Source organism: Sphingomonas citri, assembly GCF_019429485.1.
GTDB lineage: Bacteria > Pseudomonadota > Alphaproteobacteria > Sphingomonadales > Sphingomonadaceae > Sphingomonas > Sphingomonas citri.
Window position 1 is genome coordinate 1,128,319 of record NZ_JAHXZN010000001.1, and the last position, 54,973, is coordinate 1,183,291.

The following is a 54,973-nucleotide window of genomic DNA, read 5'->3' on the forward strand; positions in this document are numbered from 1 at the left end:
CGCGAGGAAGCTCGCCGCCGACTTGGTGACCTGAATGCCCTGGCGCTGGACCTCCTGCGGCAGCAGCGGGGTCGCGGCCTGGAGCTTGTTCTGGACCTGCACCTGCGCGATGTCGGGGTCGGTACCCTGCTCGAAGGTCAGCGTGATCGTGACCACGCCCGCCGAGGAGGAAGAGGACGAGAAATAGCGCAGATTGTCGATGCCGCGCAGCTGCTGCTCGATGATCTGCGTGGTGGTGCGCTCGAGCGTCTCGGCGTCGGCGCCCGGATAGGTGGCGGCGATCGCGACCGCGGGGGGTGCGATCTCGGGGAATTGCGCGACCGGCAGGCTGCGGATCGCGATGATCCCCGCCAGCATCAGCGCCATGGCGATGACCCATGCGAAGATGGGCCGGTCGATGAAGAAGCGCGACATGCGGCGTTACTTTCCTTGCGCCTGCTGGCCCTGCTGTCCGCCGCCCTGCTGGCCCGGTGCACCCTGGCCCGGTGCGCCCTGGCCCGGCGCGGCCTGCGCGGCGTTCGGATTGTACGGCACCGCCTTCACCGGCATGCCGGGGCGCAGCATCATCGCGCCCTCCACCACCACCTTGTCGCCCGCCTTGAGGCCCGAGGTGACCAGCCAGTTCTCGCCGATCGTCCGCGGCGCGGTGAGCGCGCGCGGCTGGAGCTTGCCATCGGGACCGACGACCAGCACGCTCGGATTGCCCTTCTCGTCGCGGGTCACCGCACGTTGCGGCACCAGCAGCGCGTTGGCCTGCGTGCCCTCGACCAGCTCGGCGCGGACGTACATGCCCGGGAGCAACAGCCCGCGAGGATTGGGGAAGAGCGCGCGGATCGTCTGCGTACCCGTGTTGGGATCGACGCTGACGTCGGCGAACTGCAGCTTGCCCTCGATCGGATAGACCGAGCCGTCCTCGAGCCGCAGCTGCACGCGCGCGGCGCGGCCGCCGCGCGAGAGATCGCCCGCGGCGATCTGCTGGCGCAGCCGCAGCAGGTCGGCGCTCGACTGGCTGACGTCGACGTAGATCGGGTCGAGTCGCTGGATCGTCGTCAGCGCATTCGTCTGCCCCGAGCTGACGAGCGCGCCGGTGGTGACGATCGAGCGCCCGATCCGCCCGGAGATCGGCGCGCGGATCGTGGTGCGCGCCAGATCGATCTGCGCGGTGCGCAGCGCGGCCTGCTGCGCGGCGACGTCGGCGCGCGCCTGCTCGGCGGAGGTCACCGCATTCTCGAAGTCCTGCCGCGCGATGGCGTTGATCTTGACGAGCTCGCCGTAGCGACGTTGCAGCGCCGCGCTCGACGCGATCGCGGCGCGCGCGCGCGCCAGCGCCGCGCGGGCGTTGGCGACCTGCGCCTGATAGGGCTGCGGGTCGACGCGGTAGAGCGCCTGCCCCTTCTTGACCTGGTCACCTTCGGTGAACAGCCGCGCGGTGACGAGGCCGTTGACCTGCGGGCGCACCTCGGACGTCTCATACGCGCTGGTACGGCCGGGCAGCACCGTCGTCAGCGTGACCGACTCGGGCTGCACCGTGACCACACCGACCTGCGGCGGTGCGGCCTGCCCCTGCTGCTCGGCGCCGCCCTTGGCCGCACCCTGCTCGTTCCCGCCGCCGCTGCACGCAGCCAGCGGAACCATCACCAGCGCCGCGAGCGCCAACCCCTGTTTTGCCATGGACTTCTCGTCGAATGTGTGTGAGTGATCACTCACTCACGAATGCTGCTACTGCGAAGAGAGCAGATCGTCAAGACGGGTAAGAAGATGACGTCAGATGGTTATGCGGTGCCCGAACCGCGGGATCGCAGCGCCAAGGCCAACGCGCGGCGCGCGAAAATAGTTCAAGCCGCGCGGGAACTTTTCGCGGAGAACGGCTTCCACGCCACCGGGATGGCGCGCATCTCGGAGCGCTCGGGCGTGCTCGTCGGCCAGATATACCGTGATTTCGCCAACAAGGAGGCGATCGTCGCCGAACTGGCGGAGCAGGACCTCGCCGAGTTCCTCGGCGGCGACGAATTGTGCTGCGGCGGCTGCGTGCCCGATCGCGCCGCGGTGCGTCTCTGGGTCGAGCGCTTCATCACCTGCGCCGACATGCCGGACGAGCGGCTCGTCTCGGAGATCATCGCCGAGACCACCCGCAACCCGCGTCTGGCCGCCATCTTCCGCTCGGTCGACGAGCGGCTGCGTGAGCGGCTGATCCAGGCACTGAGCGCGATCGTGCCGCAGGCGAGCGCGGCCGAGCCGCTGCGCTGCCTCGCCGAGTCGATCCTCGTGGTCTCGGCGGGGATCTTCCAGCGCCGGGTGGTGAAAAAGCAGGAGACGCCGCCGGCGGTGATGGCGCTGCTGATGGACTTCGTCGAGCGCGAGATCGACCGTCTCGCCGCGCAGGGCTGACCGCCGCCGACTACGACCCCGAGGCGGTTGCGGCCGGACCCCGCCCGCGCTTAAATGTCCGAGCAATTTCAGGGGGGTTTGCGTTTGTTGTCGAAGCCGACCAAGCTCGCGGACCTGGCGGCGCTCGCGGGCGTGTCGACCGCCACGGTGTCGCGCGCGCTGTCGGGCCACCCATCGGTGAGCAAGGCGACGCAGGCGCGCATCCAGGCGCTGGCGCGCGAGCACGACGTCCGCCCCAACCAGCTGGCGCGCAACCTGCGGCTGCGCAGCACCGGCGCGATCGGGCTGGCGATGCCGCTGGGGCACGCGCGCACCCAGCACCTGACCGACCCCTTCTTCCTCTCGCTGCTCGGCTATATCGCCGACCTGCTGGTCGATCGCGGCTATGACGTGCTGCTCTCGCGCGTGCTGCCCGAGAACGGCGACTGGCTCGATCGGCTGGTCGACGCCGGGCGGGTCGACGGCCTGCTGCTCGTCGGCCAGTCCGACCAATATGAGACGATCGAGCGCGTCGCCTCCCGCTATGCGCCGCTCGTCGCCTGGGGCGTCCACCGCGAGGGGCAGCGTCACCTCGCTATCGGCTCGGACAATGTCGCGGGCGGGCGGCTGGCGGCGGAGCATCTGCTCGAGCGCGGTCGCCGCCGCCTGCTCTTCGTTGGCGACCCCGCCCCACCCGAGTTCGCCGACCGGCTGGCCGGCTTCGCCGCGGCCGCGCGCGCCGCCGGCGTGCGCGCCGAGGTGCTCGCCACGGCGATGGACCCCGATCGAGTCCATGCGGCGATGCGGACCCGACTCGCGGTCGGTACCTTGCCCGACGCGATCTTCGCCGCCTCGGACGTCGCCGCGATGAGCGTGCTCCGCGCAGTGGGCGAGGCCGGGCTCGACGTGCCGCGCGAGGTGGCGGTGATCGGCTACGACGACGTCACGCTCGCCGCCCACACCTCGCCCCCGCTGACCACGATCCGCCAGGACCTCGCGCGCGGCGCGGCGCTGATGGTCGATCGCTTGCTCGCGCGAGTGGCGGGCGAGACGGCGGAGCACGCGGTGATCGCACCCGAGCTGGTGGTGCGCGCCTCGACCTGAGCGGGTGCCGTCGGGTACCCGCGCGCCCGGATTCAGCGGCACTGCACATTTCCCCAGGTAAGACCACCGTCCTCAACGCAATCGTTTGCACAATCCTGTTGCAATCGATTGCAGAAAAGGGCATTCGCCTGTGGGTCGGTCGCGGAGACGACCGATCACCCGCTGGGGAGGACATCATGATCGCGCGTTATCGCCTGCTCGCCGGGGTGCCGGCGCTGTTGCTCGCCGCCGCCGCCCAGGCGCAGACCGCCGTCCCCGTCGCCGAGACGACGGCTGACCAGATCACCGACACACCCGCCCCCGCCGAGGACATCGTCGTCACCGGCGTCGCGCAGGGGCGTAACCGGCTTGACACCTCGGTGTCGGTCAGCTCGCTCGACGCCGACCTCACCAGCAAGATCCCGCCGCGCAACACCGCCGAGATCCTGCGCAACCTGCCCGGCGTGCGAGTCGAGGCCTCCGGCGGCGAGGGCAACGCCAATATCGCGGTGCGCGGCCTGCCGGTCGCCTCGGGCGGTTCCAAGTTCCTCCAGCTCCAGGAAGACGGCCTGCCCGTCCTTGAGTTCGGCGACATCATCTTCGGCAACGCCGACATCTTCATCCGCAACGATCTGTCGCTGGCGCGCATCGAGTCGGTGCGTGGCGGCTCCGCCTCCACCTTCGCCAGCAACTCGCCCGGCGGCATCATCAACTTCATCTCAAAGACGGGCGAGCAGGAGGGCGGCTCGTTCCAGCTCTCGTCCGGCATCGACTATCGCGAGTATCGCGCCGACTTCGCTTATGGCGGCCGGATCGACGCCAACACGCGCTACGAGCTGAGCGGTTTCTATCGCCTCGGCGACGGCCCGCGCGACGTCGGCTATGACGCCATGCGCGGCGGCCAGATCAAGGCCAATATCACGCGCGAGTTCGACGGCGGCTACGTCCGCCTGTACGGCAAATATCTCGACGACCGCAGCATCGCCTATCTGCCCAACCCGGTGCGCGTGAGCGGCAGCGGCGCGGATCCGAGTTACAGCAACGTGCCCGGCTTCTCGATCAACCAGGACACGCTGCACAGCCGCTACATCGGCTCGGTGCTGACGCTCGACGGCGACAACAATCCCGTGCGCCGCAGCATCGGCGACGGGATGCACCCCGACGTCAAGTCGGTCGGGTTCGAAGGTCAGTTTGCGATCGCTGACGGCTGGAACGTCACCGAGCGGTTCCGCTACTCGGACATCTCGGGCGACTTCGTCTCGCCCTTCCCGGCCGCGGTCGGCGACGCGCAGACTGCGGCGGACGCGCTCGCCGGCCCCAACGCGCAGCTCTATTACGCCAGCGGGCCGCTCTCGGGGCAGCGGATCGCCAGCCCCTCGACGCTCGGCGGCAACGGCCTGCTCGCCAGCGTGGTGCTGTTCGACGTCGACCTGAAGAGCCTCAACAACATCACCAACGACCTGCGCGTCAACGGCAAGCTCGATCTCGGCGGCGGTGCGGTGACGCTGGCGGCGGGCATCTACAACTCGCGTCAGGACATCGTCACCGACTGGCTGTGGACCAGCTTCTACCAGACCGTGCAGGGCGACGGCCGCTCGGTGCTGGTCGACGTGCGCGACTCAACCGGCGCGGCGCGCACCGCGGGGGGCACGCTCTACTCGGCGTCCTTCTTCGGCAATTGCTGTCGCCGCAGCTATGACATGCGCTACACCACCAACGCGCCGTTCGCGCAGCTCGGCTTCGAGCTCGGCCGGTTCAACGTCGACGGGTCGCTGCGCTATGACTTCGGCAGCGCCAAGGGCAGCATCGCGGGCGACCTACCCGGCGCGACCACGACGCGCGCGCAGGACATCGACGGCGACGGTTTCCTCTCCTCCGCCGAACAGGCGGTGGCGTTCACCCCGGCCAACCGCACGCCGGTCGACTATACCTACCGCTATCTCTCCTACTCGGCCGGCATCAACTACCGGCTGAGCGACACGCTGGCGGCGTTCGCGCGCTACAGCCGCGGCGGCCGCGTCAACGCCGACCGGCTGCTGTTCGGCCCGCTGATCGACACCACCACCGGCGGGCTGGTCGCGGGCGCCAAGCCGTACGACTTCGTCAAGCAGGCCGAGGGCGGGCTGAAGTTCTCGACCGGGCCGCTCGCGCTCTACGCCACCGTGTTCAACGCGCGCACGCAGGAGACCAACTACCTGCTATCGCAGCAGCAGTTCACCAGCCGCGACTATGAGGCGACCGGCGTCGAGCTGGAAGGCCGCTTCCGCGCCGGCCCGTTCTCGCTGACCGCGGCGGGCACCTATACCGATGCCAAGATCAAGCGCGACGCCACTGATACGACGCTCGACGGCAACCGCCCGCAGCGCCAGGCCGCCTTCGTCTACCAGGCGACGCCGCAAGTCGACTTTGGCCGGGTGAGTTTCGGTGCCAACGTGATCGGCACCACGTCCAGTTACACCCAGCCGATCAACGACCTGAAGATGCCCGCCTACACCCAGGTCAACGGCTTCCTGCTGGTGCGCGCGGCCGAGAACGTCAGCTTCAACCTCAACGCCAACAACATCTTCGACGTGAAGGGCATCACCGAAGCGGAGGACGCCAGCATCCCGGCCAACGGGCTGGTGCGCGCGCGCTCTATCAACGGGCGAACCATCGCCGCCTCGGTGCGCTTCGATTTCTGACGCGCGGGCGTGGCGGCGATACCCGGCGCGTCTATGGTGCGCGATGTGACAGGAAGGATGACGATGGAGGAGCGGCTCGCCGCGATCGCGCCGCGGCTGCGGCGGCAGCTCGACCGGCTCTATGGCGCGCAGGGTGACACCGACTCGCTGTGGGCCGCGACCCAGACGCTGCTGCGCGAGCGCCACGCCGAGCGGCCCGCGGCACTGCGCGCGCTCGACGCGGCGCGGCTCGACGATGCCGAGTGGTTCGTCCGCCCCGACATGCTGGGCTATTCCACCTATGTCGACCGCTACGCCGGCACGGTCGCGGGTCTGGCCGGGCGGGTCGACCATCTCGAGTCGCTCGGCGTGCGATACCTCCACCTGCTTGCATTGCTCAAGGCGCGCGAGGGCGACAGCGACGGCGGCTTCGCGGTCTCGGACTATCTGGCGGTCGAGCCGCGGCTCGGCACGATCGACGAGGTCGAGGCGCTCACCGCGCGGCTGCGCGAGGCGCGCATCAGCCTGTGCGTCGACCTCGCGCTCAATCACACCGCGGACGATCATCTCTGGGCGAAAGCGGCGAAGGCGGGCGATCCGTTCTACCGCGACTTCTACATCGTGCTCGACGCGGCCGAGGCGCGCGCGCGCGAGGCCGCTCTGCCGCAGGTCTTCCCCGCCACCGCGCCGGGCAATTTCACGCTCGTGCCCGAGATGGGCGGCCATGTCTGGACCACCTTCTATCCGTTTCAATGGGACCTGAACTGGCGCAACCCGAGCGTCTTCCTCGCCATCCTCGACGTGGCGCTGCGGCTCGCCAACCGCGGCGTGGAGGCGTTTCGGCTCGACAGCATCGCCTTCCTGTGGAAGCAGCCCGGCAGCGACTGCCGCAACCTGCCCGAGACGCACTATATCGTCCGCGCGCTGCGCGCCGCGCTCGACATCGCCGCGCCCGCCACGTTGCTCAAGGCCGAGGCGATCGTGCCTACCGCGTTCGTGCCACCCTATTTCGGCCGCGACGAGGGTGAAGGTTTTGAGCCCGAATGCCACCTCGTCTACAACAATTCGCTGATGGTGGCAGGCTGGGTCGCGCTGGCGGAGCAGTCGGCGGCCCTCCCTGCCGCGATCGTCGCCGCGAGCGGCGGGCTGCCGCGCGGCGCCAATTGGCTGAGCTACGCGCGCTGCCACGACGATATCGGCTGGGGCTCGGTGCTGGGAGACCTGCGCGCGATCGATCCCGCGCCCGAGAAGCGGCTCGCCGCGGCGGCACATTTCCTCGAGGGCGCGGACGGCGGCTGGGGCCGCGGTGCGCCGTTCCAGAGCGACGGCGCAGTGCTCCACGGCAGCAACGGGACGATGGCCTCGCTCGCCGGGCTCGAGTCCGCATGCGACGCGGAGGAGCGCGAGGCGGCCTACCGCCGCATCGCGCTGCTCAACGCGCTGACGATCGCGAGCGGCGGGCTGGCGACGACCTACATGGGTGACGAGCTCGGCCTGCTCAACGACTATGGCTATCGCGACGACCCGGGGCGCGCGCACGAGGGTCGCTGGCTGCACCGGCCCGAGATGGACTGGGCGGCGCTCGACGGCGCGGCGGCGCGTCGCATCGGCGGCGACCTGCGCGCGCTGCGGGCGGCGCGCGTGGCGAGCGGCGGCGCGGGCGCGCCGGCGCTGATCGAGACGGGCGCGCCGGCGCTGCTCGGCGTGGCATGCGGACGCGACCGCGTGTTCCTCAACTTCGGCGCGGCTTCCGTGGCTCTCACCTCGGCGGGCCGCGATCGGTTGACCGGGGCGACCTGCGACACCGCGCCGGGCTGGGGTGTGGTCTGGCTGGAGGGAGCGCGATGAGGCCGACCACGGGAACCGCGCGGGGAGCGTCGCGCCCCCGCCTCTCGCTGGCGCGGATCGTCGAGATGAACCTCGGTTTCCTCGGCCTGCAATTCTCCTTTGGACTGCAGCAGGCCAACATGGCCCCGATCTACGGCTACCTGGGCGCCGATGAGGCGACGCTGCCGCTGCTGTGGCTCGCCGGTCCGGTCACCGGTCTGCTCGTCCAGCCGCTGATCGGCGCGATGAGCGACCGCACCACCTCGCGGCTCGGTCGCCGCACCCCCTATTTCCTCGTCGGTGCGGTGCTGTGCAGCCTGTGCCTGTTCGCGATGCCGTACAGCCGCGCTCTGTGGATCGCGGCGAGCCTGTTGTGGGTGCTCGACGCCGCCAACAACGTCACGATGGAGCCCTATCGCGCCTATGTCGGCGACCGGCTCGCGCCCGACCAGCGGCCGACCGGCTTCCTGACGCAATCAGCCTTTACCGGGCTGGCGCAGACGCTCTCCTACCTCGCGCCGAGCCTGCTGGTCTGGTTTGGCCTCGACAAGGACGCGGTCGACGCCAACGGCATCCCCGACATCACGCGCATCGCCTTCGTGATCGGCGCGGTGCTGTCGCTCTCGACGATCCTGTGGTCGGTGTGGCGCGTGCCCGAGCTGCCGCTGCCGGCCGAGGAGCGCGCGCGACTCGAGGCCGAGCCGCTGACGCTGCGATCCGCCCTCGCCGATCTGCGCACCGCGCTGCTGGAGATGCCGCGCCCGATGCGGCAGCTCGCGCTGGCGATGCTCTGCCAATGGTATGCGATGTTCGCTTACTGGCAGTTCATCGCCTTCGCGCTGGCACGCTCGCTCCACGACACCGCCGACGCGACCAGCCAGGCGTTCCGCGACACCGCGCTGACCGTGGGACAGCTCGGCGCCTTCTACAACGCAGTCGCCTTCGTCGCCGCGCTCGCGCTGATGCCGCTGGCGCGGCGCCACGGCGCCAAACGCGTCCACGCCTGCTGCCTCGCCGCCTCGGGTGCGGCGATGCTCGCGATCCCGGCGATCGGACAGGAAGCGTGGCTGTACGTCGCGATGGTCGGGATCGGGATCGGCTGGGCCGGGATGATGGGCAACCCATACGTCATGCTGACCGACATGATCCCGCCCGAGCGCAACGGCGTGTACATGGGCATCTTCAACATGTTCATCGTCATCCCGATGATGATCGAGAGCCTGTCGATCCCGCTGTTCTACCACAACCTGCTCGGCGGTGACGCGCGTGCGGTCCTGGTGCTCGCGGGCGCGCTGATGCTGCTCGGGGCGATCGCCACGGTGATGGTGGGCCGCGGCGCGCGCGCGGCAAGGTAGCCACCGCGCACCTTCCCGCGCCGATCCGAACGTTGCGCGTGACGAGATAATGTATCATGGCCGCGGCCATGCTTCAGCTGACCGCCCCCCGCACCGTCCAGGCTCCGTCACGTCCCTCGCCGAACCGCCGGCTCGACTCGATCGATGCGCTGCGCGGACTGGTCATGCTGCTGATGCTGGCGGACCACACGCGCGAATACTTCTTGCTGAGCGCGCCGGTGAGCGACCCGATGGATCTTCGCGTCGCCCCACCCAGCCTGGTCGCGGCTCGGCTCGCCGCGCACCTCTGCGCGCCCGTCTTCATCGCGCTCGCCGGGGTGTCGGCGTGGCTCTACGGCGCGGCTCGACCGCGCGCCGCGACCGCGCGCTTCCTTCTCGAGCGCGGGCTGTTCCTCCTGCTGCTCGAGCTCACCCTGGTCGGCTTCGCCTGGAGCTTCTCGCTCGCGCCGACGATGATCTACCTCCAGGTGATCTGGGCGATCGGCTGGTCGATGATCGCACTGGCGGGGCTGCTGTGGCTGCCGCGTCGGGCGCTGATCGCAATCGCCATCGTGGTGGTGGCAGGGCACAATCTGCTCGACCCGGTGCGGCTCGCCGCTGGCCACCCGCTGTACCCGATATGGGCGATACTCCACCAGCGCGACCTCATCGCGCTGGGCGGCGGGGTGACGGCGCGGACCTCCTATCCGGTGCTTCCCTGGATCGGCGTGATCGCGCTCGGCTATGCGATCGGCCCGTGGTTCCACACCTCTCCCGTCTGGCGGCGGCGCGCGCTCGCGGCGGCCGGCACGATCCTGCTGGCCGGTTTCGTGCTGCTGCGCGCGATCAACCGTTACGGCGAACCGCTTCCATGGGAGCTCGGTGCGACGCCGCTGCTGACGCTGCTCTCCTTCCTCAACGTGACCAAATACCCGCCCTCGCTCGACTTCCTGCTGTTGACGCTAGGCCTCGGCGCATGGCTGCTGGTTGCCTTCGAGCAGCGCACGGCGCGCTGGCTGGCGGTGCTGGGGAGCGCGCCGATGTTCTTCTACCTGCTCCACCTCTATGCGTTGCACCTGCTGTCGATCGCCGCCGGCGGGCGCGAGGTACCCACCATCGGGCACGTCTGGTTGCTCGCCGCCGCGGTGGCGCCGCCCTTATGGTGCGCGACGCGCTGGTTCGCCGGGGTGAAGCGGCGGAGCGCGAGCCGCTGGCTACGCTTCTTCTGAGAGGGCGGCGTGCGGACCTACTGCCGCCGCGCGTCCGGCAGCACCCGGTCGATCCAGCCGCCGAGCCGCCCGTGCGACCAGGCGAGCGCGCGATAGAAGGCCAGTACCGGCCGCGCCCAATGGAGATAGAGCCCCGGCGCCCCGGTCCGCGCCGACAGCCACGCCAGCCGGTGGCTCCAGCGCGCGATGCCGGCGCGCGTTCGATACACCAGACGGCGTCGCAGCGGCAGCGCGCGCGCGTCGGGCGCGACCCGCTTGCGCTTGGCCACGCCGCCGCGCCAGCGTCGCCACGTCAGCCGATAGGCCAGCCCCTCGCGGCGGTGCCGAAAGCCCGCCGCCTGCGTCGCCTCGACGAAGGCGGCATCCACTTCCTCCAGCACCAGCCGGCCTTCCGCCACCGCGGCGCGGATCAGACCGTCGACGAGCGGCGTGCGCGCCACCACCACGTTGGTGCCGCGCCCGTCGGACGAATAGGGCTCGACCCAGGCGTCGCCGAAGGCGACGTCGGCGGTCTCGGCGACGACGTCGTCGCACATGTCGCACGCGCTGTTCTGGAAGAAGCCCGCGCCCCAGTCGCCGTCGGCGAGGTGCCACCAGTCCTCGGCCCGCGCGCTGCCGTCGTCGAGCGTCAGGTGCGCACGGTACCAATTGGCCGGCCGCCCCGCGTCCTTGATGCGATAGTCGACCGCGCGTACGCGCGCCGGCGGCGTGTCGAGCTGCCACGCGAAACTGTCGACCAGCCGGGCGCTCTTCTGATGCCCGCAGAATAGTCCGAGCACGTGTGGCACGCGCTCGCGCAGCACCGGGTCGCGCGCGCGTTCGAGCTGGATCATCTTGGCGAAGCACGGCACCGCGACGATCGCGTAGCGCCCCGGCGTGGCACGGATCTCGCGCAACACCGCGGAGAGCTCGACCGGGTAATAGCGCGACTTCGCGCCGGCCAGCAGCGAAGCGGTGTCGTGCGACAGGCGATAGGCGAAGTAGCGACCGTCGTCCTGCGGCGCGGCGACCGGCGCGACATGTGCCACCGCGTCCACCGCGCCGGTGCGCAGCAGCTCGGCGGCCACCCAGCTCACCATCCCGCCCGAGCTGCCCGACTCCCGCCATTCGCCCTCGGCGACGTGGCCGACCCAGGTCGACTCGTGGCGACCCAGCAGCGCCGTGGCAAACGGCGCAGCGGGGAAGCGCTCGGCGCCGATCATGTCCTCGTCGCGGGCGTCGGGCGAGAAGGGGCAGCGCTGCGCGAACTCCTCGGACGGCACGGACGCGAAGGCTCCGTCGGGCTTCCACGTGCCGTGGCGGTCCCACGCCATCGAACCCTCAGACGCGTCGGCCGCGCACCCACCGCAGCCGATGCACAGCTTCGAGCGCACCACGTCGCGCGGCGCGAGCGGCTCAGCCAAGCGCGTGGCGCAGATAGGCGAGTGACTCGGCGCGCAGCTCCTCGATCCGCTCGTAGACCGCCGGTGCGGGCGGCGCGCCGAGCAGCGCGTCATAGTCCGCGCCCTCGAGCTCGGGCGATACGATGTGGCGGCGCGCGTCGAGCGCGGCGGCGAGGTCGCGCACCTTGTTGAAGCGGTAGGGCGAAGGCGCGGTGACGAAGGGGGTGCGGTTGTTGAGCGCGAAGACGCAGCCGTGGAAGAAATTGGTCACGAGCGCGCTGGCGCTCGCGGCGCGCTGCGCGAATTCCTCCGGGCCCGCGGCGATGTCCTGCTCGTCGGCCCAGTCGTTGCGGTATCCGATGCTAACCAGGCGTACCCCGCTGCGCCGGCTCCAGTCGCGCATCTGGCGCTGCAGCCATTCCGGGAAGCCGTGGCCGTAGACCAAGGCATAGCGGCCCTTCTCGGACGGCGGCGCGGCAGCGTGGACGCGGTCGCCGAACTGGAGCACGGGGTCGAGCACCAGCGGCGGGGTCGCGCCGAGGGCGGTCTCCACGAGCGCCCGCGAGTTGGCGTCACGCACCGACACCGCGGTGAAGCGCCGCAGCTTGGCGGCCCAGTCAGCCGAGATGCCGTCGGCAGCGTCATGATTGCCGAAGCTGGCCGCGTAGGAGACCAGCCGCGGCGCGCTCAATCCCTCGCCGAAGAAGATCGGCGCGCCGCCGTACCACGGATGGCGGAAGTTCCAGACCTCGTCGCTGCCGACGACGATCGCGTCGTAGCCGTCGGTGTCGGGCCGGTGCAGCGGGAAACGCGGAGACTGCGGCAGGCGGTCGAACGCCGCGACGAACTTGCGGCCCTTGATCTTGTACGCCGGCAGATCGGCGCGTGGCGTGCGCTCGGGCAAGGTCGGCTGGAACGAACAGCGCCACTCGGCACGCGCGACCTGATCGCTGTGATGATCGAGCAGCCGCGCGTCATGGCCGAGGGAGCGCAACCCCTCGGTCAGGCAGCGCGCCTGCCAGTAGGAACCGTAGTTGATGCAGCGGTGAAAGGTCAGGATCCCGACCTTGCGCGGTGTAGCGGTCATTGCGGAGATAATCGCTCGGTAGGTCAGCGAGTTCCGCTGATCCTCCCCGCTGGCGGGCACGACTTCCCTCAGCCCAGCAGGCCGTCCGCCAGGAGCAGCAGCATCTTGACGTCCATCGCCACGCCCTGGGTACGCTTCGCCAGCACGAAGCGCGTCAGCTCGGCGCGGGGCACCAGATGCACCTCGATGTCCTCGTCGGCCTCGCCGCCCCCCGGCCCGACCTTCTCCAGCTCGTGCGCGCGCACCAGCGTGAAGCCTTCGCTGTTCATTCCCGGCGACGAGTAGAAGAAGCCCAGCTCCTCGATCCGTCCCGCCCGGTAGCCGGTCTCCTCCTCCAGCTCGCGCGCGGCGCCGGCGGCGACGGCCTCGCCCGCGGTCTCGTCGCCGATCAGGCCGGCGGGCAATTCGAGGCAGCGGCGGCCGAGCGGGACGCGATATTGCTCGACCAGCACGACTCGATCGGAAGCGTCGATCGCGACGATCACCGCGGCCTGGATGCCGTTGCGGCGGGACACATATTCCCACTGCCCTTGCGTCTTCACCTCGATGTAGCGGCCGGCCCAGGCCGTCTCGGCAGGAGCATCGGCGTCGCGGTGGGGCTTGGTCATGGAGTCTCGCTCGATCCTGGCGTCGGGAGGCGCCTCTCTAAGCCAGTGGCGCGACTTGGCGAAGCGGCAATCCGCGCTTAACCTGGATCGGCCCGCATCGGGAGCGGCAGGGAGACGATCATGTTGAAGGATTTCAGAGCGTTCATCGCTCGAGGCAATGTGCTCGACCTGGCGGTCGGCGTGATCATCGGCGGCGCCTTCGCCACCATCACCAAGTCGCTGACCGACGACATCATCATGCCGATCGTCGGCGCGATCTTCGGCGGCTTCGATTTCTCGAGCTATTTCGTGAAGCTGGGGCCCGTCCCCGCGAACTACACCGGCTCGCTGACGAGCTATGCCCAGCTCAAGGCGGCGGGCGTGCCGCTGTTCGGCTACGGCGAGTTCATCACCGTGGTGATCAACTTCATCATTCTCGCCTTCATCGTCTTCCTTCTGATGCGCAGCGTCAACCGCGTGATCGCCGCGGCCGAGCGCGAGAAGAAGGAAGGGACGGCAGAGCCTGCCGCCGAGCCCGCCGAGGTGGCGCTGCTGCGCGAGATCCGCGACGAGCTGCGCGCCGGAGCGGGCACGCGGACCCCTCCCCCGCTGGTCTGACCCGACGACGGCCCGGCGCTCTCCCGAGGCGAGAGAGCGCCGCGGCGTGCCGGCGCGAACTCAGTGCAGCGTCGCGTCGCCGAGGTCGTCGGCGTCGACGATGCCGCGACCGACATGGCTGTGGTGGCGGCTGTAAGCGAAGTAGATCACCAGCCCCACCGCGCCCCAGATCGGCAGCACCAGCATCGCCGCCGAGGGCAGGTTGAAGAAGAGGAACACGCAGCCCGCGATCGTCAGCGGCCCCACCAGCCACAGCGCGGGCGTGCGGAAGTCGCGCTTGTGGTCGCGCGCGGTGCGACGCAGGATCATCACCGCGACCGCCACCATCATGAAGGCGTAGAGCGTGCCCGCGTTGGCGATGTCGGCGAGCTGCCCAACCGGCAGGAACGCCGCCGCGAAGGCGACGCCGATCCCCGTCAGCGCAGTGACGACGTAGGGCGTCTTCCACTTCGGATGCACCGCCGAGAGCTTCTCGGGCAGCAGCCCGTCGCGGCTCATCACGAAGAAGATGCGCGTCTGGCCGAACATCAGGATCAGGATGACCGAGGGCAGCGCCAGGAAAGCCGCGATGCCGAGCATGTTGCCCACCTTGGACCAGCCGATCGCGCGCAGCACGTGCGCCAGCGCCTCGTTGGAGCAGACCAGGGCGTCGGCATATTGCGGCAGCGCGCACTGCCGCGCCAGCTCCTCCGAACCGGTCGGGAAAGGCACACCGTTCGGCCCCATGATTGGCTGGCCGCCGATCGTGCCGATCGCACCGGCGGCGACCAGGATATAGAAGATAGTGCAGAACAGCAGCGAGCCGATCAGCCCGATCGGCACGTTGCGCTGTGGGTTCTTGGTCTCTTCCGCCGCGGTAGAGACCGCGTCGAAGCCGACATAGGCGAAGAAGATCGTCGCCGCCGCGCCCACCGCGCCCACGCCGGTGCCGAAGCCGCCGAAGACGCCCGCGGGCAGGAACGGGTTGAACTTGTCGGTGGAGAAGGACTCACTCGGCAGCGTCAGCGCGACGAAGGCGGTGAGCGCGATCACCTTGATCGCCACCAGCACCGCGTTGACCCGCGCGCTCTCGGTGGTGCCGATCATCAGCAGCCAGGTGATGAGCCCTGCGATCACCACCGCGGGCAGGTTGATGAAGCCACCGGGCGCGCCGCCCAGCGCCAATGGCGCGGCGGAGAGCCAGGCGGGCAGATGGATTCCGAGAAACTGGTTGAGGATCGTCCCGCTGAAATAACCCGACCAGCCGACCGCCACCGCGCTGGCGGCGACGGCATATTCGAGGATCAGCGCCCAGCCGACCGTCCAGGCGAGCAGCTCGCCCATAGTGGAATAGGTGTAGGTATAGGCCGATCCCGCCACCGGGATCATCGCCGCGATCTCGGCGTAGCACAGCGCCGCGACGATGCAGATCGCGCCGGCGATGGCGAAGGCCAGCATCAGCCCGGGGCCGGCCTTCTGCGCGCCCGCCGCGGTGAGCACGAAGATGCCGGTGCCGATCACGCAACCGATGCCGAACAGCGTCAGCTGGAACCAGCCGAGCGTGCGGTGGAGCGACTTGCGCTCGGCGGTGGCGAGGATGGCGTCGAGAGGTTTGACGCGCCCGAAGATCATTAGGTTCGATGCCCCCAAGGGAAAAAACTGGACAGGAGCGTAGCGGGTGTGCGGCGACGCGCAATAGTGTTGCGCGGAGATGACATCAGACCGGTTTGGCGCCGGGGCGGACGGCTGCGCCAGCTTAGGCCATCCCGTGCATCACTCCGCTACACACATCCGTCATCCCGAACTTGGTCCGGGAACCGCCGAGCCGCACACCCATGAGGCGTTGCTCTTGCGGAAGAGTGGATCCCGGACCAAGTCCGGGATGACGGCAGGGCAGAGAAGCGCCCTCTTCGAGAAGCTTCATGCGCGAAGGAAGTGCCGCACCGCCCAGATGACGTCCGGTCTACCTAGGACATCAAGCCCTCCGCGCTCAACCGTCCCGCTGCGCCAGCATCGGGCCGAGCGCGCGACCGGCGAGGATGTGGACGTGAAGGTGCGGCACCTCGGCGTGGCTGTCGAGCCCGGTGTTGGCGATCAGTCGGTAGCCGCGCTCGACCAGCCCCGCGTCGCGTGCCGCCTGGCCGATCGCGCGGGTGAGGCTGACGATCTCCTCCGCGCTCGCGCTCGCCGAGAAATCGTCCCAGCTGACGTAGCGGCCCTTCGGCACCGCGAGCAGATGGACCGGCGCCCACGGGGCGATGTCGTGGAAGACGATGCTGTGCTCGTCCTCATAGACCCGCCGCGACGGGATCTCGCCGCGTACCAGCTTGGCGAAGATGTTGGCGTCGTCATAGGGCTGGGTAGCGTCCACCGTCATCGGGCGATCCTCATTCGGGGCGAAAGGAGAGCGGCAGCGGGCCGCCGCGCGCGGCTTTCTCGTCGTGCCCCGACACGCCCTCGCGGCGCACCAGTTCGGCGCGGACCTCGTCGAGCGTCAGCCCGGCGTCGGCGAGCAGCACCATGAGGTGGTACAGAAGGTCCGCCGCCTCGGGCACGATCGCGCGCTCGTCGCCGCGCAACGCCGCGATCACGGTCTCAACCGCTTCCTCGCCGAGCTTCTGCGCGATGCGCGGCCGCCCCCTGGCGAACAACGAGGCGGTGTAGGAGGAGGTCGGGTCGGCGCCGCGGCGCGAGGCGACCGTGGCGAAGAGCCGGTCGAGCGGGTCGGGCTGGTCCATGATGGTGGGCGTGCCGCGGGCGGCGGCGCTGGTCAAGCCGGAGCGCGGCGGTCCCTGCCCTTAGCGACCGATCGCGCGCAGGCCGCTGTCGAGCTGCGCGCGCAGGTTGGCGGCGACCTCGGGCGAGACGTCGGGTCGCGGGGCGGCGGCCTTCCCCCGACGCAGCCGCGCGCGGTCGCGCTCCGGCGGCTCGACCACGCGCACGCGCACCGCGACATGGCCGCGCGCGCGAACGCCGAGCAGCTCGGCCGCGCCGCGCGACAGGTCGATCAGCCGGTCGCGCGCGAACGGGCCGCGATCGTTGACCCGCAGCAGGATGACACGTCCGGTGTCGAGCGCGGTGACCTCGACGTAGCTCGGGAGCGGCAGCGTCGGATGCGCCGCGGTGACCCATTTGGCGCGGAAGCGCTCGCCGAGCGCGGTGCGGTTACCCGACTCGCTGCCGTACCAGCTGGCATAGCCGAGCATGTCGTAGCTCGGGTCCGCCGCGGGGGTGTAGGTGACTCCGCGCACCACATAGGGCCGGCCGAGCCGCACCGGCGCGTCGCTGACCGGGCGGTAATGCCCGCCGCAGCCGGCGAGCAACGTGGCCAGCAGCGCCGCCGCCGCCGCGCGCCTTGCAGTGCGCCTCAATGCGCGCGCACCGGCACGCCCGCCGCCGCGAGCGCTGCGTGCGCCTCGGCGACCGTGGCCTGGCCGAAGTGGAAGATCGAGGCGGCGAGCACCGCGGAGGCATGGCCCTCGGTCACTCCAGCGACGAGGTCGTCGAGCGTGCCGACCCCGCCCGAGGCCACCACCGGCACCTCGGTGCGGTCGGCGATCGCGCGCACCAGCGCGAGGTCATAGCCGCCGCGCGTGCCGTCGCGATCCATCGAGGTGACGAGCAGCTCGCCCGCGCCCAGCTCGGCGAGCCGCAGCGCGTGCGCCACCGCGTCGATCCCGGTGGCGCGGCGACCGCCGTGGGTGAACACCTCCCAGCCCTCGCCGACGCGGCGCGCGTCGACGCTGGCGACGCAGCATTGGCTGCCGAACCGCTCGGCGATGTCGCTCACCAGATCGGGGCGCGCCACCGCGGCGGAGTTGACCGCGACCTTGTCCGCGCCGGCGAGCAGCAGCGCCCGCGCGTCCTCCGCGCTGCGCACCCCGCCCCCGACGGTGAGCGGCATGAAGCAGACCGCGGCGGTGCGGCGGACGACGTCGAGGATGGTACCGCGCGCCTCGTGGCTGGCGGTGATGTCGAGGAAGCAGAGCTCGTCCGCGCCGGCGGCGTCATAGGCGCGCGCCTGCTCGACCGGATCCCCCGCGTCGATCAGGTCGACGAAGTTGACGCCCTTGACGACGCGGCCCTCGGCGACGTCGAGGCACGGGATCACGCGGGCACGGACGGTCATGCGTGCGGCTCATGCCCGCGCGCGCGGCCGGGAGCAAGCGCGGGCGCCGAAGTCGGTCAGTGACGGGGTTCCTTGAAGCGCGCGCGGCGGCATCATCGCTTCCGATTGGCCGAGGAGAATAGGCGATGCGATGCCGCTTCTGTGCGCTGCTGGTGATCCTCGCCAACCCGCGCGGCGCGTTCCCGACCGAGTGGCCGCACGAGCGCCGTACGATCCTGTGCTGGTCGTGGTTTCGCCAGCGCGCGTGGGAAGCCGGGCTGGAGCGCGAGGAGCGCTTCTGGCTGCATGCGCCGCACGTTCGACGAGGCACAGCGCGCGGGTTGGTCGCGCGCAGCGGTGTACGTCAGGCACCGGCCTTTCCTGGCTGAGCTGTGCTCCAGCGAGCGCCGGCGCTCAGGCTCATTCAGGGCAACAGCTCGCGGCGCGGTGTTCGCCTAAATTCCCGCGGGCGCGGGAGCGCCAGGAAAGATCCCGCCGCTCACGCGCCTGCGCCCCCGCTACGCCGCTGCCGCCACGCTCAACGCCGCGGCCAGGTCGAGCCGGCCATCGTACAGCGCACGCCCGGTGATCACGCCCTCCACGCCGTCGCGCGCGTGCAGCGCCAGCACGTGGATGTCCGCGATCCCCGCCACGCCGCCGCTCGCGATCACCGGGATGTCGACCGCGCGCGCGAGGTCCACCGTCGCCTCGATGTTGGCGCCCTTGAGCAGCCCGTCGCGGCCGACGTCGGTGAACAGCAGCGCCGCCACCCCCGCGTCCTCGAAGCGACGCGCGAGCTCGACCACGCTGGTGGTGGAAACGTCGGCCCAGCCCTTGGTCGCGACCATGCCGTCGCGCGCGTCCACCGCCACCACCACGCCGCCGGGGAAGTCGCGCGCGGCGCCGCGGACGAACTCGGGGTCCTCCAGCGCGGCGGTGCCGATCACCACGCGCGACACGCCGAGATCGAACCAGCGCTCGACGCTCTCGCGCGTGCGGATGCCGCCGCCGAGCTGGACGTGGCCGGGGAAGCGCGCGACGATCGCGCGCACCGCCTCGCCGTTGACGCTGGCACCGGCGAACGCGCCGTCGAGGTCGACGACGTGGAGGTGTTGCGCGCCGGCGTCGGCGAACAGCATCGCCTGCGCCGCGGGATCGTCGCCGTAGACCGTGGCGCGCGCCATGTCGCCCTCGGCGAGGCGGACCACTTGGCCCTGCTTGAGGTCGATCGCGGGGAAGACGATGAGGGTCATGCGGGGCTACTCGGCGAGATGATGGGGCGGGCGGACGCGCCGAGGGAGGCGTTCGACGGGCGCCACGTCGCCCCTCTCACTGCCGTCATCCCGGACTTGGTCCGGGATCCTCCGTGCCGCCCATCCAGCGGCCGGCGAACACGCGGACCCGTAGATACTGAAACGAGTTCAGGATGACGCCTGGAACGGGAAGAGGCCGACCGACTCACCACCGCCGTGCCCCTCACGGCCGCCACGCCAGGAAGCGCTCCAGCAGCGCCAGCCCGTAGCGCTGGCTCTTCTCGGGGTGGAACTGCACCCCCACCACATTGTCGCGCGCCACCGCGGCGGTGACCGGACCGGCATGGTCGGTGGTCGCCACCACGTGCGCGCCGGTGAAGGCGTAGCTGTGGAGGAAATAGGCCTCGCCCGGGACGATCAGCGCGTGCTCGACCTGCGGCACCACGTCGTTCCAGCCCATGTGCGGCACCTTGGCATCGGTGCCCGCGACGTCGATCCGGCGGACCGTGCCGTCGATCCAGCCGAGCCCGGCGTAGCGGCCGAGTTCCTCGCCCGCGGTGGCGAGCAGCTGCATCCCGACGCAGATGCCGAGGAACGGCGCGCCCTCCGCCAGCACACGACGCTCCAGCGCGGCGACCAGCCCGTCGACCGCGCGCAGCGCCGCGGCGCAGGCGCCGAACGCGCCCACGCCCGGCAGCACGATGCGATCGGCGCGCGCCACCGCGTCGGGGTCGGCGGTGACGAGCAGGTCGTCGCATCCAGCGGCGCGCAGCGCGTTGGCGACCGAGTGGAGGTTGCCCGCCTGATAGTCGATCAGCGCCAGCGTCATGCCAGCCACGCGCGGACCGGATCGGCGGCAAAGCTGGCGTGGAACGGCACCACCTCCGCGGTCGCCGCGCCGGCGGTGACGAACGGGTCGGTCGCGGCGATCGCCTCGGCCGCGGCGCGGTCGCCGCGCACGACGATCACCCCGCCGGTACGAGGCTCGCGCCGGCCCGCCACCAGGAAGGCGCCCTCGGCGAAGCCCGCGTCGAGCCACGCGACATGTGCCGCCATCAGCGAGTCGATCTCGTCGAGCGGGCAAACGTAGCTCAGCAGGATCAGGCTCAGCTCGCCGCCGGCACGATAGCGACTCACAGCGTGCCCTTGGTCGAGGGGATCACGCCCACCTTGCGCGGGTCGATCTCGATCGCCTCGCGCAGCGCGCGCGCCAGCCCCTTGTAGGCGCTCTCGGCGATATGATGGTTGTTGTCGCCGTAGAGCGTCTCGACGTGGAGCGTGATCCCGGCGGTCTGCGCGAAACTGTGGAACCAGTGCTGGAACAGCTCGGTATCCATCTCGCCGAGTCGGGTCTGGGTGAACGCGGTCTTCCACACCAGCCAGGGTCGCCCCGAGATATCAAGCGCGACTCGGGTCAGCGTCTCGTCCATCGGCGACAGAGCATCGGCGTAGCGGCGGATGCCGCGCTTGTCGCCGAGCGCCTGCGCCACCGCGCTGCCGAGCGCGAGCGCACTGTCCTCCACCGTGTGGTGCTGGTCGATGTGGAGGTCGCCGTCGCAGTGGAGCGTGACGTCGATCAGCGAGTGTCGCGCGAGCTGCTCCAGCATATGGTCGAAGAAGCCGACCCCGGTGTGGATGTCATACTGGCCGGTGCCGTCGAGGTTGACGGAGACGCTGATACGGGTCTCGCTGGTGTCGCGGCGGAGCGTGGCGGTGCGCATGACGCCGGTCCATAACGCGCTGGACGGTCCAAGCAACCTTGACCGCTCGGCCCATCACGCTACCCATGAGCGCATGAACGACATGCTGCCCGACAGCCAGATACCCTATGACGAGATCGTGCAGGAAGCGCTGCGCGCCGTCGTGGGCCGCGTGCTGGGCGTGGTCGCCGAGACCGGCGGCCTGCCGGGCCAGCACCATTTCTACATCACCTTCAAGACCCAGGCGCCCGGTGTCGACATCCCGTCCCGCCTCGTCGAGCGCTTCCCCGACGAGATGACGATCGTGCTCCAGAATCGCTTCTGGGACCTGACGGTCGACGAGGAGCGCTTCTCGGTAGGGCTCAGCTTCAACCAAGTGCCGTCCAAGCTGGTGATCCCCTATTCGGCGATCACCGGCTTCCACGACCCGGCGGTCAACTTCGAGCTTCGCTTTCAGGCGCAGGAAGGACCGGGCGACGGCCCCGGCGGGCATGACCCGGCCGAGAACGACGGGCCGCCCGCGAGTGGCGCGAGCGACGGCTCGAACGTCGTCGCGGTGGATTTCAAGCGCAAGAAGTGATCGAGCGAGTCGCCGTGCCCGACGCGGCGGTGCGCGCCGCGATCCTGGCACCGCTGGTCGCGCACAACGACTCGGCGGTGGGCGCGACCGTGCGCGAGGAGATCGCGCTGGTGCTTCGCGACGAGGGTGGCGCGATCGTCGGCGGGCTGTGGGGTGTGGCGAGCTGTCGCTGGCTGTTCGTGCAATATCTCGCGCTGCCGCCGGAGCGACGCGGCCGCGGCGAGGGCCGGGCGCTGATGCGCGCGGCGGAGGTGGAAGCGGCGCGCCTCGGCTGCATCGGCGTGTGGCTCGACACGTTCAGCTTCCAGGCGCGCGGCTTCTACGAGAAGCTGGGGTACGCGCTGTTCGGCACGATCGACGACTACCCCCCGGGCGAGTCGCGCTTTTTCCTGGCGAAGCGGATCGACTGAGGAGCGGCCCAGACGCTCATATCATGGTACCTGGCCGACCGCTCTCTGCCAGATCCATGGTGTCATCCTGAACTTGTTTCAGGATCCACCCGTCCGCGCACCTCGCCGTCGCTGCGTACACGGCACGTTGGATCCTGAAACGAGTTCAGGATGACGCCGACTAGGGGCGAGGTGATCGTGCCCCCCTACTCTCGCGGAAGCGCCGCTCCCCTCACCCGAAGGTCTCCACCGCCTCCACGATCACCGCAAAGACCCGATCGAGATCGTCCGCCCCGGTGCAATAGGGCGGCATGACGTAGAGCGTGTCGCCGAGCGGGCGCAGCAGCACGTCGCGCTCGCGAAAGAAGGCCATCAGCAGCGGCGCGCGGTCGGACAGGTAGCCTGCCCCCTCCCCCAGCTCGAGCGCCGCGATCGTGCCGAGCGAGCGCGCGCCACTCACCTCCGGCAAGGCGGAGAGCGCTGCCACGCGCTCGGCCTGCGCCGTTGCCAGCGCGGCGATCCGCTCGCGCACCGGCTCGTCGCGCCAGATCGCGAGATTGGCGCAGGCGGCGGCGCACGCGATCGGGTTGGCGGTGTAGCTCGACGAGTGGAAGAACATCCGCGCGCGATCTGTGCTGCGATGCGCCTCGAACAGCGGCTCGGTCGCCATCGTCACCGCGAGTGGCACCGCACCGCCGGTCAGCCCCTTGGAGAGGCAGAGGATGTCGGGGACTACCCCGGCCTGCTCGCACGCCAGCAGCGTGCCGGTGCGGCCCCAGCCGGTCATCACCTCGTCGGCGATGAAGAGCACGCCGTGACGCACGCAGATCGCGCGCATCTCGGCGAGTACCGAGGGCGGATAGAACAGCATGCCGCCCGCGCCGAGCACCAGCGGCTCGACGATGAAGGCCGCCGCGCCGGCCGCGCACGCCTGCTCCAGCGAGTCGAGCGTCGCCTGCTCCGCGCCCGCCGCGGGAAACGGGATCGTGCCGACGTCGAACAGCAGCGGCGCGTAGGGCCGGTTGAACACGCCGCGCGCCCCGACCGACATCGCGCCGATCGTGTCACCGTGATAGCTGTGCGCCATCACCAAGATGCGGTCGCGCGGCTCACCGCGCGCGTGCCAATATCCCAGCGCCATCTTGAGCGCGACCTCGACGCTGGTCGAGCCCGAGTCGGAGAAGAAGACGCGGGTCAGCTCCGCCGGCATGATCGCAGTCAAACCGCGCGCCAGCGCCTCGGCGGGCTCGTGCGTCCAGCCGGCGAAGATGATCTGGTCGAGCCGCTCGGCCTGATCGCGGATCGCGGCGACGATGCGCGGGTGGTTGTGGCCGTGCGTCGTCACCCACCAGGAGGAGATCGCGTCGATGACGCGGCGATCGTCGGCGGTGTGCAGCGCCGCGCCTTCGCCGCGGGTGACGAGCGGGATCGGCTCGCCCAGGCCGTGCTGGGTGAAGGGATGCCAGACCGGCGAGCCGCTCATCGGAACGCCGCCGCGTCGAAGGCGGCGGCGAACGCGGCCGCCAGCGTGGTCGAATCGAGCCGTTCCAGCAGTGGCAGCCGACCGAGGCGGCGGACGCGGCCGATCGCCGCGATCGTCGCCTCGCTATCCTCCTGCGCCTCGCCGACGAAGGCAACGCCGAGCAGCGGCACGCCGCGCGCGCGCAGCGCCTCGATCGAGAGCAGACTATGGTTGATCGTGCCCAGCGCCGTGCGCGCCACCAGCACCGCGGGGCAGCCCCAGCGCGCGATCTGGTCGGCGAACAGCCAGTCGCGCGTCAGCGGCACCAGCGCCCCGCCCGCGCCCTCCACCACGAGATCGCCGTCGAGAGGGGGTAGCACCAGCCGCGCGGGATCGATCGCGACCTCGTCGAGCTCGGCGGCGCGGTGCGGCGAGCAGGGCGTGGTGAGCCGATAGGCTTCGGGCACGATCCGCGCGCGGGGGACGCCGAGCGCCTCGACGCTGGCGGCATCGCTGCCGTCGTCCAGCCCCGCCTGCACGGGCTTCCAGTAGGAGGCGCCGAGCGCGACCGTCAGGGCCGCGGCGAACACGGTCTTGCCCACGTCGGTGTCGGTGCCGGTCACCGCGATCACGCTCATCGCCGCGCCTCCGCCACTGCCACGGCGAGCGCGTCGATGTCCGCGGTGCCGACGTGGAGCGTCAGCGACAGCCGCAGCCGCGCGCTTCCCGCCGGCACGGTTGGCGGTCGGATCGCGCGCACGTCGAACCCGGCGCGCTGCACCGCGACGGCGAGGTCGAGCGCGGCGCGGTCGTCGCCGACCAGCAGCGGCATGACCTGGGTCCACGTCACGGTGGCGCCGAGCGGCCCGAGCCGCGCACTGGCGTGCGCGATCAGCGCGTGCAGCCGCTCGCGCCGCTCGGGCTCATCGGCGAGCATCGCCAGCGCGGCGCGCGCCACCGCGGCGGCGAGCGGCGCGGGCGCGGTCGAGAAGATGAAGGGTCGCGCGCGGGCCACCAGGAAGTCGCGCACCAGCCGTGAGCAACACACCAGCGCGCCTTCGCAGCCCAGCGCCTTGCCGAAGGTCTTGAGCGTGATGACGTTCTCGCGCCCGTCTAGCGTATCGGCGAGGCCGCGGCCGCGCTCGCCCCACACGCCGGTAGCGTGCGCCTCGTCGATCACCAGCATCGCGTCGTGGCGCTCGGCGACCGCGGCGAGATCGGCCAGCGGGGCGCGATCGCCGTCCATGCTGTACAGGCTCTCCACCGCGATCCAGGGCGTGCCGGTGCCACCGCGGGCCCGCCACGCCGCGACGGTCGTGTCGACCGCGTCCGCGTCGTTGTGCGGCGTGGCCACGGTCTCGGCCCGCCCCAGCCGCATCCCGTCGTGCGCGCTGGCGTGGACGAGCGAGTCGTACACCAGCAGGTCGCCCGCCTGGGGCAGCGCCGCGAACAGCGCGGTGTTGGCGGCATAGCCGCTGCCGAAGAACAGCGCCGCGGCGCTGCCGAAGAACCGCGCGCCTTCCGCCTCCAGCGCCTCGTGTTCGGGATCGTTGCCGCGGAGCAGCCGCGATCCCCCGGAGCCAAGCGCGACGCCGCGCTCCAGCGCCGCCGTCGCCGCCGCACGCAGCCGCGGCGCCGCGGCGAGTGCGAGATAGTCGTTCGAGGAGAAGTCCACGCCGCGCCGCGGTGCGAGCGTGCGGAGCCGGTCGCGCGCGGCGAGCGCGGCGAGATGATCACGGTGCGAGGCGAGCAGCATCGCTGCGCCTATAAGTCCTGTCGTCGCAGAAAGGCCAGCCGGCGCGGCGAGCCGCGGCTGCGGCGAGACGCGGCACGGCGCGGCGCGCGCGACGTTGTCTCCGTCATGACACGACGCTCTTACCCTGTCGCCGCCCCTACGCTCGCCGCGGTCGCCGTCGCGGGCGCACTCGCCGGCTATCTCTACGCCAGCCGGCGTGCCGCTTCGCCGGCCACCTATCCGCCGCTCGACGTGCCCAAGCCGCTCGCGGACGATATCTGGCTGGTCGATAGCGGGCCGATCCACGCCGGCGGTCTGACGCTACCGGTGCGCATGACGGTGGTCCGGCTCGACGATGGCGCACTGCTGCTCCACTCGCCCACGCCTTACACGCCGGCGCTGGCCGCGGCGCTGGAAGCGCTCGGGCCGGTCCAGCATCTGGTCGCGCCCAACGTAGCGCATTGGACCTATCTGCCGCGCTGGCAGCGCGCCTTCCCGCGCGCGACCTTGTGGGCCGCACCCGGTCTCGCCGAGCGGGCGCAGGTGCGTCGCGCCGGCTTGCGGATCGACTCGATACTAAGCGAGGAGGCGCCGCCCGCCTGGGCGGGCGCGATCGACCAGGGCGTGATCGAAGGTGGTGCCGGCTTCCGCGAGACCTGGTTCCTGCACCGCGCCACGCGCACGCTGATCCTCACCGATCTGGTGCAGAACCTCGAACCGGAGCGGCTGCCCGCGATCACCGCGCTCGTCGCTCGCGCGACCCGCGGCACCGCGGGTACCACGCCACTCTACCTGCGCGCGGCGCTGCGGCTCGGCGGCGAGCCGATGCGCGCGGCGATCCGAGCGATGGTAGCGCTGGCGCCCGAGCGCGTGGTGATGGCGCACGGCGCACCCTTCGCGAGCGGCGGCGCGGGCCGCCTCAAGGGTGCGTTCGCCTGGGTGTGAGCATCGCTCAGTCGAAGCGGACGATCGCCTTCAGCACGGAGTCGGCCGCGTCGATCAGCTCGGGCAATCGTCGCGGCAGGTCCGCCGCCCCGACGCTGTGGCTGTGGAGCGCGTCGGTGGCGATCGTGCCGTCGCGGATCGCGGCGATGACGCGCGCGAAATCGGCGGCGAGCGCGTTGCGGCTGGCGATCAGCGTCGTCTCGCGCTTGTGAAACTCGGGATCGGCGAAGACCAGGTCACCTTTGACCACGCTCACCAGCACGTAGGAGCCCCCGTGCGCGACCTGGTGGAGCCCATCGCACATCGCGGCGAGATTGCCCGTGGCGTCGAACACCGTCTCGAAGAAGTCGCCACCGGTCATCGCCGCGAAGCGCGCCTGCGCCATATCGTCGGCGAGCACCAGCGAGTCGAAGCCGAAGTCGCGCGCGGCGCGGTCCAGCCGCGGCTGGCGCGAGTCGCACAGCGTCACTGCGGCGCCGTCCAGCCGCGCGAACAGAGCGGTGGCGAGGCCGATCGGTCCCGCCCCCTTCACCAGCACGCGGCTACCCGCTCGCAGGCGCGCGCGCGCCGCGGCATGCGCGCCGATCGCGAGGAACTCGACCATCGCCGCCTGCTCCGGCGTGAGCCCGGTGGCGTCGATCGCGGCGCTCTCGGGCACTGCGATCAGCTCGGCCATGCCGCCGTCGGTGTGGACGCCGAGCACCGCGATACGAGCGCAGCAATTGGGCTTGCCGGCGCGACAGGCGACGCAATGCCCGCAGGCGAGGTACGGATTGATCGTCACCGCTTGGCCCGGACGGAAGGCGGAGCCCAGTGGCGCCTCGACCACCTCGCCGGCCAGCTCATGCCCCATCACGCGGGGATAGCTGAGGAACGGCTGGTTGCCGGCATAGATGTGGTAATCGGTGCCGCACAGGCCGACGCGCCGGATCCGCACCAGCAACGCGTCGCTCGCGCGCCTCGGCGGCTCGCGCTCGGCGACGCGCAGCGCCAGCGGTCGTTCGCAGATGATCGTCAGCACGGCGCGGGGCGTCCTTCCGGGCGATGAGCCTTGCACCTATGAAATACGACTAACGCTTGTGCAATCACATTCGGACGGCGAACGGCTGTGCCGGGCAGGTCCACGACGGCCGCTCGCAGGAAGACAGAGACGTCGCGGCCCCACCAGCCCATCAACGATCGATCCGAGCGCGGGGCTCGTCAGCAGTGCCGCTGGAACCCGCATGCTATCGTCGCGATGCTCAGGTGTGCGCCGCGAACAAGACGACGGCGACCGAGCGCGACGTCCATGCCGGCTTCCTGCTGCCCGGCCTGGAGCTGCTCACCGCGGAGTCGGAGGAAGAGGACGGGCTGTTCTAAGCGGCGCCGGCGCCGCCGCGCTCAATAGGCCCGGCCGACCAGCACGCGTTCCACCGCGGGCGCATCGGTGAAGACGCAGGTGCCGTCCGCCGGTGCCTGATCGATCGGTGCGTTGCGCAGCGTCAGCTTGAGCGCCTTGAGCTTCTCCACCACCGCGTCGAGCGCCACCCCCGTGGGGCGCGCCCATTGCACCTCGAGCCAGCCCGGGTTGCGCGCCTCGGGCGCGAAATGCGCCGCCACCGCGGCCCAGTCGCTCGCCGGAGTGATCCCCGTGCGCAGCCGCGCGGCGGCCTCGTCGTATAGCGCCTGCTGGACCGCCTCGAGCAACGCGGGCGCCTCGGCCGCGAGCGCGTCGCGCGGCATCGCCACGCTGTCGAGCTTGCCGTCGGCGCGGTACAGCCGGTCGCGACGGATCAGCGAGACGTTGCCGGCCGCCATGTCGCGCCCGCCCACCTCGATCACCAGCGGCGCGCCCTTCTTGACCCAGCCCCAGCGCTTGGTGGTCGACTTCACCGGCTTGAGATCGAGCAAGGCGCGCAGCGGCTCGCCCAGCGCGCTCTGCCGCGCCAGCGCCTGCTGCAGCTCGCGGCAATAGGTCACCAGCGCCTCGTCCTCGGGCGTGTCGCGCAGCATCGGCACGATCACCACCTGCCACGGCGCGACGCGCGGCGGCACGCGCATCCCGTCGTCGTCGCCGTGGACCATGATCAGCGCGCCGATCGTCCGCGTGGACACGCCCCAGCTGGTCGTGTGGGCCAGCTCCAGCTCGCCCGCGTTGTTCTGAAAGCGGATGTTCTGCGCGCTGGCGAAGTTGGTGCCGAGGAAATGCGAGGTGCCCGCCTGGAGCGCCTTGCCGTCCTGCATCATCGCCTCGATCGAATAGGTCGCGACCGCGCCGGGGAAGCGCTCGTTCTCGGGCTTCTCGCCGGCGACCACCGGCAGCGCGAGGTCGCTCTCGGCGAAGTCGCGATACACCTCGAGCATCCGCAGCGTCTCCGCGCGTGCCTCCTCGGCCGAGGCGTGCGCGGTATGCCCCTCCTGCCACAGGAACTCGGCGGTGCGCAGGAACATGCGCGTGCGCATCTCCCAGCGGACCACGTTGGCCCATTGGTTGATCAGCACCGGCAGGTCGCGCCACGACTGCACCCAACGCGCGAAGGCGTGGCCGATCACCGTCTCCGAGGTCGGCCGGACGACCAGCGGCTCCTCCAGCTTCGCCTCCGGATCGGGCACCAGCCCGCCTTTGCCGTCGGCGATCAGGCGATGATGGGTGACCACCGCCATCTCCTTGGCGAAGCCCTCGACGTGCGCGGCCTCCTGCTCGAAATAGGAGAGCGGGATGAAGACGGGGAAATAGCAATTCTCGTGCCCGGTCGCCTTGATGCGATCATCGAGCAGGCGCTGGATCCGCTCCCAGATGCCGTAGCCCCATGGCCGGATCACCATGCAGCCGCGCACGCCGGACTCCTCGGCCATGTCGGCCTCGGCGATGACGGACTGGTACCAGGCGGCGAAATCGGCCTCGCGGGTGACGGGGAGAGCGTGCTTGATCATCGCGCGCCCGTACACGCGAAGCCAGGCATGCGTAAACCGTCGCGACGCGAAGCTCAGCTGCCGCGATACGTCGAGTAGCCGTAGGGACTAACGGCGACCGGCACGTGATAGTGGGCGGCGGCGTCCGTCACGCTGAACGTGAGCGTGATCTCGGGGAAGAACGGCTTGGCCGCGGCGTCGGGATAGCGCGTCATGTCGAACGTGAGCCGATAGACGCCGACCGCGATCGTCGCGAGATCGCCGATGCGTCGCACGCGCCCGTCCGCGTCGGTGCTCGCCTCGCCGACGCGCTCCCAGCGACCGGTCGCCGACCGACGTTCGAGGCTCACCGGCACGCCCCTTCCGCCCGTCCCGCGCGCCAGATCGAGCACATGGGTCGACACCTCGGCAGCGCGCGCCGACGTTGTCGTGTCGGCGAGCCCCGCCGCGACGATCACGGCCAGTAATCCGCTCAGACGCATCGGGAGCATGAGTGACCTGCCTGAAGTGGACCAACTTACGCGTAGCTCACGAGACGGCGCTTCGTTCCCCATGACTCCTCCGACACGGGCGTCGCACTTACGTCACCATCGCGCGCCGAAAGCCGCTATGGCGCCCCCCGTGCAATCCGATCGCATCCTGTTCGCCGTCGCGCTGCGGCTCACCTCCGTGGCGCTGTTCGCTCTGATGAACACCTGCATCAAGCTCGCCGAGGCGGGCGGCGCGCATCTCGCGGAAATCCTCTTCTGGCGACAGTGCGGTGCGGCGCTGCTCGTCACCGTCGTGGTCGGCGCGGGGCCGGGTTTCGCGACGCTGCCGACGCGGCGTTTCGGGGCGCATCTCGCGCGCGCGACCGTGGGGCTGATCTCGATGGCCTTCACCTTCTACACGCTGACCGTGCTGCCGCTCGCCGAAGCGACGACGATCGGCTTCTCGATGCCGATCTTCGCGACGGTGCTCGGCGCGCTGGTGCTGAAGGAGCCGACCGGATGGCGCCGCTGGGCGGCGGTGGCCGTAGGCTTCACCGGCGTCGTCATCGTGGCGCAGCCGGGCGGCCATGAGATCCCGCTCCACGGCGCGCTGAGCGGCCTGCTCGCGGCGGTGCTGACCGCGGTGGTGACGATCCTGCTGCGCACGATCGGTCGTACCGAGAAGCCGCTCACCACCGTCTTCTGGTTCTCGACGCTCTCGCTGGTGCCGCTCGGCATCGCCTACGCGATCTGGGCGCAGCCGCATACGCCGTGGCTCTGGCTCGTTCTCGTGACGTGCGGGCTGTTCGGCGGCGCGGCGCAGGTGGCGATGACGAGTTCGCTGAGCTTCGGTCCGGTCTCGGCGGTGGTGCCGATGGATTATACCTCGCTGCTCTGGGCGACGTTGCTCGGCTGGCTGGTGTTCGATCATCTTCCTGACCAAGCGACCTGGGTCGGTGCGCCGGTCATCGTCGCGGCGGGGCTGTACATCGTCTGGCGCGAGCACGTCCGCCGCCGCGAGGAGACGCGACAGACGATGGCGCAGGGGATCGGGTGAGACGCCGCGGTTCACGCGCCCACGACTCCGACGAGACCAATCGTTATCCCGCGCCCTGCCGCAGCCGGCCGGTGAAGAGCAGCGCGCTCTGCCGCAGCGTCTCCGCGCGGCCGCTGAGCTCATGCGCCGCCACGTTGACCGAGCGCGCCATGGTCTCGGACGATCCGACCAGCCGCAAGAGATCCTCGATCGCGGCATCGGCATCGGTCACCTCGGCCTCGGCGGCCGAGGCGATCCGGCTGATCGCGCGCACGATCGCGACTTGCGCGTCGAGCGCGCGGTGCGACGAGCTGGTGGCGGCGGCAGAGGCGCTCATCATCTCGCCGATCGTCTCGGCGCCCATCGCGGCGATGTCGCCCTGCCCCTTGATCTCGCGCAGCACGCCCGCGATCTGCGCGACCTGTCGCGCGGTCGACTCCGCCAGCTGCTTGACCTCATCGGCCAGCACCGCGAAGCCGAGCCCGGCGACGCCCGCCCGGCTCGCCTCGATCCGGGCGTTGAGCGCGAGCAGATTGATGCGAGCCGCGATCTCCGCCACCGATGCGATCACGTCCTCCACGCCGGTGGCCCGGTCGGCGAGCTGCTGGAGACGCGCCACCAGTTCGGTGCCGACCTGCTGCGCGCGCTGCGTCACCTCGGCGGCGCGATGGATGTCCGCCTCCAGGCTGTGCGTGGCGATCTCCAGCTCGGCGCTGTCGGCGACGACGCGACCGACCACCTCCGCGGTGGAGCGCGCGCGCTGCGACGCGATCGCCGCGGCGCGATCGCCCGCGACCGCCTCACGCTCGAGCGCCGACGCCTGGCAATCGAGCGCGTCGGCGATCGCCACGATCGGGCTCAGCACCGAGCTGAACTCACTTTCGAACAGGGTCAGCGTGCGCGACGACTGCTCCTCCACCTCGCGCTTGTGCAGCCGTTGTTCGCGATCACGCTCGTCCGATAGACGCGCGACCGCACGTTGCTCCTCGCCCAGCCGCTGGATCAGCGTCTCGGCCGCGGCCCGAGCCTTGTCTGCTGCCTCGGCCGCGCCCCGGCTCTTCTCCGCCTCCTCCGCGGCGACGCGCTGTTGGGCACGCAGCAGCCGGGCAAGGTGGCGCGCACGACCATATTGCACCGCGCCGATCACCAGCGTCGTCGCGACGAGCAGCAGCGTCGGCGCGACCGCCGCACGGAGCATCGCGCGCCCCGGTCTTGCCGCGCGCCACGTCAGCCGGCCGCGCGCGCCCGATCGGCGGAGCACGTCGATCTGCGGCGTTACCGTCGCTGCCGGGCTCCGGACCCAGTGCAGTTCCTCGACGCTCATCGCGGCGCCGATCTCCGCGATCACGCCGCCCGCGATCGGCTGAAACAGGATAAGATAGCGGCCGCCCGCGGAGGGCTGCTCCAGTGCGGCGGTGGTGGGCCTGATCCGCGCCACACCGAAGAAATACGGATCGCCGCCGAGCTCGACTCGAGACACCAGCGGCAGCTCGCTCGCGTCGGCCCGCGCGATCTCGCGCTTCAGGTCGACGCCCTTGACGTCTTGCAGCGCGGGAAGACGCCCCCTCGACCAGTAAGCGAAATGCTGCCGCTGTTCACCGTCGAGGATGAAAACACCGCTCATCGGGACGGTGAAGGTCTCCCACACGCCGGAGCCCAGGTTGGCGTCGAGCCAGTCCGCGTCGGTGTCGAGCGTGCCGTGGCGATACAGGTCATCCCACAGCGCATAGCCCCTGAGCCAGCTGCGGAACGCCACCGCCTTCGCGCCGAGCGCCTGTTCGATCGCACGGGTCGTGGCGGCGGTCTGCGCCCGATCCTGCTCGCGCGCTTGAAGCATCCCGAAGCTGCACAACGCGGCGATGAGGAGGCAAGCCGCGACGGCATAGCTGAGGACGATCTGCGCCTCGAACGAGAGCGGGCGATCGCGCAGCAGCCATGATCCAGCCAACGCTCCGCCCCCCCGGTCACCTCATCGCGTGCCGGACTAGCCTGCAATACTTAACAAGCCATTCACCGCAGAGCGACGCCGCGTGCGCGGGAGCGCGTCCGGCTGGACGGGGTGGTTGCCGCGCGCGCGTCCGACGGAGTGGCGTTCTACTCCGCCGCCTGCGCCTCGACCACCTTCGGCCTCCACACCAGCACCGGCTTGCGCGCCGCCAGCGTCTCGTCGAGCCGCGCGCGCGGGGCGAAATGCGGCGCGGTCTTGAGCGCGGCGTCGCCCGCCTTGGCGCGCTCCGCGACCGAGCGCAGCGCGCCGATGAACTGGTCGAGCGCCGCCTTGCTCTCGGTCTCGGTCGGCTCCACCAGCATGGCGCCGTGGACGACCAGCGGGAAATACATGGTCATCGGGTGATAGCCCTCGTCGATCAGCGCCTTGGCGATGTCGATCGTGGAGAAGCCCGGCGCCAGCCCGCGGTCGGAGAAGATCGCCTCGTGCATGCATGGACCCGAGCCGGCGAACGGCGCGTCGAGCGTGTCCTCCAGCCGGCGCAGCACGTAATTGGCGTTGAGCACCGCGTCCTCGGCCACCTGGCGCAGCCCGTCGGCGCCGTGGCTGAGGATGTAGGTCAGCGCGCGCGTGAACATCCCCATCTGGCCGTGGAAGGCGACCATGCGGCCGAAGCTGTCGGCGTGATGCTCCTCGGCATTCTCCTCCTCGACGAGGCGGAACTGGTCGCCGTCGCGCTCGACAAAGGGCAGCGGCGCGAACGGGGTCAGCGCCTCGGAGAACACCACCGGCCCCGAGCCCGGCCCGCCGCCGCCGTGCGGCGTGGAGAAGGTCTTGTGCAGGTTGATGTGCATCGCGTCGACGCCGAGGTCGCCCGGGCGGACGCGGCCGACGATCGCGTTGAAATTGGCGCCGTCGCAATAGACGTAGCCGCCCGCTTCATGGACCGCGTCCGAGATCGCCTTGAGGTCGCGCTCGAACAGGCCGCAGGTATTGGGGTTGGTGATCATCACCCCCGCCACGTCCGGTCCCAACCGCGCCGTGAGCGCCGCGGTGTCGACGCGACCCTCGGCGGTGGCGGGGATGTCCTCCACGCTGAAGCCCGCGAAGGCCGCGGTGGCGGGGTTGGTGCCGTGCGCCGATTCGGGGACGAGGATCACCTTGCGATGCCCCTCGCCGCGCTTCGCCAGCGCCGCCTTGATCGCGAGGATGCCGCACAGCTCGCCGTGCGCGCCCGCCTTGGGGCTCATCGCCACCGAGTGCATGCCGGTGAGCGTGACCAGCCAGTGCGCGAGCTGGTGGATCACCGCCAGCGCGCCCTGCACCGTATCGATCGGCTGAAGCGGGTGGACGTCGGCGAAGCCCGGCAGCCGCGCCATCTTCTCGTTGAGCCGCGGGTTGTGCTTCATCGTGCACGAGCCGAGCGGGAACAGGCCGAGGTCGATCGCGTAATTCTGCCGGCTCAGCCGGGTGTAGTGGCGCACCGTCTCGGGCTCGGACAGGCCGGGCAGCCCGATCGGGTCCTTGCGCGTCAGGCCACCCAGCCGCGAGCCCGCCACGTCACCCGCGGCGAAATCGACGCCCGTCGTCTGGTCGTCGCCGATCTCGAAGATCAGCGGCTCTTCCAGCATCAGCGCCTTGTTGCCGGTGAAGGTCGCGCCCGCCGCGTCGCCGCGGCCCGCGGGCGCGGTCGGCTTCCAGCCGCTCTGGTTGATCGTCATGCCAGCACCTCCGTCAGCGCCGTCGCCAGCGCCTCGATATCTTCGTCGGTCACCGTCTCGGTCACCGCCACCACCAGCCCGTTCGCCAGCGCCGCCTCGCCCGGGTAGAGCCGCCCGAGCGACACGCCCGCGAGCACGCCGCGCTCCGCCAGCGTGCGCACCACCGGCCGCGCCTCCTGCCCAAGGTCGAGCGTGAACTCGTTGAAGAAGGCCTGGTTGATCACGCGCACGCCGGGCACCTGCGCGAGCCGGTCGGCGGCGCGGCACGCCATCGCGTGGTTGATCCCGGCGAGCCGGCGCAGCCCCGCCTCGCCCAGCAAAGTCATGTGAATCGAGAAAGCCAACGCACACAGCCCCGAGTTGGTGCAGATGTTGCTGGTCGCCTTCTCGCGGCGGATATGCTGCTCGCGCGTCGAGAGCGTCAGCACGAAGCCGCGGCGCCCGTCGGCGTCGACGGTCTCGCCGCACAGCCGCCCCGGCATCTGGCGGACGTACTTGTCCTTGCAGCCGAACAGCCCGACATACGGCCCGCCGAACTGGAGCCCGACGCCGAGCGACTGCCCCTCGCCGACGACGATGTCTGCGCCCATCTCGCCCGGCGCGCGCAGCGCCCCCAGCGCGACCGGCTCGGTCACCACCGCGATCAGCAGCGCCTTGTTCGCCTGGCACGCCTCGGCGAGCGGCGTCAGGTCGGCGACGCGGCCGAGGATGTCGGGATATTGCACCACCACGCACGACGTGTCGGCGTCGATCGAAGCGATCAGCTGATCGACGTCGGTCTGCGCGGTCAGCGCGGGCGCGCCGGTCTCGAGCAGGTCGCCGGTGTAACGCGCCATCGTCTTGGCGACCGAGACGTAGTGCGGGTGCAGCCCGGACGAGAGCAGCGCCTTGCCGCGCCGCGTGATCCGCCGCGCCATGCCGATCGCCTCCCAGCAGGCGGTCGACCCGTCATACATGCTGGCATTGGCCACGTCGGTCCCGAGCAGACGCGCGACCTGCGTCTGGAACTCGAACAGCATCTGCAGCGTGCCCTGGGCGATCTCGGGCTGATAGGGCGTGTAGGCGGTGAGGAACTCGCCGCGCTGGATCAGATGATCGACCGAGGCGGGCACGTGGTGGCGGTAGGCGCCGGCGCCGAGGAAGAAGGGCACCTCGCCCGCGACGGTGTTCCTGCGCGCCAGCGCGGTCATGTGGCGCTCGACCGCAAGCTCGCTGGCGTGGAGCGGCAGGTCGCGCACGGGGCCGTCGAGCCGCGCGGACTCGGGCACGTCGACGAACAGGTCGTCGATCGAGGAAGCACCGATCACCGCGAGCATCTCGCTGCGGTCGGTCGGGGTGAGGGGAAGGTAGCGCATCATCTGGTCTCTCCCGCCTCCCCTCAGGGAGGGGTTCCGCCCCTCCCGCGCGGGAGGGGCGTCACATCACAATTTGGCGACGAAGGCGGCGTAGGCGGTCTCGTCCATCAGCGCCTCGAGCTCGCTCGGGTCGCTGAGCGTCAGCTTGAAGAACCAGCCCTCGCCCTCCGGGTCCGAGTTGACCAGCGACGGCTCGTCGGCGAGCGCGGGATTGCCCTCGGTCACCGTGCCCGACACCGGCGCATAGACGTCCGACGCGGCCTTGACGCTCTCGACCACCGCGGCCTCGTCGCCCTTGCTCAGGCTGCGACCCAAGTCCGGCGCCTCGACGAAGACGATGTCGCCGAGCTGGCCCTGCGCATAGTCGCTGATGCCGACCGTGCCGGTCTGGCCCTCGACCTCGATCCACTCGTGGTCCTCGGTGAAATAGCGGCTCATCTCACTTCACTCCTCGGAAGTAACGGTGGGGAACGAACGGCATCGCGGTGACGGTCGCCTGGTGCGGCTTGCCGCGCTGCGACAGCGTGACTGTGGAACCCGGCGCGGCGAGTGCCGCGGGAACATAGGCCATCGCGATCGGCGCGCCGACGCTCGGCGCGAAGCCGCCGCTGGTGACGCGGCCGACGGTGGCGCCGCCCTCGTCGACCACGGTCGCGCCCTCGCGCACCGGCTGGCGCCCCTCGACGAGCAGCCCGACGCGGCGCAGCGCCGGCCCGGCCTCGCGCTCGGCGAGCACGCGCGCGGCGCCGGGGAAGTCGGCGGCCTCGCGGCGGCGCTTGGCGAGCGCGAAGCCGAGGTCGGCCATCACCGGCGTGGTGGTGGGGTCGAGGTCGTGGCCGTAGAGCGGCAGCCCCGCCTCCAGCCGCAGCGAGTCGCGCGCGCCGAGGCCGATCGGCTTGATCTCGGGCTGCGCCACCAGCGCGTCGGCCAGCGCCACCGCCGCCTCCGCGGGGACCGAGATCTCGACGCCGTCCTCGCCGGTATAGCCCGAGCGGCTGATCCACAGCGCGTGCCCCTGCCAGTCGAACGCACCCGCCTGCATGAACACCAGCGCGTCGACGCCGGGGATCAGCCGCGCCACCGCGGCGACCGCCTCCGGCCCCTGCACCGCGAGCAGCGCATGCTCCTCCATCAGGTTGAGCGTGATCTCGTCGGGCAGCCGCTCGATCATATGCGCGACGTCGTCGTACTTGGTCGCGCCGTTGACGACCATGTAGACGCGGTCCTCGCCCTGCGGCGTCAGCATCAGGTCGTCGAGCACGCCGCCCTGGTCGTCGAGCAGCAGCGAGTAGCGCGCCTTGTTGAGCGGCGCGTCGCTGATCGCGGCGGGCATCAGCGCCTCGAGCGCGGCGGCGACGTTCGGCCCGGTGATGCCGAGCTGGCCCATGTGGCTGACGTCGAACAGCCCGGCATGCTCGCGCGTCCACAGATGCTCGGCCATGATGCCCTCATACTGGACGGGCATGTGATAGCCGGCGAACTCCACCATGCGTGCGCCGCGCTCGCGGTGCCAGGCGTCGAGCGGCAGCGTCAGGATCTCGATCGGCTCGAGCTCGTCGTCGATCGGGAGGTCGGTCGATGGGGGAACGGAGTCGCTCATCATCATGTCCGTACGTGCGAGGGTGAATCGCGCCGGTCGCCCGGCCTGATCCGTTTCCCCCTCTGTCACGGGACCTGAGAGCTTTCCCCGCGCACGCGCGGGTTACCCCTTCGGTGGGAGGCGCCTGCCCGAGGCACGCGCCGCCGCTTTCCAGAGTGTCGATGCAGGCCGGCGCGGTCCCTGCTGCCTGAGAGATTCCGGGGTGGTTGCTCCTTCGGCGGCGGCTCCGGGCCTGCAAGGCCCGCCGCGCTCTCCCGCGCCTGCCCATGCCGGTCGCCCGGCATCGACGTGTCGCCGCTCTACGGCAAGCACGGCCCGAGTCAATCGCGTTCGCGGCGCGCGATGGCCGCCGCGCATCGGAGCCGCGCTCGTGCTAAGACGTTTGCACCACAGGAGAAGGAGCAACTCGCATGGACACCGCCACCTCGCCCGCCGTCGATCGCATCGCGCGCGTCCTCGCCGGCCAGCATCTCAGTGCCAACGGCCACGGCCAATCCGAGTCGGCCTCCGCGCAGGTCGAGGCGACATGGAAGGACTATCGCGACGACGCGATCGCGGTGCTCCACACGCTGCGCGCGCCGAGCCCGGCGATGGCGGCGGCCGGCGACGTCGCCGTGTGGGAGCGGATGGTGCTCGCCGCGATAGCCGAGGCGAAGCCGGGTATCGTGATGTGAGAACGGAAGCTTACGCGAACGTCAGCCGTCCGATCGCCATCGTATCGAGCTGGGCCGAGACGCCGACCGACCGACAGGCGCTCACCAACGCCAAGCCGTCATACCCGGCGCTTAATTGCCAGGTGCGACAGCGGAGGTGATCCGTCGCCGCTCGCCATCAAGCGCGGGCGAGTGTTCTTCTGGCGGACGATCGCTCCACCGCCGCCGACACGCCCAGCACCGCCAGCCCACACACCGCCAGCGCTGCCCCGACATAGCCCGTTGAGGTCCAGCCATAGCCCGCCGCGATCACCATTCCGCCGAGCCACGGCCCCAGCGCGTTGGCGGTATTGAAGGCGGAGTGGTTGAGCGCCGCCGCCAGCGCCTGCGCGTCGCCCGCCACGTCCATCAGCCGGGTCTGCAGCACGCTGCCCAACGCGCCGCTCACCCCGATCGCGAACATCGCCACCAGCACCGACCAGAGCTGCGGCGCCGCCAGCGGCCACAACAGCAGCGCGACGAGCGCCCACACCAGCACGGCCGCCGCGGTCGGCAGCAGCGCGCGATCGGCGAAGCGCGGCACCACGATGTTGCCCAGGGTCATGCCCACACCGAAGGTCATCAGCGCGAATGGCACCATGCGCGGCCCCACCTGAGTCACCGCCGCCATCGTGTCGGCGAGATAGGTATAGACTGCGAACAACCCGCCGAAGCCGATCGCGCCGATGCCGAGCGTCAGCCACACCTGGGCACGGCGCAGCGCGCCCAGCTCGCGCAGCGGGCTCGCCGCGGGATCGCCGCGGTCGCGCGGGGCGAAGGCCGCGACCAATGCCGCGGTCAGCCCGGCGAGCCCGGCGACGACGACGAAGCAGGAGCGCCAGCCGATCAGCTGCCCCATGAAGTTCGCCAGCGGCACGCCGATGATCGTCGCGACGGTCAGCCCCAGCATCACCCGCGCCACCGCCTGGGTGCGCTTGCCCTGGTCGACCAGCGACGCGGCGACCAGCATGGCGATGCCGAAATAGGTGCCGTGCGGCAGACCGGCGAGGAAGCGCGCCAGCATCATCGTGGGATAGCTCGGCGCGATCGCCGACAGGGCGTTGCCCAGCGCGAACAGGGTCATCAGCGCGATCAGCAGCGTGCGACGCGCCATCCGCGCGCCGAGCACCGCCAGTGTCGGGGCGCCGACCACCACGCCCAGTGCATAGGCGCTGATGACATGGCCCGCGGTGGGTGCGTCGACGTGCAGGCTCCTCGCCATGTCGGGCAGCAGGCTCATCGTCGCGAACTCGGTCGTGCCGATCGCGAACCCGCCGACTGCGAGCGACAGATGGATCAGCCCGACGGGCGCGTGGCGCACGTCGGCGACGGCGGTCGCCATGATATATCCCCGGTTGCGATGCTGTGCCGGCTCAGCTGGCGATTGTGCAGTGCAGCGTCAAGGGTTCAGCGCGCCGGCACGACGACGCTCACGCCGGCGGCGTCAGCTTCAGCAATCGTCCCTGCCCCTTCTCGCCGCCGTCCTCCAGCACCCAGATCGCCCCGTCCGGCCCCTGCTCCACCTCGCGGATGCGCGCGCCCATGTCCCACTGGTCGCCCTTGCGCGCCGAGGTGCCGTCGAGGTGGACGCGCAGCAGCGACTTGGACGAGAGTCCCCCGATGAAGGCATCGCCGCGCCACTGCGGAAACAAGGCGCCCGAGTAGATCATCAGCCCGCCCGGCGAGATCGACGGGTTCCACCACACCTTAGGCGCCTCGTAGCCGTCGCCGGCGCGATGGTCGGGAATGTCACGGCCGTCATAGTGCGTGCCGTTGGAGGCGTTCGGCCATCCGTAGTTGCGCCCCGGCAGGATCAGGTTGACCTCGTCCCCGCCCTTGGGGCCCATCTCCTGCTCCCAGAGACGGCCCGCGCGATCGAACGCGAGGCCGAGCAGGTTGCGGTGCCCATAGCTCCACACCTCCGGGAGGAAGCCCTGCGGCGCGAGCGGGTTGCCGGGCGCGGGCCGGCCGTCGGGGGTGAGCCGCAGCACCTTGCCGAGCGCCGCCTGCTTGTCCTGCGCGGGGGTGAACTTCTGCCGCTCGCCCGCGGTGAAGAACAGATGCTTGCCGTCGGGGGAGAAAGCGATCCGGCCCGAGAAATGGCCGTCACCCTCCACCAGCGGGGTGGCGCGGTAGAGCGTCTCGACATCGGTCAGCTGCTCCGCCCCCGCCGCCCCCGCTAGCGTGCCGCGCGCGAGCACCACGCCCTTGCCGCTTTGTCCGGCGGCCGAGTAGCTCAGATACACGCGGCGGCTGCGCGCGAAATCGGGGGCGAGTACCACGTCCATCAGCCCGCCCTGCCCCGCCGCGCTGACCGGCAGCGTCGCGATCGTGCGCCGCGTCGCGCCGTCGGCGGCGACCAGCAGCAGCTGCCCGGCCTTCTCGGTGACCAGCATGCGGCCATCGGGCAGGAAGGTCATCGCCCAGGGTGAGTCGAAATCGGCCACCGGCGTGATCGTGAAGGGTGGCGTCGTCTGGGCGAGGGTCGGCACGGCATAGGTCAGCAGCGCGGCGGCGAGTGTCGTGGCGATGCGGCGGCTGATCATGGCATGTCTCCCCTGCGCCGGGGAGCAGCGTCGCCCGGCCTTGACCCTGCCTAGCCGGACGCGCGCTCCCGCTGAAAGCCCGGAGCGACATGGCCACATTTAGTTACACGATCGCCGCGGCCGCTGTCGGCGCGCGCGATTTTGTCCGTCAACCTCCCAGCCGCTTGCGACCGCGCGGGGACGCCGCTATATCCGCCGTGCTTTCTCTTACATCGCGAGGTGCAAGGGGCTGCGGGGTTAGCTCCGCGGCGGCAACCAACGCATGTCCGGCAGGTGCACTTGAGCGACAACGACTCCCTCTACCGACTGATCGAACCCGAGGCGCAGGCGCTCGGCTTCGCGCTGGTGCGCGTGCGGCTGTTCGGCAAGGGGGACGAGCGCACGCTCCAGGTGATGGCCGAGCGCCCCGACACGCGCCAGCTCACCATCGACGACTGCGCCGAACTGTCGCGTCGGCTGTCCGACATGCTCGACCAGTTCGAGGTCGAGGGTCGCGACCCGATCGAGGGCGCCTATCGGCTCGAGGTGTCGTCGCCCGGGATCGATCGGCCGCTGACGCGCTGCCAGGATTTCACCGACTGGGCCGGCCATGAGGCTCGCATCGTGCTCACCGAGCCGGTCGACGGGCAGAAGCAGTTCAAGGGCGATCTGGAAGGCATCGACGTCGACGGCCAGATCGCGATCCGCCATTCGCGAACGCATGAGCTGGCGCGCGTGCCGTTCGCGCTGATCGCCGACGCCAAGCTGGTGCTCACCGACCGGCTGATCGCCGCGACCGTGCCGCTCTCGATGGAGGGCGCTGACGAAGAGATAGAAGATTTGTCCGCCGACGCGGACACCGTGGAAGAAGAGGAATCGAACTGATGGCCACCGGGGTCACCGCCAACCGTGCCGAGCTGATCGCGATCGCCAACTCGGTCGCGTCGGAGAAGATGATCGACAAGGCAATCGTCATCGAGGCGATGGAAGACGCGATCCAGCGCGCCGCGCGGACTCGCTACGGCCAGGAAATGGACATCCGCGCCAAGCTCGATCCCAACAACGGCGATCTGCGGCTGTGGCGCGTCGTCGAGGTGGTCGAGCTGGTCGACGACATCTACAAGCAGGTCGATGTCGCCGGCGCGCAGAAGCTCCAGCCGGGCGCGAGCGTCGGCGATTATCTGGTCGACCCGCTGCCGCCGATCGAGTTCGGCCGCATCCAGGCGCAGGCCGCCAAGCAGACGATCTTCCAGAAGGTGCGCGACGCCGAGCGCGAGCGCCAATATGAGGAGTTCAAGGACCGCGCCGGCGAGATCATCACCGGCGTCGTCAAGCGCGTCGAGTTCGGTCACATCGTCGTCGACCTCGGCCGCGCCGAGGGCGTGATCCGCCGCGACGCGCAGATCCCGCGCGAGGTGGTGCGCGTCAACGACCGCATCCGCTCGCTGATCCTGAAGGTGGTGCGCGAGAATCGCGGGCCGCAGATCTTCCTCAGCCGCGCGCACCCCGACTTCATGAAGAAGCTGTTCGCGCAGGAAGTGCCCGAGATCTACGACGGCATCATCGAGATCAAGGCGGCCGCGCGCGACCCGGGCAGCCGCGCCAAGATCGGCGTGATCTCGCACGATTCCAGCATCGACCCGGTCGGCGCCTGCGTCGGCATGAAGGGCAGTCGCGTCCAGGCGGTGGTGCAGGAGATGCAGGGCGAGAAGATCGACATCATCCCTTGGTCGCCCGACACCGCGACCTTCGTCGTCAACGCGCTCCAGCCCGCCAACGTCGCGCGCGTGGTGATCGACGAGGAAGAGGACCGCATCGAGGTGGTCGTCCCCGACGACCAGCTGAGCCTCGCGATCGGCCGTCGCGGCCAGAACGTGCGGCTGGCGTCGCAGCTCACCGCCAAGGCGATCGACATCCTCACCGAGACCGACGCCAGCGAGAAGCGCCAGCAGGAGTTCGTGAAGAACTCCGAGCTGTTCCAGAACGAGCTCGACGTCGACGAGACGCTGGCGCAGCTGCTGGTGGCCGAGGGCTTCGGCGCGCTGGAAGAGGTCGCCTATGTCGAGCTCGACGAGCTCGCCGGGATCGAGGGCTTCGACGAGGATCTCGCGCAGGAGCTGCAGAGCCGCGCGCAGGAGGCGCTCGACCGCCGCGAGCAGGCCGCGCGCGAGGAGCGCCAGGCGCTGGGCGTCGAGGACGCTTTGGCCGAGCTGCCGTATCTGACCGAGGCGATGCTGGTCACGCTCGGCAAGGCTGGGATCAAGACGCTCGACGATCTGGCGGACCTTGCCACCGACGAGCTGGTCGAGAAGAAGCGCGCCGAGCCGCGCCGCCGCAACGACGACGCGCCGCGCCGCGACTCGCGCAACGACGGCCGCGGCAACGGCGGCGTGCTCGGCGAGTACGGGCTGAGCGACGAGCAGGGCAATGAGATCATCATGGCCGCGCGCGCGCACTGGTTCGAGGACGAGGGCGGCGCGGCGGACGAGTCGGCCGAGGCGGAGAGCGCCGGCGACGCGAGTGAAGAGCAGGAGACGCAGGCCTGATGCCGTTCGTCTCGATCCGATTGGCGGGCAGCGCGACGCGCGAGCAGAAGGCGGGGATCGTGGCCGACGTCACGACCTCGCTGGTGACGCGGCTGGGCAAGAACCCGGCCGCGGTGCAGGTCGTGATCGAGGAAGTGTCGACCGAGAATTACGGCGCGGGTGGGCAATTGCTCGCCGACCGCGACGCGGGCGCGGCGGGTGCCGCGTCTTCCAGCCAGGGAGACGCGCATGCGGCACCCGGGCAATGACACTTTAGGCGTCCTCGCGCAGCGTCATGCCCTTGCCCGCGTCACCTGTTGTGGCGCGGCGAGCGGGGGCACGTCGTCGGCCTTCGCGCAGCTGTGGCGCTCGCGGCACCACGGATCCCGGGTCAGGCCCGACATGCCGGAAAGTGGCGGGCGGCGGCTGCAACCGCTTACCTCCAAGGAGCGCAGCGCATGAGCGATCCCGTCCGCTCCTGTATCCTCACGCGCGAGCGTGCCGACCCGGAGTGCCTCATCCGACTCGCGCTCGCGCCGGACGGGCGCGTGCTGCCCGACGTGCGCGCCAAGGCGCCCGGGCGCGGCGCGTGGATCGGTGTCGCCCGTCCCGAACTCGAGCAGGCGGTCGCCAAGGGCAAGCTGCGCGGCGCCCTCGCCCGCGCGTTCAAGACCGGCGAGCTGACCGTCCCCGACGATCTGCCAAGCCTGATCACGGCCGCGCTCGAGCGCAACGCGCTCGACCGACTCGGGCTCGAGGCGCGGGCCGGCACGATCGCGACCGGCGCCGAGCGGATCGAGACCGCGGCGCGCTCGGGCAAGCTGCACGCGCTCTACCACGCCGCCGACGCTAGCGAGGACGGGCGTCGCAAGCTGGCCCAGGCGTGGCGCGTCGGCAGCGATCGCGAAGGAAGTGACCTCAAGGGCTTGGCGTTGCCGGTCGAGCGCCCCATATTGTCGTTGGCGCTGGGCCGCGAGAATGTGGTACACATCGGCGTCATAGACCGCACCGCGGCCAGACGATTGGGCGAAGCGCTCGACCGCTGGCTGCACTTTATCGGCCCTGAACTGACCTCCGCACCTTGCGCTACGGCCGCGCAAGGCGCATCGGCGCCCGGCACCGCCGGGCCCGCTTCGGCCGTGAGATTGCACGAGGAATTTGAGTGAGCGAGACCGACAACGACAAGCCGAAACTCGGGATGCGCGCGCCGCTGGGGCTGAAGCGCACGGTCGAGACCGGCAAGGTGAAGCAGAGCTTCAGCCACGGCCGTAGCAATACGGTGGTGGTCGAGGTGAAGCGTCGCCGCGTGCTCGGTCCGCAGGGCACGCCCGAGCCGACGCCGGCGCCGGCACCCGAGCCGGTCGCGGCTACCCCTGCGCCCGCGCCGGCGCGCCCCGCGCCGCGCCCGCCGGTCTCCAACGAGACCGCGCAGGAGCGGCAGGCGCGCCTGCTTCGCGAGGCCGAGGACCAGCGCATGCACGCGCTGGAGGAAGCGCGTCGCCGCGAGGAGGCCGAGCGCCAGCGCGCGGCCGAGGACGAGCGTCGCCGCGCCGAGGAGCGCGCGCGCGCCGAGGCCGAGGCGCGTGCCGCCGCGGCCGCGCCCGCCCCGGAAGCGCCCCCGGCGCCGGAGCCGACGCCGGCCCCCGCCCCGGCAGCACCCGCCGCCGCGGCCCCTGCCACCGAGGCACCTAGTGCGCCCGCGCCGGCGGCCGAGCCGGTCGCGGAGTCGCGTCCGGCTCCTGCCCCGGCCCCCACGCCCGCGGCACCGCCGCCCCCGCCGCCGGTGCTCGAGCTGGGCCGCGACCCGGCGATGCCGGCGCCGCGCCGCTTCTCGCCGGTCGCCCGCCCCGAGATTCCGAAGCCGCAGCCCAAGCCCGAGCCGAAGCCGGCGCCCGCGCCGACCGCCAGCGCCGCCCCGGCGGCGGGCGGCGGTGCGTCGGGCGGCGCCTCGCGTAGCCTGCCGAGTGGTCAAGCGACGCCACGCAACGCCGCGCCGGCGCGGCCGCAGCAGCGCGACCGTAAGGGCGACGAGCGCCGCGGCGGCAAGCTGACCGTCACGCGTGCGCTCAACGAGGACGGCGCGCGCGCGCGCAGCCTCGCGGCGCTGAAGCGGGCACGCGAGAAGGAGAAGCGCGGCTTCTCCGGCCCGCGCGAGCCGCAGGCCAAGCAGGTCCGCGACGTCCAGGTGCCCGAGGCGATCACCGTGCAGGAGCTCGCCAACCGCATGGCCGAGCGCGGCGCCGATCTGGTCAAGACGCTGTTCAAGATGGGCATGCCCGTCACGATGACGCAGACGATCGACCAGGACACCGCCGAGCTGCTGGTGACCGAGTTCGGTCACAACATCGTGCGGGTCTCGGACTCGGACGTCGACCTCGCGCTCGACACCACCGAGGATTCGGCGGACCAGCTCCAGCCGCGTCCCCCGGTCGTCACGATCATGGGCCACGTCGACCACGGCAAGACGAGCCTGCTCGACGCGCTGCGCGGCACCGACGTCGCCAAGGGCGAGTCGGGTGGCATCACGCAGCATATCGGCGCCTATCAGGTAACGTTGAAGGACAAGTCGAAGATCACCTTCCTCGACACGCCGGGCCACGAGGCGTTCACCGCGATGCGCGCGCGCGGCGCGGACGTGACCGACATCGTGGTGCTGGTGGTCGCCGCCGACGACGGGCTGATGCCGCAGACGATCGAGGCGATCAACCACACCAAGGCGGCCGGCAAGCCGATGATCGTGGCGATCAACAAGATCGACAAGCACGACGCCAACCCGCAGCGCGTGCGCGAGCGTCTGCTCGAGCATGACGTTCAGGTCGAGATGATGGGCGGCGAGACGCAGGACGTCGAGGTCTCCGCGTTGAAGAAGACCGGTCTCGACGAGCTGATCGACAAGATCCAGCTGCAGGCCGAGCTGCTCGACCTCTCCGCCAACCCCGATCGCGCCGCCGAGGGCAGCGTGATCGAGGCGAAGCTCGATAAGGGCCGCGGCCCGGTCGCAACGGTGCTGGTCACGCGCGGCACGCTCAAGGTCGGCGACGTCTTCGTCGTCGGTGCCGAGAGCGGCAAGGTGCGCGCGCTGGTCGACGACAAGGGGCGCCAGCTCAAGCAGGCGGGTCCGTCGATGCCGGTGGAGGTGCTCGGCCTGTCGGGCACGCCGTCGGCGGGCGACCAGCTCCAGGTGGTCGAGAACGAGGCGCGCGCGCGCGAGGTGGCCGAGTACCGCCAGAGCGTGCTGCTCCAGAAGCGCACCACCGCGGCGCCGACCAGCCTCGAGAACATGTTCTCGGCGCTGCGCGCCAACGCCGCGATCGAGTACCCGCTCGTGGTGAAGGCCGACACACAGGGGACGGTCGAGGCGATCGTCGCGTCGATCAACAAGATCTCGACCGATCTCATCAAGGCGCGGGTGCTTCACTCGGGCGTCGGCGGGATCACCGAGAGCGACGTGACGCTGGCGGGTGCGTCGGGGGCGCCGATCATCGGCTTCCACGTTCGCGCCAACGCCAAGGCGCGCGAGATCGCCGAGCGGCAGAAGGTGGCGCTGAAATACTATGACGTCATCTACGACCTGATCGACGAGATCCGCGCCGGCATGGCGGGCGAGCTCGGGCCGGAGGCGTTCGAGACGGTGGTCGGGCGCGCCGAGATCCGCGAGGTCTTCTCCGCGGGCAAGCACGGCAAGGCGGCGGGTCTGCTCGTCACCGAGGGTGTCATCCGCAAGGCGCTCAAGGCGCGCATCACGCGCAACGACGTCATCATCTACCAGGGTGAGATCGCGTCGCTGCGCCGCTTCAAGGACGACGTACCGGAAGTGCGCGCGGGCCTGGAGTGCGGCGTGACGTTCTCGCAGAACTTCGTCGACATCAAGGCCGGCGACTATCTCGAGACGTACGAGGTCGAGCTGCGCGAGCGCACGCTGTAAGGGATGGCGACGCTCGGTACGGTCACCCCCGTCCTGCGCAGCTTCGATGCGGCGCGGACGCGGGCGTTCTATCTGGATTTCCTCGGCTTCGAATTGGTGTTCGAGCACCGGTTCGAGCCGGGGATGCCGCTCTACATGGGCGTCACGTCCGGCGATTGTACGCTGCACCTGTCGGAACATTACGGCGATGGTGCGCCGGGCGCGTCGGTTCGGATCGCGTGCGACGATGTCGTGGCCTATGCCGCGGCGCTGCGCGCGCGCGGGTTCGAGAACGCGCGTCCGGGCGAGCCGCAGCGGATGCCATGGGGGACGCTGGAGGTCGGCGTCCACGATCCGTCGCACAACCGGCTGACCTTCTTCACCCCTGTCGACGGTGATGACGATGAATGAGCAGAGCGGCGAACGCTCGGTCCGCACGCTGCGCGTCGGCGAGCAGGTTCGTCATATCCTGTCCGAGATCCTCCAGCGCGGCGACGTTCACGACGAGACGCTCGCCAGCCACATGGTCAGCGTCACCGAGGTGCGCATGTCGCCCGACCTGCGCCACGCCACCGTGTTCGTGAAGCCGCTGCTCGGCAAGGACGAGGAAGCGGTGCTCAAGGCGCTGCGCACCAACACCGCCTATCTCCAGCGCGAGGTCGCCCATCGGGTGAAGATGAAATATGCCGCGCGGCTGAAATTCCTAGCGGACGAGAGCTTCGACGAGGGCAGCCACATCGACTCGCTGCTGCGCCGGCCCGAGGTGGCGCGCGACCTTCCCGCCGAGAGTGGCGACGGTTGACCGAGGCGCCGGTAAGACGCATCTTACCGGCATGAACGCGATCACGCGACTGTCGGACAAGGGTCAGGTCGTGGTGCCGAAGGCGATCCGCGACCTCAAGGGCTGGGCGCCGGGGCTCGACCTCGAGGTGGTCGACGCCGGCGACGGCGTGCTGCTGCGGCCGCGCCGGGCGCACAAGCATCTCAGCGTCGCGGAGGCGGTCGAGCGGATGCGCGCGATCTACACGCATAGCGGCGCACCGGTTACGCTGGAGGAGATGGACGAGGCGATCGCGGAAGCCATAGCCGAGCGGGACCGTCGCACGCGGTGAGATCCGTCGACGCTAATGTCCTGGTCCGTTGGTTGACGCGCGACGACGAGCGCCAAGCCGCGCTCGCCGACGCGGTACTGTCCGCGCCGACGTTGATCACCCTCACCGTTCTGATCGAGCTCGCCTGGGTGCTGCGGCAGCGCTACGCGTTCGATCGCGCCGCGCTGAACGCCGCCCTCATCACGCTCATCGCGCTCGAGCATGTTACCGTCGAGCACGAGCAGGGCGTGCGGTGGGCGCTCACCCGCCATGCCGCCGGCGGTGACCTCCCGGACATGCTCCACCTGGTCGCCTCGGTAAGCGCCCGCGCGTTCGTCACCTTCGACCGACGCCTCGTTCGCCACGCCGGCACCGACGCCCCGCTCGCGATCGAGACGCTCGCCTGATGGCCAAGCTGTATTTCTACTATGCGAGCATGAACGCGGGGAAGTCGACCAACCTGCTCCAGGCCGATTTCAACTATCGCGAGCGCGGCATGCGCACGATGCTGTTCACCGCCGCGGTGGACGATCGCTTTGCCGCGGGCACCATCACCTCCCGGATCGGCCTGACCGCGCCCGCGACGATGTTCGATGCCGCGACCGATCTCGCCGCGCTGGTCGCGGCCGAGCACGCGCGCGCGCCGTTGGCGTGCGTGCTGGTGGACGAGGCGCAGTTCCTCACCGCGGCGCAGGTCGACCAGCTCGCCTGGCTCGCCGACGTCGAAGACCTGCCCGTGCTCGCCTATGGCCTGCGCACCGACTTCCTCGGCCAACTCTTCGCCGGCTCGGCACGGCTGCTCGCGCTCGCGGACTCGCTGGAGGAGATCAAGTCGGTGTGCGCCTGCGGGCGCAAGGCGACGATGAACCTGCGCGTCGACGCCGACGGACGCCCGGTGACAGCCGGGCGCCAGACCGAGATCGGCGGCAACGATCGCTATGTCGCGCTGTGCCGCCGCCATTTCAGCGCGGCGCTGGCGGAGGGCTGACTCACTAGGTTTCGTGGGGCGACACCTCGATACACGACTCATCCTCGCCTAGCGGCTCGAAGTTGGCGCGCAGCGTGCGATACGTTGCCGGTGAGATATAGAGCCCCGGGGCGCCGCTGCGATTTCGTCGTTCGATCCGCTCCATCGCGACGTTGTCGGGGCAGTCGAGGCGATACAGCATCGGCGTGCCCCCGTTCTGGCGCGCGAGCCGCATGGCCGCGAGACGATCGGCTCTCGTCCAATAGCCGAGATCGAGCACGACGCTGGTCCCCACCTGCAAGCAGCGGGTCCACGTGCGCTCCATGACGGCGCTCACGCGAGCCGACATATCCACGAACAGTTCGGCTGGAGGATCGCGGCCGAACAGCGTCTCCACCCATTCGTCGTGCGTGAACCGGACCGCGCGACGCTGCTGTTCAAGCCGCCTCGCGAACGTTGTTTTACCGACGCCGAGGAACCCATGTATCAGATGCGCGGTAGGCAGCGAGGACATCGGCCGAGCAGAACACGGTGTACAGATCGTCGCAAGGGCGCGGAGGCCGCCACCTAGCCGAACCGGGCGCCGTCGCCTATCTCGCGCAACATGGACCCCACCGGCATCATCTGGCGGGCGGCAGTGTGGATCATCCCGCTGGTGCTCGCGATCGTCTTCCACGAGGTGAGCCACGGCCTGGCCGCGCGCGCGCTCGGCGATCCCACCGCCGCGGAGCAGCGCCGGCTGTCGCTCAACCCGCTGCGCCACGTCGACCCGGTCGGCACCGTGATCCTGCCGCTGCTGCTCGCGCTCGCCAAGGCGCCGGTGTTCGGCTGGGCCAAGCCGGTCCCGGTCGACTCGCGCCGCCTGCCCCATCCGCGCCGCGACATGATGCTGGTGGCGCTCGCCGGGCCGGGATCGAACCTCGTGCTCGCGCTGGTCGGCGCGGTGCTGCTCGGCGCGCTGACGCCCAGCCTCTACGGCATCCAGCCCGGCAGCCTCACCGCCTTCGTCGCGGCCAACCTGCTCAACTTCGTGATCATCAACGTCTTCCTCGCGATCTTCAACCTGATCCCGCTGCCGCCGTTCGACGGCGGGCACGTCGTCGCCGGGCTGCTGCCCGAGCGGCTGGCGCAGCGCTGGGACCAGTTCGCGAGATATGGCCTGCTGCTGTTCATCCTGCTGCTGCTGGTGCTGCCGTCGATCGTGCCCGGCGCCAACATCGTCCAGCGGCTGGTGGCGCCGCCGGCGCAGGCGCTGACCGAATGGTATCTCGGCCTCGCCCAGTCGATCGCGGGCTGAGCGCGTGCACGGCTGGCTGATCCTCGACAAGCCGCTCGGGCTGGGGTCGACGCAGGGCGTCGCCGCGGTGAAGCGCGCGTTGCGCACCGCGGGCGCGCCCAGGCTGAAGGTCGGGCACGGCGGGACGCTCGACCCGCTCGCCACCGGCGTGCTGCCGATCGCGATCGGCGAGGCGACCAAGCTCGCGGGGCGGATGCTCGACGGCGACAAGGTCTATGACTTCACGATCCGCTTCGGCGAGCAGACCGACACGCTCGACGCCGAGGGAGCGGTGATCGCGACGAGCGACGTGCGGCCGACGCTGGCGGGGGTGGAGGCGGTGCTGCCGCGCTTCACCGGTCCGATCGCGCAGGTGCCGCCGGCCTATTCGGCGCTCAAGGTGGACGGGGCGCGCGCCTATGACCTGGCGCGCGCGGGCGAGGAGGTGGTGCTCGCGACAAGGGACGTGACGGTGCATGGGCTCGCACTCGCAGAGCCCGACACGCCGCCCTCTCCCCTGGCGTCATCCCGAACCCGTTTCGGGATCCACGGCGCGGTCGATCCAGCGGCCGAGGTGCGCGCGGACGGGTGGATCCTGAAACAAGTTCAGGATGACGGAGGAAGGATTGACGGAGGGAGGGACGCCGCTGCCCCCCTCGACCACGTCACCCTCACCGCCCATGTCTCCAAGGGCACCTACATCCGCAGCCTGGCGCGCGACATCGCACTGGCGCTCGGCACCGTCGGCCACGTCACGTATCTGCGCCGCACCAGGGCCGGCCCGTTCACGCTCGCCGAGGCGATATCGCTGGACAAACTCGACGAACTCGCTAAGGCGCGCGGTCTTGAACACTCCCTTCTGCCGCTGGGCGCGGGGCTGGACGACATCCCGGCTCTATCGCTCACTCCCGACCAGGCAGGAGCGCTCCGTCAGGGGCGAGTGCTGGCCGGGATCGCCGCCGACGACGGCCAGGCCTTCGCGCTGCTGGGTGAGACACCCGTCGCGCTGGTCGAGGTGGAAAGCGGGCTCGCCCGCGTCGTCCGCGGCTTCAACCTGTAACGCATCGATGTCGCTAGGAACTTAAATGACGATCACCGCTGAACGCCGCCAGGAAGTCATCAAGGATCACGCCCGCGCCGATGGCGACACCGGGTCGGTCGAGGTCCAGGTCGCGATCCTGACCGAGCGGATCAAGAACCTGACCGAGCACTTCAAGGGCCACGCCAAGGACAACCACTCCCGCCGCGGTCTGCTGATGATGGTCAACAAGCGGCGCTCGCTGCTCGACTATCTCCGCAAGAAGGACGGCGACCGCTACGTCGCCCTCATCGCGAAGCTCGGTCTTCGTAAGTGACATAAAGGCGCCGCGAGGCGCCTTTATTTCATCTCGGACGCCGATCCGGGATCCAGCAAGAAGGGGCGCGGGAGCGCCCTCCCCCAGCCGCTGGAGCTGGACCCCGGCCTCCGCCGGGGTGACGGAGGAGAGGGCAATACGGCCCGATCTTCCCGGACCAATGTCGGTCCGTACGCAGGCCCCCCGGTGATCCGCACCGGGGAGTGAAGGAAACAACATGTTCGATACCAAGAAGGTGGAAATCCAGTGGGGCGGCAAGACGCTGACCCTGGAGACCGGCCGCGTCGCGCGTCAGGCCGACGGCGCCGTGATCGCGACGCTCGGCGAGACGGTCGTGCTGTGCGCGGTGACCGCCGCCAAGACGGTCAAGGAGGGGCAGGACTTCTTCCCGCTCACCGTCCACTATCAGGAGAAATTCTCCGCCAGCGGCCGCATCCCCGGCGGCTTCTTCAAGCGCGAGCGCGGCGCGACCGAGCGCGAGACGCTGATCAGCCGTCTCATCGACCGCCCGATCCGCCCGCTGTTCCCCGAAGGCTTCTATAACGAGATCAACTGCATCGCACAGGTGCTCTCGTATGACGGCGAGAACGAGCCCGACATCGTCGCGATGGTCGCGGCCTCGGCGGCGCTCACCATCTCGGGCGTGCCCTTCATGGGCCCGATCGGCGCCGCGCGCGTCGGCTACAAGGACGGCGAGTATCAGCTGAACCCGACCGACGGCGAGGTCGCCGAGGGCGAGCTCGACCTGGTCGTCGCCGCCACCCACGACGCGGTGATGATGGTCGAGTCCGAGGCCAAGGAGCTGTCGGAAGAGGTGATGCTGGGCGCGGTGATGTTCGCGCACAAGGCGTCGCAGCAGGTGATCAACGCGATCATCGACCTCGCCGAGCAGTCGGCCAAGGACCCGTGGGAGCTCGCCCCGGTCGACGACAAGTCGGCGACCATGGCCAAGCTGAAGAAGGCGATCGGCAAGGACGTCGAGGCGGCCTACAAGCTGACCGACAAGCAGGCGCGCCAGAACGCGCTCAACGCCGCGCGCACCAAGGCGCGCGAGGCCTTCGCCGACCTCAAGGAGAGCGACCCGGCGCAGTATCTCGGCACGCTCAAGCTGGTGAAGAAGCTCGAGGCCGACGTCGTCCGTGGCGCGATCCTCAAGAGCGGCCGCCGCATCGACGGGCGCGACACCAAGACGGTGCGTCCGATCGCCGCCGAGGTTCACTTCCTGCCGCGCGCGCACGGCTCGGCGCTGTTCACCCGCGGCGAGACCCAGACGATCGCCACCACGACGCTGGGCACGCGCGACGCCGAGCAGATGATCGACGGGCTCAACGGCCTGTCGTACCAGCACTTCATGCTGCACTATAACTTCCCGCCCTATTCGGTCGGCGAAGTGGGCCGCTTCGGCGCGCCGGGCCGTCGCGAGATCGGCCATGGCAAGCTGGCGTGGCGCGCGCTGCACCCGGTGCTGCCGTCGAAGGAGGAGTTTCCCTACACGATCCGCGTCACCAGCGACATCACCGAGAGCAACGGCTCGTCGTCGATGGCGACGGTGTGCGGCGGCTCGCTGTCGCTGATGGACGCGGGCGTGCCGCTCAAGCGCCCGGTCTCGGGCATCGCGATGGGCCTGATCCTCGAGGGCAAGGACTATGCGGTCCTCAGCGACATCCTCGGCGACGAGGATCACCTCGGCGACATGGACTTCAAGGTGGCGGGCACGTCCGAGGGCATCACCAGCCTGCAGATGGACATCAAGATCGCCGGCATCACCGAGGAGATCATGAAGGTCGCGCTGGCGCAGGCGAAGGACGGCCGCGCGCACATCCTCGCCGAGATGAACAAGGCGCTGGGTGAGACCCGCACCGAGCTGTCGGCGCATGCGCCGCGGATCGAGACGATGCAGATCGACAAGTCGAAGATCCGCGACGTGATCGGCACCGGCGGCAAGGTGATCCGCGAGATCGTCGCCACCACCGGCGCCAAGGTCGACATCGACGACGAGGGCGTGATCAAGATCAGCTCGTCGGACGGCGCGCAGATCGAGGCGGCGATGAACTGGATCAAGGGCATCGTCGAGGAAGCCGAGGTCGGCAAGATCTACAACGGCAAGGTCGTCAATATCGTCGACTTCGGCGCCTTCGTGAACTTCATGGGCGGCAAGGACGGTCTCGTCCACGTCTCCGAGATGAAGAACGAGCGCGTCGAGAAGCCGAGTGACGTCGTCACCGAGGGCCAGGAAGTGAAGGTCAAGGTCCTCGAGATCGATCCGCGCGGCAAGGTCCGCCTGTCGATGCGCGTCGTCGACCAGGAGACCGGCGCCGAGCTGGAGGACACCCGTCCCGCGCGCGAGCCGCGCGGCGAGCGCAGCGACCGCGGCCCGCGCCGTGACGGTGGGCGCGATGGCGGCCGCGGTGGTGACCGGGGCGGCGATCGCGGCGGTGACCGCGGTCCGCGCCGCGAGGGTCGCGGCCCGCGCCGCGAGCGCAGCGAGGGTGGCGCCAAGGAAGGCGGCGACGAGGGCGATGCGCCCGCGTTCGCCCCGGCCTTCCTGACCGGCGACCGCGACTGAGTAAGCGCCGTGCTCCTGCGGACGCAGGAGCACGGCCTCCTCGGAGGCCGCGAAAGCTACCGTACCAATGCGGACGGCCCCGGCAGCGATGCCGGGGCCGTTCTCGTATCAGCGGCGCGCGATGCTCTGCGTCACGGCGCCGGCCGTTCGGGCTGCGCCTCGGCCAGGATCACCGCGAATAGGCCCTTGTCGTCGGTCCACTCGCGCACAGGGGTCCAGCCGCCGCTGCGCAGCAGGATCCGCGCGTCGCGCTCGCCGTATTTGTGGCTGTTCTCGGTGTGGATCGTCTCGCCCTCGGCGATGTCGAACGCGCGTCCGTCGACCTCGAACGACACGTCGCGCCGTGCCTCCAGGTGCATCTCCACGCGGGCGCGATCATCGTTCCATACCGCGCAATGGCGGAAGGCGTCGAGCGGGATCGTCCCGTCCAGCTCGCGGTTGATCCGCTCGAGCAGGTTGAGGTTGAACGCTGCGGTGACGCCCTGCGCGTCGTCATAGGCGGGCAGCAGAACGTCAGGCCGCTTGATCCGGTCCATGCCGATCAGCAGCATCGCCCCCTCACCCAGCGATGCGCGCATGGCGCGCAGCAGGTCGACCGCGGCGAGCGGGATCAGATTGCCGATGGTCGAGCCCGGGAAGAAGCCGAGCTTGGGCAGATCGGCGACCTGCCCGGGCAGCGTCAACGGCCGCGTGAAATCGCCCTCGAACGGCAGCACCGGCAGGCC

At 70.5% G+C, this 54,973-nt stretch carries 56 protein-coding genes and 2 riboswitches (2 of these 58 running past the window's edge); of the genes, 27 read left to right on the forward strand and 29 right to left on the reverse strand.

The window, feature by feature from the left end:
- Both KZ820_RS05325 and KZ820_RS05330 read right to left on the reverse strand, forming a co-directional pair.
- Positions 1–414, reverse strand: partial view of an efflux RND transporter permease subunit gene (locus KZ820_RS05325; protein ID WP_219747549.1) — the beginning only. Its footprint begins 2,796 nt before the window's first position; 414 of the gene's 3,210 nt are visible here — the first part of the coding sequence; its start codon is at positions 412–414; its stop codon lies beyond the left edge, outside the window.
- Between the two features lie 6 nt (positions 415–420).
- Positions 421–1,671: an efflux RND transporter periplasmic adaptor subunit gene (locus KZ820_RS05330; protein WP_258047737.1), complete on the reverse strand. Its 1,251-nt coding sequence runs from the start codon at positions 1,669–1,671 to the stop codon at positions 421–423.
- Positions 1,672–1,779: 108 nt separating this feature from the next.
- Between KZ820_RS05330 and KZ820_RS05335 the strand changes: the two genes are divergently transcribed.
- The 6 genes from KZ820_RS05335 (at position 1,780) to KZ820_RS05360 (ending at position 10,500) form a co-directional block, all read left to right on the forward strand.
- Positions 1,780–2,388, forward strand: a complete 609-nt coding sequence (locus KZ820_RS05335) for a TetR/AcrR family transcriptional regulator (protein ID WP_219747550.1) — start codon at positions 1,780–1,782, stop codon at positions 2,386–2,388.
- A gap of 87 nt (positions 2,389–2,475) precedes the next feature.
- Positions 2,476–3,471 carry a LacI family DNA-binding transcriptional regulator gene (locus KZ820_RS05340; protein ID WP_258047739.1) on the forward strand — a complete coding sequence of 332 codons (996 nt, stop codon included), beginning with the start codon at positions 2,476–2,478 and terminating at the stop codon, positions 3,469–3,471.
- 176 nt (positions 3,472–3,647) lie between these two features.
- Positions 3,648–6,131, forward strand: coding sequence for a TonB-dependent receptor domain-containing protein (locus tag KZ820_RS05345; protein WP_219747552.1), 2,484 nt, complete (start codon positions 3,648–3,650; stop codon positions 6,129–6,131).
- A 57-nt stretch (positions 6,132–6,188) separates the two neighbouring features.
- Complete coding sequence (locus KZ820_RS05350) at positions 6,189–7,958, forward strand: alpha-amylase family glycosyl hydrolase (RefSeq protein WP_219747553.1); 1,770 nt, start codon at positions 6,189–6,191, stop codon at positions 7,956–7,958.
- Positions 7,955–9,292, forward strand: coding sequence for an MFS transporter (locus tag KZ820_RS05355; protein ID WP_219747554.1), 1,338 nt, complete (start codon positions 7,955–7,957; stop codon positions 9,290–9,292). The genes KZ820_RS05350 and KZ820_RS05355 overlap by 4 nt, the downstream gene beginning before the upstream one ends.
- Before the next feature lie 56 nt (positions 9,293–9,348).
- Positions 9,349–10,500, forward strand: coding sequence for an acetyltransferase domain-containing protein (locus KZ820_RS05360; RefSeq protein ID WP_258047740.1), 1,152 nt, complete (start codon positions 9,349–9,351; stop codon positions 10,498–10,500).
- Between the two features lie 17 nt (positions 10,501–10,517).
- Here the strand turns inward: KZ820_RS05360 and KZ820_RS05365 are convergent, their stop codons facing one another.
- The 3 genes from KZ820_RS05365 to KZ820_RS05375 form a co-directional block, all read right to left on the reverse strand.
- Positions 10,518–11,903: a Coenzyme F420 hydrogenase/dehydrogenase, beta subunit C-terminal domain gene (locus KZ820_RS05365; protein WP_258047741.1), complete on the reverse strand. Its 1,386-nt coding sequence runs from the start codon at positions 11,901–11,903 to the stop codon at positions 10,518–10,520.
- Positions 11,896–12,969 (reverse strand): polysaccharide pyruvyl transferase family protein, encoded by a 1,074-nt coding sequence (locus KZ820_RS05370; protein WP_219747556.1) that lies wholly within the window; start codon positions 12,967–12,969, stop codon positions 11,896–11,898. Before KZ820_RS05370 ends, KZ820_RS05365 begins: the two co-directional genes overlap by 8 nt.
- A gap of 68 nt (positions 12,970–13,037) precedes the next feature.
- Entirely contained in the window at positions 13,038–13,577 is a 540-nt protein-coding gene (locus KZ820_RS05375) for an NUDIX hydrolase (RefSeq protein WP_219747557.1), read from the reverse strand.
- Between the two features lie 120 nt (positions 13,578–13,697).
- Between KZ820_RS05375 and mscL the strand changes: the two genes are divergently transcribed.
- Positions 13,698–14,174, forward strand: coding sequence for a large conductance mechanosensitive channel protein MscL (gene mscL, locus KZ820_RS05380; protein ID WP_219747558.1), 477 nt, complete (start codon positions 13,698–13,700; stop codon positions 14,172–14,174).
- A gap of 60 nt (positions 14,175–14,234) precedes the next feature.
- Here the strand turns inward: mscL and KZ820_RS05385 are convergent, their stop codons facing one another.
- The 5 genes from KZ820_RS05385 to hisF form a co-directional block, all read right to left on the reverse strand.
- Positions 14,235–15,785, reverse strand: a complete 1,551-nt coding sequence (locus tag KZ820_RS05385) for an amino acid permease (RefSeq protein WP_219747559.1) — start codon at positions 15,783–15,785, stop codon at positions 14,235–14,237.
- Positions 15,786–16,143: 358 nt separating this feature from the next.
- On the reverse strand, positions 16,144–16,530 hold the full coding sequence (locus KZ820_RS05390) for an HIT domain-containing protein (protein WP_219747560.1): 387 nt from the start codon (positions 16,528–16,530) through the stop codon (positions 16,144–16,146).
- 10 nt (positions 16,531–16,540) lie between these two features.
- A complete protein-coding gene (locus KZ820_RS05395) occupies positions 16,541–16,891 on the reverse strand; it encodes a phosphoribosyl-ATP diphosphatase (protein WP_219748116.1) in 351 nt (116 codons plus the stop codon).
- Positions 16,892–16,951: 60 nt separating this feature from the next.
- On the reverse strand, positions 16,952–17,524 hold the full coding sequence (locus KZ820_RS05400) for a septal ring lytic transglycosylase RlpA family protein (RefSeq protein ID WP_219747561.1): 573 nt from the start codon (positions 17,522–17,524) through the stop codon (positions 16,952–16,954).
- Positions 17,521–18,282 (reverse strand): imidazole glycerol phosphate synthase subunit HisF, encoded by a 762-nt coding sequence (gene hisF, locus KZ820_RS05405; protein WP_219747562.1) that lies wholly within the window; start codon positions 18,280–18,282, stop codon positions 17,521–17,523. The genes KZ820_RS05400 and hisF overlap by 4 nt, the downstream gene beginning before the upstream one ends.
- A 125-nt stretch (positions 18,283–18,407) precedes the next feature.
- Between hisF and KZ820_RS05410 the strand changes: the two genes are divergently transcribed.
- Positions 18,408–18,650 (forward strand): hypothetical protein, encoded by a 243-nt coding sequence (locus KZ820_RS05410; RefSeq protein ID WP_219747563.1) that lies wholly within the window; start codon positions 18,408–18,410, stop codon positions 18,648–18,650.
- A 129-nt stretch (positions 18,651–18,779) separates the two neighbouring features.
- Here the strand turns inward: KZ820_RS05410 and hisA are convergent, their stop codons facing one another.
- The 4 genes from hisA to hisB form a co-directional block, all read right to left on the reverse strand.
- Positions 18,780–19,514, reverse strand: coding sequence for a 1-(5-phosphoribosyl)-5-[(5-phosphoribosylamino)methylideneamino]imidazole-4-carboxamide isomerase (gene hisA / locus KZ820_RS05415; protein WP_219747564.1), 735 nt, complete (start codon positions 19,512–19,514; stop codon positions 18,780–18,782).
- 223 nt (positions 19,515–19,737) lie between these two features.
- Positions 19,738–20,343 carry an imidazole glycerol phosphate synthase subunit HisH gene (gene hisH / locus KZ820_RS05420; protein WP_219747565.1) on the reverse strand — a complete coding sequence of 202 codons (606 nt, stop codon included), beginning with the start codon at positions 20,341–20,343 and terminating at the stop codon, positions 19,738–19,740.
- Positions 20,340–20,651, reverse strand: a complete 312-nt coding sequence (locus KZ820_RS05425) for a YciI family protein (RefSeq protein WP_308462128.1) — start codon at positions 20,649–20,651, stop codon at positions 20,340–20,342. Before KZ820_RS05425 ends, hisH begins: the two co-directional genes overlap by 4 nt.
- Positions 20,648–21,235 (reverse strand): imidazoleglycerol-phosphate dehydratase HisB, encoded by a 588-nt coding sequence (gene hisB / locus KZ820_RS05430; RefSeq protein ID WP_219747566.1) that lies wholly within the window; start codon positions 21,233–21,235, stop codon positions 20,648–20,650. The genes KZ820_RS05425 and hisB overlap by 4 nt, the downstream gene beginning before the upstream one ends.
- Before the next feature lie 73 nt (positions 21,236–21,308).
- Here hisB and KZ820_RS05435 point away from each other — a divergent pair, with 73 nt between their 5' ends.
- Complete coding sequence (locus KZ820_RS05435; RefSeq protein ID WP_219748118.1) at positions 21,309–21,794, forward strand: SspB family protein; 486 nt, start codon at positions 21,309–21,311, stop codon at positions 21,792–21,794.
- Positions 21,791–22,204, forward strand: a complete 414-nt coding sequence (locus KZ820_RS05440; protein WP_219747567.1) for a GNAT family N-acetyltransferase — start codon at positions 21,791–21,793, stop codon at positions 22,202–22,204. Before KZ820_RS05435 ends, KZ820_RS05440 begins: the two co-directional genes overlap by 4 nt.
- Positions 22,205–22,415: 211 nt before the next feature.
- Here KZ820_RS05440 and KZ820_RS05445 read toward each other — a convergent pair whose 3' ends face one another.
- The 3 genes from KZ820_RS05445 to KZ820_RS05455 are packed head-to-tail and all read right to left on the reverse strand — an operon-like array spanning position 22,416 to position 25,401.
- On the reverse strand, positions 22,416–23,666 hold the full coding sequence (locus KZ820_RS05445) for an adenosylmethionine--8-amino-7-oxononanoate transaminase (RefSeq protein WP_219747568.1): 1,251 nt from the start codon (positions 23,664–23,666) through the stop codon (positions 22,416–22,418).
- Complete coding sequence (bioD, locus tag KZ820_RS05450; RefSeq protein ID WP_219747569.1) at positions 23,663–24,283, reverse strand: dethiobiotin synthase; 621 nt, start codon at positions 24,281–24,283, stop codon at positions 23,663–23,665. The genes KZ820_RS05445 and bioD overlap by 4 nt, the downstream gene beginning before the upstream one ends.
- Positions 24,280–25,401 (reverse strand): 8-amino-7-oxononanoate synthase, encoded by a 1,122-nt coding sequence (locus KZ820_RS05455; protein ID WP_219747570.1) that lies wholly within the window; start codon positions 25,399–25,401, stop codon positions 24,280–24,282. Before KZ820_RS05455 ends, bioD begins: the two co-directional genes overlap by 4 nt.
- 105 nt (positions 25,402–25,506) lie before the next feature.
- On the opposite strand from KZ820_RS05455, the gene KZ820_RS05460 reads away from it, so the two are divergent.
- The gene (locus tag KZ820_RS05460) at positions 25,507–26,325 is read left to right on the forward strand and encodes a DUF4336 domain-containing protein (RefSeq protein WP_219747571.1); all 819 of its coding nucleotides are present in this window, start codon (positions 25,507–25,509) and stop codon (positions 26,323–26,325) included.
- Between the two features lie 7 nt (positions 26,326–26,332).
- Here the strand turns inward: KZ820_RS05460 and KZ820_RS05465 are convergent, their stop codons facing one another.
- The 3 genes from KZ820_RS05465 to uraH all read right to left on the reverse strand — a co-directional run bounded on the left by KZ820_RS05465 (position 26,333) and on the right by uraH (position 29,708).
- On the reverse strand, positions 26,333–27,346 hold the full coding sequence (locus KZ820_RS05465) for a zinc-binding alcohol dehydrogenase family protein (RefSeq protein ID WP_308462129.1): 1,014 nt from the start codon (positions 27,344–27,346) through the stop codon (positions 26,333–26,335).
- A gap of 359 nt (positions 27,347–27,705) precedes the next feature.
- Entirely contained in the window at positions 27,706–29,238 is a 1,533-nt protein-coding gene (locus KZ820_RS05470) for an aminoacyl--tRNA ligase-related protein (protein ID WP_219747572.1), read from the reverse strand.
- Positions 29,239–29,291: 53 nt separating this feature from the next.
- A complete protein-coding gene (uraH, locus tag KZ820_RS05475) occupies positions 29,292–29,708 on the reverse strand; it encodes a hydroxyisourate hydrolase (RefSeq protein ID WP_308462130.1) in 417 nt (138 codons plus the stop codon).
- A gap of 130 nt (positions 29,709–29,838) precedes the next feature.
- Between uraH and KZ820_RS05480 the strand changes: the two genes are divergently transcribed.
- Positions 29,839–30,744, forward strand: a complete 906-nt coding sequence (locus KZ820_RS05480) for a DMT family transporter (RefSeq protein WP_308462131.1) — start codon at positions 29,839–29,841, stop codon at positions 30,742–30,744.
- 43 nt (positions 30,745–30,787) lie between these two features.
- On the opposite strand, the gene KZ820_RS05485 is transcribed toward KZ820_RS05480, so the two are convergent.
- The 5 genes from KZ820_RS05485 to gcvT all read right to left on the reverse strand — a co-directional run bounded on the left by KZ820_RS05485 (position 30,788) and on the right by gcvT (position 37,347).
- Positions 30,788–32,671, reverse strand: coding sequence for a methyl-accepting chemotaxis protein (locus KZ820_RS05485; protein ID WP_219747574.1), 1,884 nt, complete (start codon positions 32,669–32,671; stop codon positions 30,788–30,790).
- 146 nt (positions 32,672–32,817) lie between these two features.
- Positions 32,818–34,392, reverse strand: a complete 1,575-nt coding sequence (gcvPB, locus tag KZ820_RS05490; protein WP_219747575.1) for an aminomethyl-transferring glycine dehydrogenase subunit GcvPB — start codon at positions 34,390–34,392, stop codon at positions 32,818–32,820.
- A complete protein-coding gene (gcvPA, locus tag KZ820_RS05495) occupies positions 34,389–35,747 on the reverse strand; it encodes an aminomethyl-transferring glycine dehydrogenase subunit GcvPA (RefSeq protein WP_219748121.1) in 1,359 nt (452 codons plus the stop codon). Before gcvPA ends, gcvPB begins: the two co-directional genes overlap by 4 nt.
- A 66-nt stretch (positions 35,748–35,813) precedes the next feature.
- On the reverse strand, positions 35,814–36,185 hold the full coding sequence (gene gcvH / locus KZ820_RS05500; RefSeq protein WP_219747576.1) for a glycine cleavage system protein GcvH: 372 nt from the start codon (positions 36,183–36,185) through the stop codon (positions 35,814–35,816).
- 1 nt (position 36,186) lies between these two features.
- A complete protein-coding gene (gcvT, locus tag KZ820_RS05505; RefSeq protein WP_219747577.1) occupies positions 36,187–37,347 on the reverse strand; it encodes a glycine cleavage system aminomethyltransferase GcvT in 1,161 nt (386 codons plus the stop codon).
- Positions 37,348–37,399: 52 nt separating this feature from the next.
- A riboswitch (glycine riboswitch) is annotated at positions 37,400–37,511 on the reverse strand.
- Positions 37,512–37,614, reverse strand: a riboswitch (glycine riboswitch). It lies immediately after the preceding riboswitch.
- 143 nt (positions 37,615–37,757) lie between these two features.
- Between gcvT and KZ820_RS05510 the strand changes: the two genes are divergently transcribed.
- Positions 37,758–38,021 (forward strand): hypothetical protein, encoded by a 264-nt coding sequence (locus KZ820_RS05510; protein WP_183921195.1) that lies wholly within the window; start codon positions 37,758–37,760, stop codon positions 38,019–38,021.
- A 157-nt stretch (positions 38,022–38,178) separates the two neighbouring features.
- Here KZ820_RS05510 and KZ820_RS05515 read toward each other — a convergent pair whose 3' ends face one another.
- On the reverse strand, positions 38,179–39,381 hold the full coding sequence (locus KZ820_RS05515) for an MFS transporter (RefSeq protein WP_219747578.1): 1,203 nt from the start codon (positions 39,379–39,381) through the stop codon (positions 38,179–38,181).
- A gap of 88 nt (positions 39,382–39,469) precedes the next feature.
- Positions 39,470–40,585 (reverse strand): PQQ-dependent sugar dehydrogenase, encoded by a 1,116-nt coding sequence (locus KZ820_RS05520; protein ID WP_219747579.1) that lies wholly within the window; start codon positions 40,583–40,585, stop codon positions 39,470–39,472.
- Positions 40,586–40,864: 279 nt separating this feature from the next.
- Between KZ820_RS05520 and rimP the strand changes: the two genes are divergently transcribed.
- The 10 genes from rimP (at position 40,865) to KZ820_RS05570 (ending at position 49,072) form a co-directional block, all read left to right on the forward strand.
- Positions 40,865–41,449, forward strand: a complete 585-nt coding sequence (gene rimP / locus KZ820_RS05525; RefSeq protein WP_219747580.1) for a ribosome maturation protein RimP — start codon at positions 40,865–40,867, stop codon at positions 41,447–41,449.
- Positions 41,449–43,110: a transcription termination factor NusA gene (gene nusA, locus KZ820_RS05530; protein ID WP_219747581.1), complete on the forward strand. Its 1,662-nt coding sequence runs from the start codon at positions 41,449–41,451 to the stop codon at positions 43,108–43,110. Before rimP ends, nusA begins: the two co-directional genes overlap by 1 nt.
- On the forward strand, positions 43,110–43,358 hold the full coding sequence (locus tag KZ820_RS05535; protein WP_219747582.1) for a tautomerase family protein: 249 nt from the start codon (positions 43,110–43,112) through the stop codon (positions 43,356–43,358). The genes nusA and KZ820_RS05535 overlap by 1 nt, the downstream gene beginning before the upstream one ends.
- Positions 43,359–43,547: 189 nt before the next feature.
- Positions 43,548–44,255, forward strand: a complete 708-nt coding sequence (locus KZ820_RS05540) for a DUF448 domain-containing protein (RefSeq protein WP_219747583.1) — start codon at positions 43,548–43,550, stop codon at positions 44,253–44,255.
- Positions 44,252–47,014: a translation initiation factor IF-2 gene (gene infB, locus KZ820_RS05545; RefSeq protein WP_219747584.1), complete on the forward strand. Its 2,763-nt coding sequence runs from the start codon at positions 44,252–44,254 to the stop codon at positions 47,012–47,014. The genes KZ820_RS05540 and infB overlap by 4 nt, the downstream gene beginning before the upstream one ends.
- Before the next feature lie 3 nt (positions 47,015–47,017).
- On the forward strand, positions 47,018–47,404 hold the full coding sequence (locus tag KZ820_RS05550; RefSeq protein ID WP_219747585.1) for a glyoxalase superfamily protein: 387 nt from the start codon (positions 47,018–47,020) through the stop codon (positions 47,402–47,404).
- Entirely contained in the window at positions 47,391–47,795 is a 405-nt protein-coding gene (rbfA, locus tag KZ820_RS05555) for a 30S ribosome-binding factor RbfA (RefSeq protein ID WP_258047743.1), read from the forward strand. Before KZ820_RS05550 ends, rbfA begins: the two co-directional genes overlap by 14 nt.
- Before the next feature lie 31 nt (positions 47,796–47,826).
- Positions 47,827–48,105, forward strand: a complete 279-nt coding sequence (locus KZ820_RS05560; protein WP_219747586.1) for an AbrB/MazE/SpoVT family DNA-binding domain-containing protein — start codon at positions 47,827–47,829, stop codon at positions 48,103–48,105.
- On the forward strand, positions 48,102–48,491 hold the full coding sequence (locus KZ820_RS05565; RefSeq protein WP_308462132.1) for a type II toxin-antitoxin system VapC family toxin: 390 nt from the start codon (positions 48,102–48,104) through the stop codon (positions 48,489–48,491). The genes KZ820_RS05560 and KZ820_RS05565 overlap by 4 nt, the downstream gene beginning before the upstream one ends.
- A complete protein-coding gene (locus tag KZ820_RS05570; protein ID WP_219747587.1) occupies positions 48,491–49,072 on the forward strand; it encodes a thymidine kinase in 582 nt (193 codons plus the stop codon). The genes KZ820_RS05565 and KZ820_RS05570 overlap by 1 nt, the downstream gene beginning before the upstream one ends.
- 4 nt (positions 49,073–49,076) lie before the next feature.
- On the opposite strand, the gene KZ820_RS05575 is transcribed toward KZ820_RS05570, so the two are convergent.
- Positions 49,077–49,565, reverse strand: coding sequence for a P-loop nucleotide/nucleoside kinase family protein (locus tag KZ820_RS05575; RefSeq protein WP_219747588.1), 489 nt, complete (start codon positions 49,563–49,565; stop codon positions 49,077–49,079).
- Between the two features lie 90 nt (positions 49,566–49,655).
- Here KZ820_RS05575 and KZ820_RS05580 point away from each other — a divergent pair, with 90 nt between their 5' ends.
- The 4 genes from KZ820_RS05580 (at position 49,656) to pnp (ending at position 54,248) form a co-directional block, all read left to right on the forward strand.
- Positions 49,656–50,348, forward strand: a complete 693-nt coding sequence (locus KZ820_RS05580) for a site-2 protease family protein (protein WP_219747589.1) — start codon at positions 49,656–49,658, stop codon at positions 50,346–50,348.
- A gap of 4 nt (positions 50,349–50,352) precedes the next feature.
- On the forward strand, positions 50,353–51,387 hold the full coding sequence (gene truB / locus KZ820_RS05585) for a tRNA pseudouridine(55) synthase TruB (protein ID WP_219747590.1): 1,035 nt from the start codon (positions 50,353–50,355) through the stop codon (positions 51,385–51,387).
- Between the two features lie 25 nt (positions 51,388–51,412).
- Complete coding sequence (gene rpsO, locus KZ820_RS05590) at positions 51,413–51,682, forward strand: 30S ribosomal protein S15 (RefSeq protein WP_132910206.1); 270 nt, start codon at positions 51,413–51,415, stop codon at positions 51,680–51,682.
- A gap of 217 nt (positions 51,683–51,899) precedes the next feature.
- Positions 51,900–54,248 carry a polyribonucleotide nucleotidyltransferase gene (gene pnp / locus KZ820_RS05595; protein WP_219747591.1) on the forward strand — a complete coding sequence of 783 codons (2,349 nt, stop codon included), beginning with the start codon at positions 51,900–51,902 and terminating at the stop codon, positions 54,246–54,248.
- A gap of 131 nt (positions 54,249–54,379) precedes the next feature.
- Here the strand turns inward: pnp and egtD are convergent, their stop codons facing one another.
- Positions 54,380–54,973 carry the 3' portion of an L-histidine N(alpha)-methyltransferase gene (gene egtD / locus KZ820_RS05600; protein ID WP_219747592.1) on the reverse strand. It continues 384 nt past the right edge of the window, so the window shows 594 of its 978 coding nt (coding positions 385–978); the start codon falls outside the window, past its right edge — the gene reads right to left on this strand; it ends in the stop codon at positions 54,380–54,382.

Bases quoted from the DNA above. Each gene is read 5' to 3' on its own strand.
- KZ820_RS05510 (WP_183921195.1), top strand. From the start codon at position 37,758: ATGGACACCGCCACCTCGCCCGCCGTCGATCGCATCGCGCGCGTCCTC.
- KZ820_RS05520 (WP_219747579.1), bottom strand. From the start codon at position 40,585: ATGATCAGCCGCCGCATCGCCACGACACTCGCCGCCGCGCTGCTGACC.
- gcvPB (WP_219747575.1), bottom strand. From the start codon at position 34,392: ATGACGATCAACCAGAGCGGCTGGAAGCCGACCGCGCCCGCGGGCCGC.
- KZ820_RS05460 (WP_219747571.1), top strand. From the start codon at position 25,507: ATGACACGACGCTCTTACCCTGTCGCCGCCCCTACGCTCGCCGCGGTC.
- KZ820_RS05455 (WP_219747570.1), bottom strand. From the start codon at position 25,401: ATGCTGCTCGCCTCGCACCGTGATCATCTCGCCGCGCTCGCCGCGCGC.
- KZ820_RS05560 (WP_219747586.1), top strand. From the start codon at position 47,827: ATGAACGCGATCACGCGACTGTCGGACAAGGGTCAGGTCGTGGTGCCG.
- KZ820_RS05435 (WP_219748118.1), top strand. From the start codon at position 21,309: ATGAACGACATGCTGCCCGACAGCCAGATACCCTATGACGAGATCGTG.
- KZ820_RS05370 (WP_219747556.1), bottom strand. From the start codon at position 12,969: ATGACCGCTACACCGCGCAAGGTCGGGATCCTGACCTTTCACCGCTGC.
- KZ820_RS05445 (WP_219747568.1), bottom strand. From the start codon at position 23,666: ATGAGCGGCTCGCCGGTCTGGCATCCCTTCACCCAGCACGGCCTGGGC.
- KZ820_RS05330 (WP_258047737.1), bottom strand. From the start codon at position 1,671: ATGGCAAAACAGGGGTTGGCGCTCGCGGCGCTGGTGATGGTTCCGCTG.
- KZ820_RS05375 (WP_219747557.1), bottom strand. From the start codon at position 13,577: ATGACCAAGCCCCACCGCGACGCCGATGCTCCTGCCGAGACGGCCTGG.
- pnp (WP_219747591.1), top strand. From the start codon at position 51,900: ATGTTCGATACCAAGAAGGTGGAAATCCAGTGGGGCGGCAAGACGCTG.
- KZ820_RS05345 (WP_219747552.1), top strand. From the start codon at position 3,648: ATGATCGCGCGTTATCGCCTGCTCGCCGGGGTGCCGGCGCTGTTGCTC.
- uraH (WP_308462130.1), bottom strand. From the start codon at position 29,708: ATGCTCCCGATGCGTCTGAGCGGATTACTGGCCGTGATCGTCGCGGCG.
- nusA (WP_219747581.1), top strand. From the start codon at position 41,449: ATGGCCACCGGGGTCACCGCCAACCGTGCCGAGCTGATCGCGATCGCC.
- KZ820_RS05360 (WP_258047740.1), top strand. From the start codon at position 9,349: ATGGCCGCGGCCATGCTTCAGCTGACCGCCCCCCGCACCGTCCAGGCT.
- mscL (WP_219747558.1), top strand. From the start codon at position 13,698: ATGTTGAAGGATTTCAGAGCGTTCATCGCTCGAGGCAATGTGCTCGAC.
- KZ820_RS05575 (WP_219747588.1), bottom strand. From the start codon at position 49,565: ATGTCCTCGCTGCCTACCGCGCATCTGATACATGGGTTCCTCGGCGTC.
- KZ820_RS05395 (WP_219748116.1), bottom strand. From the start codon at position 16,891: ATGGACCAGCCCGACCCGCTCGACCGGCTCTTCGCCACGGTCGCCTCG.
- KZ820_RS05385 (WP_219747559.1), bottom strand. From the start codon at position 15,785: ATGATCTTCGGGCGCGTCAAACCTCTCGACGCCATCCTCGCCACCGCC.
- gcvT (WP_219747577.1), bottom strand. From the start codon at position 37,347: ATGAGCGACTCCGTTCCCCCATCGACCGACCTCCCGATCGACGACGAG.
- rpsO (WP_132910206.1), top strand. From the start codon at position 51,413: ATGACGATCACCGCTGAACGCCGCCAGGAAGTCATCAAGGATCACGCC.
- KZ820_RS05390 (WP_219747560.1), bottom strand. From the start codon at position 16,530: ATGACGGTGGACGCTACCCAGCCCTATGACGACGCCAACATCTTCGCC.
- KZ820_RS05570 (WP_219747587.1), top strand. From the start codon at position 48,491: ATGGCCAAGCTGTATTTCTACTATGCGAGCATGAACGCGGGGAAGTCG.
- rbfA (WP_258047743.1), top strand. From the start codon at position 47,391: ATGACGATGAATGAGCAGAGCGGCGAACGCTCGGTCCGCACGCTGCGC.
- gcvPA (WP_219748121.1), bottom strand. From the start codon at position 35,747: ATGCGCTACCTTCCCCTCACCCCGACCGACCGCAGCGAGATGCTCGCG.
- KZ820_RS05355 (WP_219747554.1), top strand. From the start codon at position 7,955: ATGAGGCCGACCACGGGAACCGCGCGGGGAGCGTCGCGCCCCCGCCTC.
- KZ820_RS05580 (WP_219747589.1), top strand. From the start codon at position 49,656: ATGGACCCCACCGGCATCATCTGGCGGGCGGCAGTGTGGATCATCCCG.
- KZ820_RS05540 (WP_219747583.1), top strand. From the start codon at position 43,548: ATGAGCGATCCCGTCCGCTCCTGTATCCTCACGCGCGAGCGTGCCGAC.
- bioD (WP_219747569.1), bottom strand. From the start codon at position 24,283: ATGAGCGTGATCGCGGTGACCGGCACCGACACCGACGTGGGCAAGACC.
- KZ820_RS05515 (WP_219747578.1), bottom strand. From the start codon at position 39,381: ATGGCGACCGCCGTCGCCGACGTGCGCCACGCGCCCGTCGGGCTGATC.
- hisB (WP_219747566.1), bottom strand. From the start codon at position 21,235: ATGCGCACCGCCACGCTCCGCCGCGACACCAGCGAGACCCGTATCAGC.
- gcvH (WP_219747576.1), bottom strand. From the start codon at position 36,185: ATGAGCCGCTATTTCACCGAGGACCACGAGTGGATCGAGGTCGAGGGC.
- hisF (WP_219747562.1), bottom strand. From the start codon at position 18,282: ATGACCGTCCGTGCCCGCGTGATCCCGTGCCTCGACGTCGCCGAGGGC.
- KZ820_RS05410 (WP_219747563.1), top strand. From the start codon at position 18,408: ATGCGATGCCGCTTCTGTGCGCTGCTGGTGATCCTCGCCAACCCGCGC.
- hisH (WP_219747565.1), bottom strand. From the start codon at position 20,343: ATGACGCTGGCGCTGATCGACTATCAGGCGGGCAACCTCCACTCGGTC.
- KZ820_RS05550 (WP_219747585.1), top strand. From the start codon at position 47,018: ATGGCGACGCTCGGTACGGTCACCCCCGTCCTGCGCAGCTTCGATGCG.
- KZ820_RS05350 (WP_219747553.1), top strand. From the start codon at position 6,189: ATGACGATGGAGGAGCGGCTCGCCGCGATCGCGCCGCGGCTGCGGCGG.
- KZ820_RS05470 (WP_219747572.1), bottom strand. From the start codon at position 29,238: ATGATCAAGCACGCTCTCCCCGTCACCCGCGAGGCCGATTTCGCCGCC.
- hisA (WP_219747564.1), bottom strand. From the start codon at position 19,514: ATGACCCTCATCGTCTTCCCCGCGATCGACCTCAAGCAGGGCCAAGTG.
- KZ820_RS05535 (WP_219747582.1), top strand. From the start codon at position 43,110: ATGCCGTTCGTCTCGATCCGATTGGCGGGCAGCGCGACGCGCGAGCAG.